This window comes from Deltaproteobacteria bacterium, assembly GCA_016210045.1.
Lineage (GTDB): Bacteria > UBA10199 > UBA10199.
In genome coordinates this window covers 57,672-115,342 of sequence record JACQUX010000029.1, presented here as the reverse complement: position 1 = coordinate 115,342, position 57,671 = coordinate 57,672, and the positions used below count along the sequence as shown (strand labels likewise).

General features: G+C 58.8%; 42 protein-coding genes (2 of these 42 cut by a window edge). 32 read left to right on the top strand and 10 right to left on the bottom strand.

The genetic code is table 11. The annotated features are described in order from the left end of the window. The 31 genes from HY696_09675 to HY696_09525 all read left to right on the top strand — a co-directional run. A protein-coding gene (locus HY696_09675; protein ID MBI4238667.1) for a Coenzyme F420 hydrogenase/dehydrogenase, beta subunit C-terminal domain crosses the window boundary here: on the top strand, positions 1-1,275 show its 3' portion. Its footprint begins 96 nt before the window's first position; only the last 1,275 of its 1,371 coding nucleotides appear in the window; the start codon falls outside the window, past its left edge; the stop codon is at positions 1,273-1,275. A 524-nt stretch (positions 1,276-1,799) separates the two neighbouring features. Next, a complete protein-coding gene (locus tag HY696_09670) occupies positions 1,800-3,167 on the top strand; it encodes a heparinase II/III family protein (GenBank protein MBI4238666.1) in 1,368 nt (455 codons plus the stop codon). A gap of 25 nt (positions 3,168-3,192) precedes the next feature. Beyond that, positions 3,193-4,707: a Gfo/Idh/MocA family oxidoreductase gene (locus HY696_09665; protein MBI4238665.1), complete on the top strand. Its 1,515-nt coding sequence runs from the start codon at positions 3,193-3,195 to the stop codon at positions 4,705-4,707. 15 nt (positions 4,708-4,722) lie between these two features. Beyond that, entirely contained in the window at positions 4,723-5,922 is a 1,200-nt protein-coding gene (locus HY696_09660; protein MBI4238664.1) for a Gfo/Idh/MocA family oxidoreductase, read from the top strand. Next, positions 5,919-6,647: a glycosyltransferase family 2 protein gene (locus HY696_09655; protein ID MBI4238663.1), complete on the top strand. Its 729-nt coding sequence runs from the start codon at positions 5,919-5,921 to the stop codon at positions 6,645-6,647. The genes HY696_09660 and HY696_09655 overlap by 4 nt, the downstream gene beginning before the upstream one ends. Next, a complete protein-coding gene (locus HY696_09650) occupies positions 6,644-7,030 on the top strand; it encodes a DUF2304 domain-containing protein (GenBank protein MBI4238662.1) in 387 nt (128 codons plus the stop codon). Before HY696_09655 ends, HY696_09650 begins: the two co-directional genes overlap by 4 nt. Continuing rightward, complete coding sequence (locus HY696_09645) at positions 7,027-8,685, top strand: glycosyltransferase family 39 protein (protein ID MBI4238661.1); 1,659 nt, start codon at positions 7,027-7,029, stop codon at positions 8,683-8,685. The genes HY696_09650 and HY696_09645 overlap by 4 nt, the downstream gene beginning before the upstream one ends. A gap of 9 nt (positions 8,686-8,694) precedes the next feature. Further along, positions 8,695-10,203, top strand: coding sequence for a hypothetical protein (locus HY696_09640; protein MBI4238660.1), 1,509 nt, complete (start codon positions 8,695-8,697; stop codon positions 10,201-10,203). A gap of 77 nt (positions 10,204-10,280) precedes the next feature. Continuing rightward, positions 10,281-11,345, top strand: a complete 1,065-nt coding sequence (locus tag HY696_09635) for a Gfo/Idh/MocA family oxidoreductase (protein MBI4238659.1) — start codon at positions 10,281-10,283, stop codon at positions 11,343-11,345. Further along, positions 11,345-11,953, top strand: a complete 609-nt coding sequence (locus tag HY696_09630) for an N-acetyltransferase (protein ID MBI4238658.1) — start codon at positions 11,345-11,347, stop codon at positions 11,951-11,953. Before HY696_09635 ends, HY696_09630 begins: the two co-directional genes overlap by 1 nt. Further along, positions 11,950-12,975: a glycosyltransferase gene (locus HY696_09625; GenBank protein ID MBI4238657.1), complete on the top strand. Its 1,026-nt coding sequence runs from the start codon at positions 11,950-11,952 to the stop codon at positions 12,973-12,975. Before HY696_09630 ends, HY696_09625 begins: the two co-directional genes overlap by 4 nt. Continuing rightward, on the top strand, positions 12,972-14,381 hold the full coding sequence (locus HY696_09620; protein MBI4238656.1) for a hypothetical protein: 1,410 nt from the start codon (positions 12,972-12,974) through the stop codon (positions 14,379-14,381). Before HY696_09625 ends, HY696_09620 begins: the two co-directional genes overlap by 4 nt. Position 14,382: 1 nt before the next feature. Next, positions 14,383-15,501: a DegT/DnrJ/EryC1/StrS family aminotransferase gene (locus tag HY696_09615; protein MBI4238655.1), complete on the top strand. Its 1,119-nt coding sequence runs from the start codon at positions 14,383-14,385 to the stop codon at positions 15,499-15,501. Continuing rightward, on the top strand, positions 15,491-16,540 hold the full coding sequence (locus HY696_09610; GenBank protein MBI4238654.1) for a hypothetical protein: 1,050 nt from the start codon (positions 15,491-15,493) through the stop codon (positions 16,538-16,540). The genes HY696_09615 and HY696_09610 overlap by 11 nt, the downstream gene beginning before the upstream one ends. After that, positions 16,541-17,662 (top strand): glycosyltransferase, encoded by a 1,122-nt coding sequence (locus tag HY696_09605; GenBank protein ID MBI4238653.1) that lies wholly within the window; start codon positions 16,541-16,543, stop codon positions 17,660-17,662. Between the two features lie 14 nt (positions 17,663-17,676). Then, positions 17,677-18,672, top strand: a complete 996-nt coding sequence (locus HY696_09600) for a GDP-mannose 4,6-dehydratase (GenBank protein MBI4238652.1) — start codon at positions 17,677-17,679, stop codon at positions 18,670-18,672. A 45-nt stretch (positions 18,673-18,717) separates the two neighbouring features. Next, entirely contained in the window at positions 18,718-19,407 is a 690-nt protein-coding gene (locus HY696_09595; protein ID MBI4238651.1) for an NTP transferase domain-containing protein, read from the top strand. 10 nt (positions 19,408-19,417) lie between these two features. Continuing rightward, entirely contained in the window at positions 19,418-20,350 is a 933-nt protein-coding gene (locus HY696_09590) for an NAD(P)-dependent oxidoreductase (GenBank protein ID MBI4238650.1), read from the top strand. Next, positions 20,320-21,192, top strand: a complete 873-nt coding sequence (locus tag HY696_09585; protein MBI4238649.1) for a hypothetical protein — start codon at positions 20,320-20,322, stop codon at positions 21,190-21,192. The genes HY696_09590 and HY696_09585 overlap by 31 nt, the downstream gene beginning before the upstream one ends. A 14-nt stretch (positions 21,193-21,206) precedes the next feature. Further along, positions 21,207-22,166 (top strand): flippase-like domain-containing protein, encoded by a 960-nt coding sequence (locus HY696_09580; protein MBI4238648.1) that lies wholly within the window; start codon positions 21,207-21,209, stop codon positions 22,164-22,166. Then, positions 22,163-22,915, top strand: coding sequence for a class I SAM-dependent methyltransferase (locus HY696_09575; GenBank protein ID MBI4238647.1), 753 nt, complete (start codon positions 22,163-22,165; stop codon positions 22,913-22,915). The genes HY696_09580 and HY696_09575 overlap by 4 nt, the downstream gene beginning before the upstream one ends. Before the next feature lie 3 nt (positions 22,916-22,918). Then, positions 22,919-24,787: an asparagine synthase (glutamine-hydrolyzing) gene (asnB, locus tag HY696_09570; protein ID MBI4238646.1), complete on the top strand. Its 1,869-nt coding sequence runs from the start codon at positions 22,919-22,921 to the stop codon at positions 24,785-24,787. 438 nt (positions 24,788-25,225) lie between these two features. Beyond that, a complete protein-coding gene (locus tag HY696_09565) occupies positions 25,226-25,972 on the top strand; it encodes a glycosyltransferase (protein ID MBI4238645.1) in 747 nt (248 codons plus the stop codon). Further along, positions 25,918-26,919: a class I SAM-dependent methyltransferase gene (locus HY696_09560; GenBank protein MBI4238644.1), complete on the top strand. Its 1,002-nt coding sequence runs from the start codon at positions 25,918-25,920 to the stop codon at positions 26,917-26,919. Before HY696_09565 ends, HY696_09560 begins: the two co-directional genes overlap by 55 nt. Next, positions 26,906-28,096, top strand: coding sequence for a glycosyltransferase (locus tag HY696_09555; protein ID MBI4238643.1), 1,191 nt, complete (start codon positions 26,906-26,908; stop codon positions 28,094-28,096). Before HY696_09560 ends, HY696_09555 begins: the two co-directional genes overlap by 14 nt. A 9-nt stretch (positions 28,097-28,105) precedes the next feature. After that, positions 28,106-30,103: an asparagine synthase (glutamine-hydrolyzing) gene (asnB, locus tag HY696_09550; GenBank protein ID MBI4238642.1), complete on the top strand. Its 1,998-nt coding sequence runs from the start codon at positions 28,106-28,108 to the stop codon at positions 30,101-30,103. Next, positions 30,103-31,278 carry a glycosyltransferase family 4 protein gene (locus tag HY696_09545; protein ID MBI4238641.1) on the top strand — a complete coding sequence of 392 codons (1,176 nt, stop codon included), beginning with the start codon at positions 30,103-30,105 and terminating at the stop codon, positions 31,276-31,278. Before asnB (HY696_09550) ends, HY696_09545 begins: the two co-directional genes overlap by 1 nt. After that, complete coding sequence (locus HY696_09540; protein ID MBI4238640.1) at positions 31,275-32,273, top strand: sugar transferase; 999 nt, start codon at positions 31,275-31,277, stop codon at positions 32,271-32,273. The genes HY696_09545 and HY696_09540 overlap by 4 nt, the downstream gene beginning before the upstream one ends. 107 nt (positions 32,274-32,380) lie before the next feature. After that, a complete protein-coding gene (locus HY696_09535) occupies positions 32,381-33,526 on the top strand; it encodes an SLBB domain-containing protein (protein ID MBI4238639.1) in 1,146 nt (381 codons plus the stop codon). 77 nt (positions 33,527-33,603) lie between these two features. After that, entirely contained in the window at positions 33,604-34,653 is a 1,050-nt protein-coding gene (locus HY696_09530; protein ID MBI4238638.1) for a hypothetical protein, read from the top strand. A 315-nt stretch (positions 34,654-34,968) separates the two neighbouring features. Next, a complete protein-coding gene (locus HY696_09525) occupies positions 34,969-35,367 on the top strand; it encodes a hypothetical protein (GenBank protein MBI4238637.1) in 399 nt (132 codons plus the stop codon). Positions 35,368-35,414: 47 nt separating this feature from the next. On the opposite strand, the gene HY696_09520 is transcribed toward HY696_09525, so the two are convergent. The 4 genes from HY696_09520 to HY696_09505 all read right to left on the bottom strand — a co-directional run bounded on the left by HY696_09520 (position 35,415) and on the right by HY696_09505 (position 39,848). Then, positions 35,415-36,554, bottom strand: a complete 1,140-nt coding sequence (locus tag HY696_09520) for a PLP-dependent transferase (GenBank protein ID MBI4238636.1) — start codon at positions 36,552-36,554, stop codon at positions 35,415-35,417. Between the two features lie 140 nt (positions 36,555-36,694). Beyond that, positions 36,695-38,056, bottom strand: coding sequence for a pyridoxal-phosphate dependent enzyme (locus HY696_09515; GenBank protein ID MBI4238635.1), 1,362 nt, complete (start codon positions 38,054-38,056; stop codon positions 36,695-36,697). Between the two features lie 67 nt (positions 38,057-38,123). Further along, entirely contained in the window at positions 38,124-39,092 is a 969-nt protein-coding gene (locus tag HY696_09510; GenBank protein ID MBI4238634.1) for a hypothetical protein, read from the bottom strand. Between the two features lie 207 nt (positions 39,093-39,299). Beyond that, positions 39,300-39,848 (bottom strand): hypothetical protein, encoded by a 549-nt coding sequence (locus HY696_09505; GenBank protein ID MBI4238633.1) that lies wholly within the window; start codon positions 39,846-39,848, stop codon positions 39,300-39,302. Between the two features lie 118 nt (positions 39,849-39,966). Between HY696_09505 and HY696_09500 the strand changes: the two genes are divergently transcribed. Further along, complete coding sequence (locus HY696_09500) at positions 39,967-43,677, top strand: hypothetical protein (GenBank protein ID MBI4238632.1); 3,711 nt, start codon at positions 39,967-39,969, stop codon at positions 43,675-43,677. Between the two features lie 23 nt (positions 43,678-43,700). On the opposite strand, the gene HY696_09495 is transcribed toward HY696_09500, so the two are convergent. From HY696_09495 to HY696_09470, 6 genes are all read right to left on the bottom strand, one after another. Continuing rightward, on the bottom strand, positions 43,701-44,909 hold the full coding sequence (locus HY696_09495; GenBank protein ID MBI4238631.1) for a hypothetical protein: 1,209 nt from the start codon (positions 44,907-44,909) through the stop codon (positions 43,701-43,703). A gap of 14 nt (positions 44,910-44,923) precedes the next feature. After that, positions 44,924-46,087: an ATP-binding protein gene (locus HY696_09490; GenBank protein ID MBI4238630.1), complete on the bottom strand. Its 1,164-nt coding sequence runs from the start codon at positions 46,085-46,087 to the stop codon at positions 44,924-44,926. 60 nt (positions 46,088-46,147) lie between these two features. Further along, complete coding sequence (locus tag HY696_09485; GenBank protein ID MBI4238629.1) at positions 46,148-50,332, bottom strand: hypothetical protein; 4,185 nt, start codon at positions 50,330-50,332, stop codon at positions 46,148-46,150. 167 nt (positions 50,333-50,499) lie between these two features. Continuing rightward, on the bottom strand, positions 50,500-54,171 hold the full coding sequence (locus HY696_09480; protein ID MBI4238628.1) for a hypothetical protein: 3,672 nt from the start codon (positions 54,169-54,171) through the stop codon (positions 50,500-50,502). Positions 54,172-54,545: 374 nt separating this feature from the next. Next, positions 54,546-56,786, bottom strand: a complete 2,241-nt coding sequence (locus tag HY696_09475) for a hypothetical protein (protein MBI4238627.1) — start codon at positions 56,784-56,786, stop codon at positions 54,546-54,548. A 212-nt stretch (positions 56,787-56,998) separates the two neighbouring features. Then, a protein-coding gene (locus HY696_09470; GenBank protein ID MBI4238626.1) for a hypothetical protein crosses the window boundary here: on the bottom strand, positions 56,999-57,671 show its end. The gene runs 1,700 nt beyond the window's last position; only the last 673 of its 2,373 coding nucleotides appear in the window; its start codon lies off the right edge, out of view; the stop codon is at positions 56,999-57,001.

Genomic DNA, 57,671 nt, shown 5'->3' with positions numbered 1-57,671 from the left:
AAGAATTTACAGATTCAATCATTTACACTTGATGGGTGGAAGCTTCGTGTTCTCGATGAGAAGCGGTGTGAAAAATGCACGTTGTGCCGAGATACCTGTGTCATGGATGCGGTTGATTATCGAGTGTTGGAGCAACAAGTGTTTGAGCGGGAATCGGCACGCGAACACCCATTGTTGGGTCGGTATCGAGAATGTTTCGTAGGCTATTCAAGTAATGCTGAACGTCGTCTTTCCGGCGCAAGCGGAGGGGTCATTACGGAAATTCTGACTTGGATGTTTGATCAGGGCCGTATTGATGGTGCATTGATTGTCGTGCCGGGCTTTCGTGGGCCGATGGATTATCAGGGGATCATAGTAACGTCTCCGCAGGATCTGGCCTCCGGTGCGGGATCTCATTATGTGCCGATTCCTGCGATGGCGGCGGTTGACCAAATTATTTATGGTAATTTTCGGAAGGTTGCGGTTGTCGGGATCCCGTGCCAGCAGGATAGTTTGCGTAAAGCTGGTTTGCGGATTAAAAAATTGAATGAGCGCATCGTGCTCAGGCTCGGCATTTTTTGTGGCTACGCAAGCCATTTTCGAGTGACGGAATATCTGCGGTCTCGGATTCCGTCCGAGCGGCGACCGCAGGTCACACAACTGCTCTCTCGGAAAGGGCACTGGCCTGGTCATACGCAAGTGACCTTTTCCGATGGAGAGGTGGACGAGATCGAGGGAGAGGTGCGCGATCACGTCGCATTTGCGGGAATCTTGCCGGCCTGTCTCTATTGTGCCGATCATTTCAATGAATTGGCCGACATTTCACTGGGCGATGCCTGGCTGCAGGAATACTTGGATCGCAAAGATGGTGGCTATTCAGTGTTGGTGGCTCGGACCGCCGCTGGGGAAGAAGTTCTTCGGACGATGCTGGGACAGCAGCGGCTCATCGTCGAAGCATTATCGGCGGATCGTGTGGTGAGAAGTCAATACGGTCCGCTACAATACAAAAAACAAGGTTTGGGAGCGCGTTGGTTTCTCCGCCGCCTATTTACGGCGCGCGTTCCACGCATTGCCAATGCGCGGTTGATGCCATGGGGACCTATGGATCTCGTGGCGGCTTTATTGTTACTCGTGCAGATCCGCGTTGCCAAATACAATTGGTTTTGGAAATTTCTTTACCGCTCACCAACGGGCCGTATCCGCCGTTTGTTTAAACTGATGAATATTTTACAAAAGCGGTATTTTATTCGACGGCGCATATGGAAAAAATTGTTAACAGTCTTTCAGCGTGTCTAAGGAAAATCCGGTATTATGGAGTGCGAGCCTCTGTTCGGCGAATTTCTCGTCGCGCGACGTATGCGCTTTGTGGGTGGTCGGGGATTGATAGTCTACTGATCTCGCAACAGGCGCAACGGCGTCTTCGAGGTCAGTCGTTGTATCCGCAGATGTACTTGCCGCGTGTCTCAATCGATATCGTCGCGTGGAACCATATCATCGCGACCCAGCCGTCGATCGCCAGCGCGTTGCAGCAGTATTGCGATACATGCCCTCACTGGTCATTGGATGCGCAGTCTGGACGTGTGTTCCCTTGCCGTCACCAGCAGCGGCTCGATTATTCGCAGTATGGTGACAGTGGAGCACGATACGGCGATTACATGTTCCCGATCGAGTGGAGCAAGCATGGCTTTGTTCCCCTCTTTGCATTGGCCTATCGGTGCACGCGCAATCCCGATTATCTGAGCCGTCTCGAAACAGTATTGCGGCACTGGCGGGCGACTTTTCGAGTCGGTTATGGGGTCGCGTATGTGATTACACTCAATGTGGCGCAGCGGTTGATTCATTGGATGCTGGCGTTGCAATTATTTGCAGACATACCGGAGGCGGCGGACCTTGTGCGTTGGATCACGCGAGAGGCCTTTCGTGAGTATGCCTATTTGCAAATGTACAACACGATGCACTACGATCGGAGAAACAATTTTGCTTTTTGCGAATGTGTGGCGTGTATCGTTTTCCTGAAAACGTTTATCCGGACGACACTCGCGCGTGAACAACTCTCGTTGTGGGAACGGCGTTTATTGCAAGAATGCGAGCAGCAAATTGATGCCGACGGTTTTACGCGCGAGGGGTCTTTTGCGTACAGCCGATTCATTGGGGAGTTATTACTCCTGGCGGCCAACTATGGTGTCCGTGATGTGCTGCCGTATTTACAGCGGATGGCAGCCTTCCTGCGGGCCATGGTAACTGCGCAAGGGATGTTGCCGGCATTTGGTGATGCAAGCACGGAACGTGGTTTTACCCTCGGGGTTGTCGACGATATCAATGATGCGCGGACATTTTTCGCCCTTGTGGAAGCGCTCAGTCCGGATGGGCTGCTGGTTGGCTCGGGCGGTGTCGATGTCGAATATCTGATGTTTACCGGCGCCTGCCACCGACCGAATGGAGTTTCCGATTCTCCCGGTCGGCGAATATTTCGCGTTGCTGGGTATGGAGCCGCCAGATATTCATGGGGAAAAATGGTGATCGATTTTGCTGATATTGGGATGAGCGGACGTGGTGGGCATGGCCATTGTGATGTCGGCAGTTATACCGTAGAGACGTCTGTGGGGGCACTGGTTGTGGACCCGGGCACGAATATCTATTTTCAAGACCGGGCGCTTCGCAATTTGTACCGCTCTGCAGCGATGCATAACATCACGCGGATCGATGGAGCGGAGATGTGTGTGTTGGGGCCCGGGTTATTCGAAGTTTCCCACGCGCCCCGCGTGTTTTGGTCGCATGATCTCCAAGCGGATGGTGAGCGTTATTCCGTCGAGCATGAGGGGTTTATTGTCGCAGCGCATCGCGTGCCTGTGATGCGCGAGGTGAGAGTCCATAGCCGCGGTATTGATGTGAGCGATCGGTGCCGAGTTGATCTGTTGGAAGCCCGTTCGGTTGTCAGCGCGATCCATTTCGCGCCATGCTGGCGCGTTGTGCAAGATGGGGATCGGTATCAATTGATTGGCATGTCGGATGTGAGATGGGAACTTTCTATTCGAGAGGCGCTTCAACATGAGCGGGTGCAATATGACTATAGTGATGGATATGGTCGCGTAACGCCGGCGGCAAAAATTATTATGCAGGGTCGTAGCGAGATCCATTATTCTCTTACTTGCTGCGACTTGGAGCCGTGCCGTCAGGTAGACCGTTGAATTGAGAAAGCCATGTGGGGGGCGCGTGGAGTCGCAAGCACAGGTTGATCTTTTTTTGCGTTGGAAGGGCAAGCTTTTTCGAACCGAGATCGATCCACTGGTCTGGGGTACGGGGCTGCCCGCATTCAAACTGATTGCCGGCTACACTCTCAGGAAAGCTGTGCCGCCCACCGAAGCGCCCCGAGGACGGGCGATTCGGTGTTTGCGATCTTTGGTCGCTTTGGGGACTGAGTTTCTCGCGTTGTACCGCCAAATCGGTCTGACGCAGTTGCTCAGATATGTGTATTATCGCCGGCTGCCCCGTCCACTCTCGGTCGATGCCGTTCGTGTGATGTCGATCGAGAGCTCACGAGAAAGTGTGTTTGTGTGCTCGTCCGGGATTGTCCTCAAGTCACATTATACGAGTGCAGAAATCCACAATGGGCTATTCGATGAACAGCTGCTCAGCGCCGCAGATGTTTTGAACGAGTGGGCTGGCCATGATCTCCACATGCAGGCCGCTGTATTGCCGGTTGGTGCCATTCGTCGACAAAGGGGAGCCGTGAAGTGCCGGCAACCGCAATGGATGGTCGCGGGTGCCGGAACATATACGGCATCGGTGCTGATCCCCGCGATCCGTAAGACCGGAGGCGGCGTCGTCGCGATTTGTTCCAACACCGTTGTGACGTGTAATAATTTGGCCAAGGCATTTGATATCCCCAACACCTATGGTGACTATCAGGCTATGTTGGACGCTCACGGCGCGGACAATATTCTAATCGCGACACCGAACTACTTGCATCCGCTGCATATTCGAGCAGCGCTTGAAAAGAATCTCCGTGTGTATTGCGAAAAGCCCGTCGCGATTGATCAGGCGGGTGTTGCAGTACTGGAGCCGGTCGCACACAGTGCGCGCTGTATGGTGGGATTCAATAGGCGCTTTGCACCCGCTATACAGGCATTGCGACGGCATCCGGCCTATCAGCGATGTGGGAGCGCGTTGCTGCTCCATTATCTGGTGAATTTTGGTTCTGCGATCCCGCCAGGCACAGCGGATCGCCGCTCAGGGGGCGGCGTGCTGCACATGGCGTGTTGTCATTATCTGGACCTGATCGAGTACCTCGGCGGTGCCAAGGTCGTGGCGGTACAAGTTATGTCGGCGGTGTGCGAGTCACGGATGCAGAATTCAACGGCTCTTTCTTTTGTTGTCAATCTGCAATTGGAAAATCGCGCGGTCGGGACGTTGTCATTTTCCACGAGAGGGGATCGGGCCTGGGACGTTAAAGAGCGCCTTATTGTTGTGGGAGATCATTTGAATGCCGTCATTCACGACTTTTCGACGCTCAATATAAATGGTCAGACGCAACGGTTCTTTCACGACCATTATGGAGTCTGTGAGGCATTTCGGCATCTTCGCGAAGGCGCGGCGAGTCGGCGCGGAGAAACGCCGTTGCTGCGAGATGCGGTGCGCAATGTAAACGTCTTGCTTCAAATTGAACGCATGCTTGCCGAACCCTCTGGCGGTTCGGCGCGGTCGACGTGTTTCGGACGGACATCATAGAAGCTGGGGGAATTCATGCGCGTCGCGATTCTGGGCTGTGGATATGTGGCCGATTTCTATATGGCGACATGCTCTTGTCATCCTGAGTTAGAATTGTGCGGCGTTTTCGATCGCGATCCGGAACGATTGGGCGCATTCCGCGCGTACTATGGTGTCAACGCGTTTGAGAGCCTGGATGCCTTGCTGCATGATGCCTCCATCGAGATGGTGATCAACCTGACTAATCCGCGGAGTCATTACGAGACGAATCGTGCCTGTTTGTTGGCCGGTAAACATGTCTATTCGGAAAAGCCGGTTGCCATGGATCCGGCGGGCGCGGCCGAGCTGATGGCATTGGCGCAGACCAAAGGCGTGGCCTTAGGATCCGCTCCCTGCAGTGTGTTGGGGGAAACGGCGCAAACGATTTGGCACGCGCTCAGTGCCGGAGCGATCGGCACGGTTCGTCTCGTGTATGTCAATTTCGATGCGGGTATGACGTCGCGTCAACAACCATGGAATTGGCGAAGCTGCTCGGGAGCGCAATGGCCTGCAAAAGACGAATTTGAAGTGGGCTGTACATATGAACATGCGGCCTATTTTCTGACGTGGCTCGTTGCGTTCTTTGGCCCCGTCCGGCGCGTGACGGCCTTTGCCTCGTGTCAAATACCGGATAAGGGGATCGCCGTTGATTCCCGCACGCCGGATTTTACTTTGGGCTGTCTCGAATTTGATGAGCGCATTGTTGCACGCGCAACGACCAGTATTGTCGCCCCACTGGATAAATCGTTGATGATTGTCGGGGATGAGGGAGTGTTGTACACGAAAGATATTCGTGACGATGCTGCACCGGTATACATTCGGCACCATGTACAGCGGCGGCTTTGTGGAGCATTCGAGTATCGTTTTGAGCACTGGCGCACGCGGTGGGAGCGTTGGTTGAATTGGATCCCATGGAATTGGGGGCATCACTGGCAGTTGAATTGGAAGGTGCCCTTTGCCCGGAAGCCGACATTGCGCAGTTCCGGGCGTTATAAACCGATTGATTTTTGTCGCGGTCCTGTAGAGATGGTCAGTGCGCTGCAAGCGCGGCGCCCCCATCGCCTTTCCGCGTCGCTTGCGATCCATGTCACGGAGGTCATTCAAGTGTTGCAATATCCGGAGCGATTCGGATTTCGATACGATATCCGGACTACCTGCGACCGCATGGAGCCGCTCTTGAGGGAGTGTCTGTCATGAGGAAAGGTCTTATTATCATTCCCGCCTATAATGAAGGAACCAATCTGGAAGCTGTGTTGCGTGCGTTGCTGATGCCAGGTCGGCGGGAAACGTGTGATGTGGATGTCTTGGTCGTCGATGATGCCAGCGATGATCAAACGAGGGGTATTGCGATCTCCCAAGGAGTGCTGTGCGTGACACATCCGTGCAATTTGGGATATGCCACAGCCTTACAAACGGGGATGCGGTACGCATTGCAGCGCGATTATGCATTTTGCATTTTTTTTGATGCAGACGGGCAGCATGATCCGGAAGCACTTGTTCGCCTGATCCATGAACGAGGCACAACCGGGGCGGATATGGTGATCGGCTCGCGGTATCTGCAGAGGGGCATGGCATTGCCGGCCAGTCGGTTGCGTCATTGGGGGAGCGTGCTCTTTGCGTGCTTTGTTTCGTTGCTAACCGGACATCGTTTCACCGATACGACAAGCGGTTTGCGGCTGCTCACACGGAGAGGGATGCACTGGCTCGTCCAAGAGACGTTAGGCGATTTTAACGCGGAAACTATCGTGTATCTGATCTGGCGCGGCGCTCGTGTCGTGGAAATTCCGATCCAAGCACGTCCACGACTTGCCGGAGTTTCGATGCATTCGCTGACGCACGCTTCTTTTTACCCGTTCAAAACCGTCTTGCTCACGGTTGTCTTGCTGATCAAAGCCATTAGTGTTAGGCGGGCGCTGCGATGAATTTTACGGGGCGGTTTATTATCATTTGTTTGGCTTTACTGCTCATGGCCATCGTGCTGTTGCTCATGCGTCGCCGTGCTATGGAGGTCGAATATGGTGTTGCGTGGTTGGGTGGAGCCGCTGTCACCATTTTCTTCATGGCCGCCGAACGGGTATTGTTGAAAGTGACGCATTTGTTGGGCGCGATCTATCCGGTTTCGGCGTTGTCGTTGATGACGTTTGTCGTGATCATCGCTTTTCTCGTTTTTCTGACTGCCCGCATTTCTATCCTCTCAGTTCGCTTGCGCACCATGGCTCAGTATATGGCGCTCAAAGATGAGTCTGCGTCAGGGACTCAGGCCGGTTGTGCCCCACCATCAGAGCACCAGGAGTGCCGTTCGTGATCAACAAAGATCGTCTCATGGAACCCGCGCCGGTCGCTCGCCCCGACCAGAATCAACATATCCGTTCGATGTCGCGGTCTTTGTTTTGGGGCATGGTCGTGTTCACGAGCGCACAGTTTTTTTGGCTGTGGTGGAAGTCGTCGCTCGGCTTTGATGAATCACTGTATCTCATTGCGGCGCGCAATCTCTATGAGCGCGGAACATTCAGCTTTCAAAACGATTTTACGCCGCTGACGTTGCTGCCGCTTTACTCGTTCGTTAGCGCGCCGTTCTTTGCGTTGCTTCATGATCCCGAGTGGATCGATTGCGTCGTCCACTTGTGTTCCGCGATGTGGCTTGGTTTCGCCACGGGTCAACTCACGAAAACCCTGTTTGGTAATCGTGCGGCGTGCTTGCTCCTTTACCTCTTAGCCGTGTTGCCGGCCACAAATGTGACGATCCTCTATTCCGGCACGCAAGTGCTCTATTTAGCCTTTTTTACAACGGCGGCCTGGTGTCTGTGGAGCGCTGTTCAAAGCCAACGTGTAGGGATGATGCTTGCAGCGGGGGCGTCTGTCGGCGCTGCGCTTTGGGCCCGCGCCGAGGGGCTGCTCTTGGCTGTGGGTCTCTGCGGAACGTTGCTTGGTTTGCTGCGGTGGCGTCGCATTCGTTGGTCCACCGGTTGGTTATTGATTCTTTGCTATGCCGCTCCCATTACGCTGGCACAGGTGGGGAAGCAGTGGTGGTTTGACGCTCTGGATCCCGGCAATGTAGTGGGGGGGAAGCTCGTTCGGATGCTGGAAGTCGGGGGCGATCTCTTCCAATTTGAAGGGATGGGGAAGAGTGGAGACTTTCAAGCCGTGCTGCGCGATGCGGAGCTGTCCTTTCAAAGCGAATTTTCAGGTGCAGAAGTTCCTGCAGGATTGTCGGATCTGCAAATTCTTTGGCACTTAGCAACCGTCAAGCCGACGTTTTTTCTGAAACGCATCGTCAAGAATGTGCGGTTTTTTTGTTATAGTTTGCCGTCGTTGCAGGTGTTTCCTTTTTTCCTCTTCCCGTTGCTCGGTGTGTGTATGTGTTTCGTTGCAAGAGCGCGGGAATCCGCTGTTGGATTATTTTGGTTGTCGAGCGGCCTTGCACTTCCCTCCCTTGGCTATCTGGTGTTCGGAGTCAGTAATCGGTATCTCGTGCCGCTGACGATCCCGCTCGCCGTCATGGTTGGGGCAAGCTTTGATTGCATGTTGAATCGGTGCTCGGTCTGGGGGAGGCCGATTGTTGCCGCAGTGCTGTTATTGCTGGGGTGCGCATCGCTTGTCTATGTCGGTTACCAGCGAACGGCGACCTACTTGCGGCCGACAGTGCAACAAAGTATTATGGCCTGCTATCAGCGTGTGACTCGGCATTTGGAACTACAGCATCTGGAAAATCCTGCCGTCATCACAACGAATCCGAAGCCGATTCTGTATGGGGGGCTCAATGTGCGGTGGCGGAATTTAAATGACGTCGTGCGCGCATTGCCGGCGGTGGGCCACGAGTATGTGGAGGCCATTGTTTACACGTTTGGGCCTGCCGAGCAGGAACACTTGGAAGCGTTTCAGCGCGTCGGGTATCGGAGCGAGTTGTTGTGTGAAGGGGATGGATTTCAGGTGGTTCAATTACACGCTCAGCGTCGATAGGACGCAATAGTGACTGATACAGTACACGAAAGCACAGCCCTCGCGGTACGCCGGCAATGGTGGCTGGTCGCTGTAGTCGTCGTGGCCGCGTGGTGTGGGACGGCCATTGAGTTGCCGCAGGCTTGTCTGCTCCCCATCGCTCTTGGTCTATGTCTCGTCTGCGCACTGAACGATTACCATGGCTTGCTCTTGCTCGCGATCTGTCTTCCCGTGTCGCCGGAAATCAATCTCGGAGCCATCATTACGCCAGGCGTGCGGACCGGCATCTTTGGCCATGAGTCGGGGCAGCCGGTGTCAATTAGTTTGTACGACCTACTCATTCTTTCGCTCTGGTGCGGCTTGTTATTCCGCCAATGTTTACAGGGGAGACTCGCATTGCGGATCGATCCGAGCGTGCGTGCTCTGATGGGATTTGTCCTCTGGGGCGGCGCCTCCATTCTCGTGAACTTGAGTACGTTGCGTGGGGGGCAAGCCACCGTGTGTCTGCTCTATCTGTTCAAGTTTTTTGAAGTGAGTAGTTTGTACGTACTTGTTCTGAATATTCTCAAAGATAAGACCCAAATTGTGACGATCTTGCGAGCTCTGCTGGTCGGAGGTGGGGTCCAATTGTGCATTGGGCTGCTGTTCCTGTTATGTATTGATCCCCACGAGCCGGGTGCCAATCCGCTCACGCCGTTTTTTTCCACGTTCGTGCAGGATCGGATCAACTATTTTGGCTTCTCCCTGCTCACCGTGGCGCTGTTAAGCTGTTTTCTCGTCTTTCGCAATCCCTGGGTGCATGCTCCGTGGTTGCGAATGGGATGCGCAGTCGCCATATTGCTCCATTTACTGATGGTGGCGTTGACGTTTAAGCGGACGCTGTTAGTGGGGTTGTTCTGCGTCGGCTGGTACGTATTCTGGGTGCGGCGCATGCTTTGGGTGCCGATCCTGTTGGGAGCCGTTGTGCTCTTGACTTTATATGGTGGAAGCGCCGATTTTCGTGGAAAAATGGCCATTACTCTGGGGCAGCGTTCCGACATCGCCTTCGGGACCTGGAGCGATCCGAAGCTCGTCGAGCAGGCCACGCCGTTACGTGAATGGATTGGGGGCGAGGTGCAAATGGATCCATCGTTAGCAGAGCGCCTGATGAAGTGGTATGTGACGTGGAGTCATATGGATATGAAAACGTTTGTATTCGGACGCGGTTTTTTCGCGTCCCAGTTCTACCTTGGATATCATCCGCACAATATGTATCTGCAGCTCTTGTTTGAAGTCGGTCTTGTGGGTGCACTGTTGCTGTTGCGTGTGCTGTATATTGTGGCTCGCCAATGTCGCGCGTTGGCCCGATGGCCGCATGTCCCGTGGTACGCGCAATTCCTCGGCATCTCGACGAGTGCCGTGTTACTGGCGTTTGCCTTTATCGGTACAACTGACGAGATTTTTTACTTTTTTCAGTTGATGACCTCCTTTTGGCTGTTGGTTGCGTTGGTGCGCTCTAGTTATGCGCATTTTTCTGTCATGCCACGCGGTTTTCGTTGATTCGTGTGTGGAGATCGACTATCCGGGCTCCGCAGAGGGCGTGCGTCGGGTGGTGATAGCGGAAAGGTGCGGGTCTTATGGAAACGGTTCGATTTGCGCTGTTTGGGTGCGGGAAAATTGCCGTCAAGCATGCTGCAGCGTTGCGCCAAATTACGCATGCCCGCTTAGTAGCCGTTTGTGATGTCGACGCGGTCATGGCCCGTACCGTAGCGACACGTTTTGAAGTGCCGAGTTATAGCGATCTCGATGGGCTGTTAGCCCAGCATGAAGTGGATGTGGTCTGCGTCTTGACGCCGAGCGGGTTGCATGCTGCCCATGCTATCCAGGTGGCCCAGACGAAAAAACACGTGGTCGTTGAAAAGCCGATGGCCCTGACGTTAGACGATGCAGATGCGATGATTCGTGCCTGTGACGAACACGGTGTAAAACTGTTTGTCGTCAAACAGAACCGGTATAACGAGGCCGTCGTGGGGTTGAAGCGGGCGCTTGTGGATGAGCGGTTTGGAAAGTTGGTGCTGGGGGCAGTGCGACTCCGATGGTGCCGCAAACAAGAATATTACGATCAGGCCGGTTGGCGGGGGACGTGGGCCATGGATGGCGGCGTGTTGGCGAATCAGGCGAGCCATCACATCGATCTCTTAGAGTGGATGATGGGCCCGGTCGATAGTGTGATGGCGAAGATCTCGACCCGCTTGTCCAATATTGAAGTTGAAGATACCGGGTTGGCGATGTTCCAATTCCGCAACGGTGCGTTGGGTGTCGTGGAGGCAACGACGGCCACTCGTCCCCGGGATCTCGAAGGCTCGATTAGTGTGTTAGGGGAGCGCGGCTCTGTTGAACTGGGTGGGTTTGCGGCGGATCGGGTGAAGCACTGGGAATTTAGTATCCCGACCCCGGAAGATGACGCCATGCGGCAGGGGGGTGGCCCCCAGCGATCGGCGGAACAGCAATTTGCGCACGGGCATGCGATGTATTTGCAGGGGGTCGTCGAAAGTATTCGTAATCACACGAAAGCCCTCGTGGATGGGATTGAAGGGCGGAAATCGCTCGAATTGATCAACGCGATTTATGAATCGGCGGAAACGGGTCGGGAAGTGCATTTGCGTTTTAAGCCGCGCCTGTGTCGATTGGGTCAAAAATAATGTCGTCTCGTTGTAACCATCACGAATGCCAAATCGACCCCTCTGCCCGCGTGGCGGGGGCGCAGATCGGGCGTGGGACGCGCATTTGGAGCGACGTCCATATCTTGCCGGGCGCGCGAATCGGTGAGCGGTGCAACATCGGAGAGGGCTGTTTTATTGAATCGGATGTTTCTCTGGGGAATGGGGTGGTGTTGAAGACGGGCATTTCGGTATGGGAGCGAGTGACTTTAGAAGATTATGTCTTTGTGGGGCCGGAAGTGGCCTTTACGAATGACCGCTACCCACGCGCCAATCCCGATTTTCGTACCGGTGCGAAAGGTTGGGAACGAACCGTCGTTCGGCAAAATGCCACGATCTGCGCAAATGCCACGTTGGTTTGCGGGATAGAGATTGGTGAATGGACCGTAGTGGCCGCAGGGGCGGTCGTGACCAAATCGATCCCGGCGTACCAATTGTGGCTCGGTAATCCAGCGCGGTTTTATCGACATGTCTGCATGTGCGGGCGCCCACTTTCCGAGACCCTAACATGCCTGTGCGGGCGCCGCTATATGATGGATGCGCAGCACGTTGTGCCGTGCAAGGCATCACACAGAATGGTTGCTCCATGACGCTTCCCCTTTCAGAGCCGTTACACGCGCCTTCCGCAGCGATCGATTACAGCGTCGTCGGGCCCGCCTTCAATGAAGCAGGTAATCTGGAGGAGTTCGTTTCGCGCTGTCTCCAAGCGTTCGAAGCTGAGCACGTACGAGGCGAAGTGGTGTTGGTCGACGACGGGAGCACGGACGCATCGGCCGACGTGTTCGCCGACCTTGTGAATGCGTATCCGCATACCGTCCGAGTGATTCGCCATCGTTGTAATCGGGGACTGACGCAGGCGCTGCAGACCGGATTTGTGAATGCGCGGGGCGAACACATCATTTGGATTTCACCTGATTTGGAATCATATCCGGACACAGATATTCCCCGGATGATCGCCAGCTTTCGGGAAGGGGCGGATGTCGTTGTCGGGTGCCGGCGGCATCGGGGTGACGGCAAGCGGTTTTCTTCGAAAATATATAATGTGGTCAGCAATTACCTTTTTGGGACGGCGTTGCGCGATATGAACTGGATCAAAGGGTTCCGCCGGATTTGTTTGCCGGCCTTGGAACTGCGTGGAGATTGGCATCGGTTTATGGTCATAATGCTCTCGCAAGCAGGATATCGGATCGTGGAGACGGAGGTGGATTGGCACCCGCGTCGCTATGGGCGTTCGAAGTTTGGTTTGCGACGGTTTCCGCTTGCCGTGGTCGATGTGCTCAGTCTGTGGTTTCTGTTAAAGTTTAGTCAGAAGCCGATGCGTTTATTTGGCACTGTGGGGACGGTGCTGGTGGGGGTGGGTCTGCTGTTGCATGGTGCGCTTACGATGATGTATCTGATATGGCATACGCAGATTCGCCCTTTTTTTTGGACCGCGCTTGTGTTTGAAATGATGGGCGTGTTTTTCCTGCTGTTCGGTTTCCTTGCGGAATTAGTCGAACGGCTGCGTCACGAATTTCATACGTTGTTCAATACCACAGTGGCGGCTTTGCCCGATCCCGACTGGGTGGAAATTCAGCCCACATTACGGCGAGTCCAACCCCCATCCGCATGAAAGCCGTCGGCATTGCAACTAATGCTGGAAAATGGTCCTTCAGCGAAACAATCTCGCGGACTTTAGTGTGTGCTATTGTCTGTTCGCTTCCGATCATGCTTTTCAACCCGATGGTGTATCGCCTGCAGGTGACGGAAGCGCTCGTTGCGCTGCTCTTGCTCGTCATGATGTGGCGGATGGGCCACGGCTCCGAACGTCTGGTGCGGCCGCCTATCGCACTATGCGCGGTGGCCGTGTGGATCGGTTGCGCTTGTGTTTCCGTCCGCAATGCGCCGGTGCCGCGTGAAGCCTGGATTGAGACCGGTAAACTTGTTTATCTCTGGGGCCTTGCCTATCTCCTGTATCATCATGGAGTACGGTATCGCATGGGGGAGCAGCTCTGGAATTGGATGGCAATTGCGTTTGGGATTGTGCTGGGCGGTGTGGTGCTGGGACTGGGATTGTTGCTGTGTGGAGTGGAAAATGCACTAGTGCATCCGTATCGCATTATTGCGATTGCGCTCAATATCGATAGCTGGGTGGATTATGTTCCCCGTGCCCACTCGTTTCTGCAGCCGACGGCAAATATGCTCGGGGCCTATTTGGCAGGGATGACGCTTCCGGTGATGCTGTATATGGAAGCGCGTGGTTGGTGGCCCTCGCGATGGCGTCTTATCGCTGGGACGGTAGGGGTATTGGGAGCGGGCGCCTTGACGATGTCACGGACAGTCGTGGGCATCCTGGTTGCCACGGGCATTGGGTGGTATTGGATAGGGCGCACGCGAAAGTGGCGCTGGGGAGGCATAGGATTCTGTGTGGTGGGACTCCTGACGTGGTTCGCACTGATCCCATTTACCGTGTTCTATCCGCTTCATGTTGGTGCATCGTACAGCACCCATCCCGATTTCAAGAAGGAGATGATCGTTGACGATCGGGGCCGCGTTCGGCCGAATCCGGTCTATTTCTTGCGTCCTGGATACGGCATGGAACAGTGGACATTCCAATTCGGGTATGGCTTTAACCATTATGCGTGGTTGAAGTACGGGGCATGGACATTATTCCGGCGGCACCCGGTCATTGGTCTGGGTCTTGGTCAGTACGGGCGCGGGAGGCAAGCGTTGCAAGCGGAAGGTGTGTTGCCTCCGGATTTGCACGAGTATGCCTCGGCGCAGAGCCAATATGCCACGTCGCTGGCGGAGATGGGCCTGGTCGGATTCCTGGTTGGCGGTGGGGCATGTGTCGTGCTCGGTTGGGGGTTGCTGCATCGGGGGCGGCGCGCGCAAGCCGTTGCCATTGCGCTGGGGATTGTTGCAATAATTGCGCTTGATATTGATGTGATTGCTTTTCGCTGGGTGTGGGGTCTGGTGGGGATTGGGTTAGTTCCACTGGGTCTCGGTGTGCAACACGATGGGTTGAGAGGAGTATAGTATGACGAAATGGCGTATCCCGTTGGTTGATTTGGAGCAACAGTATCAGCGTATTCGAGAAGAGATGGAGCCGGCTCTCCAAGCCGTGCTGACGCAAGCACAATTCATCGGCGGTCCCGCCGTGGCTGCATTTGAGCGGCAATTTGCCGAATTTTGTGGTGTGCGATACGTCGTTGGAGTCGGGAATGGGACGGATGCCCTGTATGTGACGTTACGGGCGTTGGGAATAGGGCCGGATGATGAAGTCATTCTTCCATCTCATACCTTTATTGCGACCAGCGAGGCCGTCCGGTTGGTAGGAGCGCGGCCGGTGTTTGCGGACATTTCTGCCGAAACGTTCAATCTTGATCCTGCCGAAGTGGAACGGAAAATCACGGCTTGCACGAAGGCCATTTTGCCGGTTCACCTCTATGGACAGCCCGCCGCTTTGGAGGCTCTCACGACATTGGCGAAGCGGCATCAGCTGCTCCTGGTGGGCGATGCGGCGCAGGCGCATGGCGCCTCCTACTGTGGTACACCGATCGCGCGTTTCGGTAATGCCACGACGTTCAGTTTCTACCCGGGCAAAAACCTAGGGGCGTATGGCGACGGCGGTGCGGTGGCGACCGACGATGAAGCACTGGCGAAGCGTATTCGCATGATCGCCAACCACGGCCGCACGCAAAAATATGTCCACGATCTCGAAGGCGTGAATAGTCGGCTCGACGGATTACAGGCGGCCGTGCTTGCGGTCAAACTGCGCCACTTGGCCGACTGGAACGAATGCCGCCGTCGTTGTGCAGTGCAGTATACGGATCTGTTGCGGCATGTGGCGGGTGTCCAGACGCCCAATATTCCGGAAGAGGCAACCCATGTGATGCATTTGTATGTGATTCGAGTGCCGGCAGAACGTCGGGAGTCTTTGCTGGCGTCCTTGCGCAACGACGGCATCGACGCCGGGATTCACTACCCGGTTCCATTGCACTTACAGCCGTGTTATCGCAGTCTTGGCTATGCAGAAGGTTCGCTGCCAGTGACGGAAACAGTCGCCCGGGAAATTGTCAGTTTGCCGATGTTTCCCGAACTGACGGCTGATCAAGTGACAGTGGTTGCCGATGCCGTGAAGCGCTATGTCTGCTAATCATGAGGAGACAGGTCCAGTGGCCGTTGCCATCGGATGCGATTGTGATCCGGATCGTCCGAATTTCGGTGGGCCGACGTATCAGGCGGAGCGATTGCGTTGGGATGGCATTGCGCTCGGCATCGAGGCGTTTCGTCGCGAGCGGAAGGCCTTTGCGGATGCTACCGGCTGGTGGCCCAAGGTGACGTGGAATGTGCGTGCTGATGAGCAGGTGGCGCGAGCCCATGGCGACGCGAGATATTGCGTCCGGACTTTTCGGGCGTTGTGGGAAGCGTTGCGCCTGGAGGGTGATGAAATTGCGTGGCATCAGCATTTGTGGGCATGGGATTCATCCCGTGGAGAATGGTTTCAAAAAATCGGTGACCGATCGTTTATTGAAGGTTGTTTTGAGAATGGATTTCGCCAATTTTCAGCGGAATGGGGGAGTCCACCACGCACCGTACATGCGGGCTGGTGCTATCAAGATAATGATACACTCGCCGCGCTTGCAGCGCTCGGTATCACGATCGATTACTCTGCGGTCCCTGGTCATAATACCCTTGGACGTGGAACGATGGATCAGGCCGACTGGTCGCGCGCGCCGACGATCCCGTATTATCCCTCTCGAGTGGACTACCAAATGGCGGGCGCGCACTCGGCGAAACAATTATCCCTGTTGGAGATCCCTGCGAGTGTTGGTCGCGACTGCGTATTAAGCATCGGGAAGCAATTGCGCGAGCAGATCAAGCGGCGAGAATTTTGTTGGTCAGGAGGTCTGGCATATTTTGTGCCTTTAGTGACGCTGCATTCTCGAGTGTGCCGGCCCTTGTTCGCGAGCGCCTTGAAACGCATGTCGAAGCCCCACCGGTACATTCTGAGTTATTTTCATTGCGATGAACTGTTAGGCGATCATGCCAAGTCCGGCCTCGTCAATTATTTGTATGGGCAACGGTACCTGTTTCAAAATGTGCGTTGGTTAGCGGAACATGTCGGCGCGCGTCCTCTCACATTTGTGACGGTTGCGGAGCTTGCGCAACACATGGGGTATTCGGGGTGTTGATTGCCACGTCTACTGTTGCTGACTCACTGTTACCCGTGCAACGTCCATGACGTCAGCGGACGTTTCTTGTTGCCGTTAGTGCGCCGGCTTGTGCAAAGTGGCGTGGATGTAGTCGTGTGTACGCCGCAATGGCAAGCGGCGGCACTGCCGCAAGGATTTGTTGGAGAGCGCGTGATCAGTTTCCCGTGGTCGGGTGAGCGCCTGGGACGATTATCACCCTGGCGGCCGGACCACTGGTGGCGATTAATTTGCTTGATTCACCGATGGCGGCGAGTGGTCCGTTGGCAGCTGCAGCAGGGCTTGCAAATTGATGCCGCCATCGCCGCGTGGGGCATTCCGGCCGGATGCGTACTGCGAACGTTGGGATTGGCGGAAATCCCGAGGGCTGTTTGGTGGCTCGGCACCGATATACGGCAAGTGAACCGGCGGCTGGCTTGGCCTTTTTTGTATTGGCTCGGACGTGGGGGGATGCAACATTGGGCCAATAGCCAGCGGAACGGGTCCTTATTGACGCAGCAAACAGGTTGGAACGTACGATTCGTTGCACTTGGCGCGGAGGGGGAGACAACGTCCGCGTGTCTTCCCAATACGACGTCGCGGCGTCGAACTATCGTGAGTATTGGCCGCTTGGAGCGTGTTAAAGGGTTTGATGTCGCTATTCAAGCGGTGCAAAAGCTGCTTGATAATGGCGTGAGCATTGATTACGTCATCATCGGCGATGGGGCGGAGCGGAGTGCGCTTGAAGCGTTGAGCCGGAGGAGCTTCCCGTGCATTCGGTTGTTGGGGCAGCTGGACCAGACGGCTTGTATGGCCGAATTGTCCAAAGCTGCCGCCGTGATGATCTCCTCACGATCGGAAGGAATGCCGCTGGTGTTTTTTGAGGCACTCCAGGCAGGCAAACCGGTGATTGCGACCGATGTCGGTGATATTCGCGAATGTATCGGGAATTCGCACTTGGGAGCCGTGAGTCCATCGGAAGATATAGAATCCTTGGCGGAAAACCTCGCGAAAGTGCTCGATGGGCGCGTGAGATTTGACGCGGAACGGGCCGCAACCATTACGGCGATGTATGCGTTGGACCGTACCATGGAGCAAGTGCTGCGGCTGTTGTGTTCTTCATGAGGAGTTGATTGGCTATGAGCTATCGACAACAGCGTGTCTTGGTAACCGGAGCGAGCGGTTTCATCGGCAGTCATTTGGTCGAGACCTTAGTGGCGGCGGGGGCTCGAGTGACTGCGTGGGTCCACTATAATGGGCGCAACGATTGGGGCAATTTGGAAGGGTTGAGTCGCGATGTACTGCAGTCGTGTCAGATCATCGAAGGGGATGTCACCGACTCCGCCTTTGCCCGCAAGGCCGCTGAGGGGCAGGACGTTATCTTCCACTTGGCAGCCCTAATTGGGATTCCGTATTCCTATTTGGCTCCGTTGAGTTATGTGCGAACCAATGTCGAGGGGACCGTGAATTTACTGGAAGCAGCGCGCTATACGGGCGTGCGACGCTTTGTCCATACGTCCACAAGTGAGGCCTACGGGACGGCACAATTTGTGCCCATCACGGAAGTGCACCCGTTGCAGGGGCAGTCGCCATATTCGGCCTCAAAAATTGCCGCCGATAAGATGGCCGAGAGTTATTACTGTGCGTTTTCGTTGCCGGTCATCGTGGTGCGCCCTTTTAATACATACGGCCCACGCCAATCGGCCCGTGCCGTGATTCCGACGATTGCTTCCCAACTGTTGGCTGGCCAGCACACCATCCGGCTCGGTTCGTTGACGCCGGTACGCGACATGAATTATGTGACGGACATTGTCGCCGGATTTTTGGCGGCCGGGCAGTGCGATGTACAGTGCCTGGGTGAGACGATCAATCTCGGGTCTGGTGTCGGGGTCACTATTGCGCACATCGCGGAAGCCTTGATGCGCATCACCGGTCAACGTGCAGCTATTGTGGAAGATGCGCAGCGCGTCCGGCCGGCACAGAGCGAAGTGTTCCAGTTGATTGCCTCGAATGAAAAAGCCGCGCGGTTGTTGCATTGGCAATCGAAAGTGGCATTAGAAACCGGATTGCGCCACGTCGCCGAATATGTTGCGGCCTCATCCGGGCGCTATAAGCCGAACCGATATAATGTATAAAGGGGTGTGGTATTCGCAGGCCAATGATAGAGGCGGAGAGCGATGATGAAGGCTGTGATATTAGCCGGTGGAGAAGGGCGGCGTCTGCGCCCGTATACGACAATCTTGCCAAAACCGCTGATGCCGTTGGGCCAGAAGCCGATATTGGAATATGTCATTGAACGACTCGTTCGTGCCGGCATTCGGGATATTGCGGTTTCCGTCGGATATTTGTCGGGATTGATCGAGGCGTATTTTGGTTCGGGGGAAAAATGGAATGCGCAGCTTGAATACTTACAAGAAGCGACGCCGTTGGGGACCGTGGGACCGCTGCACTTGGTGCGCGGAGTCGAAGACGCGTTCCTCGTGATCAACGGCGATATCCTGACGAATGTCGATTTCCAGGCCTTTGCATCGTTTCACCAACGAGAGCAGCATGCGTTGTCGATCGCGACGGTTCGGAAGGAAGTGAAAATTGACCTCGGAGTGCTTGAACTGAATTCCCGAGGCATCGTGACCGACTATCGTGAGAAGCCCGTCTTGCATCATGATGTGAGTATGGGGGTCTATTGTTGTTCTCCTCGTGTGTTGTCTTATATTCCACAGGGTCAACGTTGTGACCTGCCGGATTTAGTCAAAACGATACTGCGTGCCGGCGAGCCGGTCGGCGCATACCGCCATGAGGGGTATTGGCTCGATATCGGTCGTCCCGAGGATTACGAGCGAGCGCTCGACGAGCTCGAACGGTATGCGTGAGGAGTGGTTGATGGCAGCGACACCGTCGGTGGGGCGCATCATCATTACCGGTGCAACGGGTTTTCTCGGTCGCGCATTTATGGAACAACGGTCGCCGGATATACCGTATTCGATAGTGGTTCGTCGTGGCAGTGCCGTCGAGGGAGCGGATGCCATTATCGGGGATGTGCGGGAACCCGGCGTTTGGCAAGACGCGGTGGCGCAGAGTGGCGCCACGCATGTCGTTTATTTGGCCGGGGTGCGAACTGGTTCGCTAACCGAATTGGATGCTGTTCATTGCGCCGGTTTGCGCAATGTCTTGCAGCCGCTACGGACTCGGCCGCCGTGGGTGCTTTTTGTGAGCAGTGGTGCCGTGTATGGCGAACAGTCCGCGGACCAGTTCCCGCTCGTCGAACACACGCTGCCGCGGCCGATCAGCGAATATGCCGCCTCTAAATGGCGGGCCGAACAATGGTTACAGGGGGAAGTCGCTGCCGGTCGGGTTGCCGGGGCCTGTGTCGTGCGGCCAGCTAATCTGATCGGACCGGGGATGTCTCGGGATTTCTTTTTGGGGAAATTGCTGGATGCAATGTGCGCCCGTGTTCATCGCCCGGAATTGCTAGACATTCCGATCGACGTCGGTTCTCTGGCGGTGTCACGTGATTTTGTCGATGTGCGGGATGTTGTGGTCGGTCTGCATTGTCTGGTGCGCGCGTCGGTGCGGGGCGTGTTCAATATGGGGTCCGGGCGCGAAACATGGTTACAAGCCCTCGTGCAGTTGGTTCAAGATGCCGTCCATCTGCCGGTCCAGCTGGTTGAAGACGTTGAGCAGCGGATGGTCGTCATTCGGCGTCAAGCGCTTTCAGTGGAGGCGATTCGCGCAGTAGTCGGATGGTGTCCACAACTGACGTTGCAGCAGAGTGTGACCGATATATGGCATGCTATGCCGAATGGTGCGCGATGACCGGTGTTACGGAAGAACAAGCGGATGGTACGTGTCCAACGGTTGTATTGCTGACTCGCACGGATCCGGCGAATTGTTATATTGCGTGCCAGTTAGCGGCCAGTCGGCGGTTATGTTTGGTGGCAATCGTTACGGAAGACCGTCGGCGTGGCCAATGGCAACTCTTGAAGAAGAAAATCCGTAGGGCGTGGCGACAACAACGGTGGCGCGGTGTATTCACTTTGGGATTCGCCGTCCCATGGTTGTATTGGTACGATCGCCGGACGGTGCACTTGCAGCAGCGGACATTGTGGGGACACGCACGCCCTCAATTTCCCGCCGGCGTGCGTCACGAGGCGTTCCCATCGTTGAATACAGATGCGGTTGAACGATTACTACACGGACTATGTCCTGATTTTCTCCTCGTGTCCGGTACCTGTCTCCTGGAGCCGCGTATCTTTGGCCGGGCGAAGGAGGGTGCGTTGAATCTCCATATGGGGATCACGCCGGAATATCGGGGGAGTCGTGGGGAATTTTGGGCGTTATCTCGGGGTGATTTTCAAAATGTGGGGTTGACCGTGCATCGCATCGATACAGGCATCGATACAGGAGTTATTCTGTTGCAACGGCGACTCTCAGTAGCTCCGGAAGATAATGAACGGACACTGCGCATAAAAAATATTCAGGTGGCCGCTTCGCTGTTCGAGGAAGCGGTCGTGGCATGCACTACTGGTTCATTGTCCGCTGTGGAATCCCATGGGCGGGTCAGTCGTTTTTTTTCCACGCCGATGCCGTGGCAGGTGTGGAAAATGCGGTGTCGACGAAGTTGGGCGCGCTGCCGCGGCAAGCAAGGCACTTCATGAACTTGAGAAGACGCATGTTTCAAGTGGCCACGGGATTGCTGATAGCGGCTGCCGTTGCCAGTATCGGTTACCAGGTGGCTGCGCAATGGGATGTGCTGCGGCATGGGCCGGCCACATGGTATTGGCCCTTGTGGATTGCGGCCGGATTGCTGTTGGATCTCTATTGGTTCTACCAAATTCTTTTGTGGCGCAGGATTATGTCGATGTTAGGAAGCCGGGTTGACTGGTCTGTAGCCGTCCGATTGTTCTTTATTAGTAATCTTCTCGCCTATATTCCTGGTAAGGTTGCGAATGTCTTGGGGGTGGCGGCATTTGCGCATCGGTATCGAATCTCTGCCGTGCATGCAGGGGCGACCGTTGTCCTGCTCCAGATTTATTCCTTGCTCAGTGGAGTACTTCTGATAGCGGTGGCGTGGGCGCTTTGGCCTGAGGCGCTACAGCGAGTTTTCCCGTCTGGAACGATGCCGGCGTTGCTTGTGATTGCCGGTATCGGATTGCTCGTGGTCTGTTCTCCGCTGCTCGACGTGTGCGTGCGATGGCTGCTGCGCTGCATGGGGAGACCCGTGGTGGCGATCGGGCTTTCCCCGAGTCGACATCTTTGCAATGTCGGGCAGTATTTGGGCGGATGGGTGCTCCCCGGCGCGAGTTTGTGGTGCGTCGTGGTGAGTTTTCTTCCCCAGGACGTCGTATGGCCACCGGTGCTAGGTGTAACGGCAATTTTTATTGGGAGTTATTTGCTGGGGCTGATTGCCGTGCTGATGCCTGCCGGTTTGGGTGTGACCGAGGCGGGGTTGATTTTTGGTTTGACGCGGTATTGTGGCACAGCCCACGCAGTATGGGGGGCGGTCGTATTGCGAGGGCTCATTTTGCTCACCACGATCCTGCCGTTGTGCATTTTATTGCTCAGGGCACGTGTTGGAAAGACGCGCAGCTCACCGGAGCAGGCGATGCTTTCAAAAGAGGAGGCCATATGACGAAGGGAGCAATTTCTCTGCAGCAGCAGAGTGAATTTTATGATGTGTTTTGGCGGAAGCAGAGGCGACTAATGGATCGTGTGCAATGTTTCTACTACTCGGATGAAAAGAGTCGGGAACGGTTGCTGCAGCATTTGCTGCGCATCCACGGTCAACGGTTCCCATGCGGCGGTCGGGGTTTTGATTTGGGGTGTGGACGAGGGCGCGTCGCCAGTTGGTTGGCTACGCGTGGATGGCGCATGAGCGGATTGGATTTGTCGCCTGCTACTATTGCCACCAATACGCAACGATATCCGGACATTGAATTCGTGAGCGGTGATCTTTTAGCCTATCCCCATTACCAATTTGGTATCTATGATTTGGTGGTGAGCTTAGAGGTCATGGAGCATCTGGTCCCCGAGCAACGGTCCAACTATGCACAAGTCATCAGTCGGTTGCTCAAGACGGATGGTGTGGCCATTATTTCGACACCTAATGCTTTTACTGTGCGGCGCTTGGGGCTGCCGTCGGATCAACCGCTGGATTTCTGGATGGAACCCGATGAATTTCGGTCCTATTTCGAGGAAGAATTTGTCGTGCTCGATTATTGTACGGCGGCACTTTGTTGGCGAAACCGCGCGGCGAATTTTTTGTGGAAATTGACTCCGTTGGTCAACGCGTGGGCCGATAAATATATCCGCCATACCGGTAAAGGAAAATATCAGATGTTGATGTTGCAAAAGCGTCGTTCGTCTGCGGGGGAACGGTAGATCATGTGCGGCATCGGGGTTGTCATCGGTGCGGAAGGAGAGCGGGTTGAGCCGCTCTTGGAGCGGTTAACCGTTCTTCTGTCGCATCGCGGCCCCGATGACGTCGGTGTTCGGACACTGGCTGCTCCTGGGGGGCGGCAAATCGGGCTGTGTCACCGACGGCTTTCGATTATCGACCTCAGTAGCGCGGGGCATCAGCCAATGGCGGATGAGTACGGCAATGTCCTCGTGTTCAACGGAGAGATCTATAATTTTCAAGAATTGCGGGCATCGTTACAGCAGCGAGGTGAGGTGTTCCATTCTGCGAGTGATAGCGAAGTCCTGCTCCGCGCGTATCGCCATTTCCCGGTGGACGTGCTGCTGAATCAATTGCGCGGCATGTTCGCATTCGCGTTGTGGGATGCATGCCGAAAGCAGCTCTTGCTGGCTCGCGACCCGATGGGGATCAAGCCGCTCTACTTTTCAACGCACCCCGGTCGCTTTGCTTGTGCCTCTGAGGCCAAGGCCTTGGTCGGCGCCGGATTGGCGGATGCGTCGCTCGATCCGGCCGGGCTGGATACTTTTTTGTCCTATGGATCGGTGGTTGCGCCGCTCAGCATCTATCGGGAGGTTCGCAGCCTGATGCCCGGCTCGTATCTCTGGGTGGAGGCCGATGGTACGGTGACGGCTCCGCATCGGTACTGGCATTGGGATGCCATCCCTCAGGATGTTGATCCGGAAGAGCGTACGCATGTACTCCAGCGGGCTGTTGAACGACACTTAGTCGCCGATGTGCCTGTGGCGATTTTTCTTTCCGGTGGCTTCGATTCGACGGCCATGTTGGCGACTGCGGCAACTGTACAGGCGGATCCGATTGAGACATTTACGGTATCGTTCCCGGACGCGGCGATGTGGTCGGAAGGGCGACAGGCAATGCAGATTGCCGAACACTTTCATGCGCGTCATCACGACATCCCCATCACGCTGGAAGAGGCGATGGAGCAGTTGCCCCCGTACTTTACGGCCATGGATCAACCGAGCGTGGATGGATTGAATATTTTTCTGATCAGCCGTGCGGTGCGGGCCTCTGGTATCAAGGCGTGCTTTCATGGGGTCGGTGGGGATGAACTGTTTGGTGGTTATGCGGCGTTTTGCGATGTTCCACGGGCGCTCTGTTTTAGGAGATGCCCGGCTTGGGTGCGTAGGATTGGTGCCCGCTTCTTTCGTGGAGATATTCCGAGCCAATGGAAACGGGCCGAGGCGTTGCGTCATCCGCATTCCCTGTTGGATCTCTACCTCCTCCGCCGCCGTCTCTTTCGCTATGAAGAGCGCGCCGCATTACTCGCACAGCCACCCCCGTTGGGACCATCGGGGCTCCCCGCCGAATGGCTGACGTACGCCCATTCGTTGGTCGATAGTAGCCGCAATACATTCGATGCGCTGAGCCGTCTCGAGTTGGCATTGTATGCGGGCAATACCCTGTTGCCGGATGGCGATGTGATGAGTATGGTCCATGGATTGGAAGTGCGCTTACCGTTGCTGGATCTTGATTTAATACGGACCATGCTTGGTACATCGCCGGAAGCAAAGCGGCGGCGCTGCGGGGGATGGCCGAAGCCGGCGCTCGTGGCGGCCGTTCCGGATTTCCCAGTGCAATTCATGTCGAAGCAAAAGCGAGGCTTCGCATTGCCGTTTGATCAATGGTTACGTCGTGACCTCAAGCCGCGGGCGGAATCCCTACTGTTTGGCGCTGAGGCGGATAGGATTTTTTCTTCCGAGGCGGCGCAGCGCATATGGAATCGTTTTGCTCGGACGCAGGGAACCGCGGATTGGTTGCGTACTTGGGCCCTGTACGCCGCCACTTCCTGGTATGGACAGCGCGCCATACATTAAGGAACGGTCGTGGATATCATCGCCGCCTACGCGGAACGGTGGGATACCCCGCTGCGGACATCGAAGCATCATTTCCTAGAACGCTTTGCCAGGCGTGGTGATCGCGTATTGTATGTGGAGATCCCGCCGACACCACTAACGGTGCTGCGGCGCCCCCGTGAATTTTTGGCGGAGACGTGGCCGCGTATTCGCCAAGGAGTCATATCCGTTGCCCCAAACATCTGGGCCGTCACCGGTTTTTTTCCATTTCCGTATCATCGTCAACTCGGATGTTGTGGCGACCATTTAGTTTTGAATACTTGGAATCAGCGTTCGTTTTTACCACGCCTCCGTTGGGCTGCAGACACACTCGGTTTTCGTGCCCCGCTGTGTCTCATGTACATTCCCTACCTACTGCCGATTTTGCCACAACTCGCGCCACAAAAAGTCATTTTCCATATGGTCGATGAATGGTTAGGATTCGAAGGCATCCCCCGATCGGCCGAGCATCTGATCCGCGGCATGGTCGAACGTGCCGACCTGACCATTGTAACATCCGAGCGATTGCGTCGGCGGTACATGCCGATGGGTGGTAATGTCCAATTGTTGCGTCATGGAACCGACATTGCGCTTTTTGAACCGGTGAGTCGTGGTCAAGTCGTGCCCGACGAAAGGCTGCAAAGGCTCATTGGGGCAAAAATTGGTTATTATGGAGCGATCCACAAACTGGACTTGCATTTGATTCGCACATTGGCTATTTCGCGTCCCGAGTGGCATTTCGTTTTCCTCGGACCTACAGGGGGCGGAAGCCAGGGAGTGCCGCGGCTCGGTAATATGCCGTCGAATGTTTATTTCTTACCGCCGTGTCCGCGGTCAGATCTACCGGCGTTCCTCAGTGGACTCGATGCTTTCTGGATGCCGTTTCGCATTGATGAGCTGACGCGCTCTATGTCCCCCATTAAAATTTTTGAGGTGCTTGGTGCGGGGGTGCCGATCGTGATGTCTGATTTGGAGGAATGCCGCGCCGTGGCAGGTCCGTGGGGGCGATTTGCGGTGACGGCCGATGAACATGGCCAGATGTTGACCGCGGAGATGCGAGGCGATTCACCGGCGCGCCGTTTGCGACGAGCTGCAGCCGTGCGTAACTGTGATTGGGAGCAGCGCTTTGCGACATTGTGTCATTTGATTGGGATGGAAGAGATATGAAGATCGAGTCTGTAACGGAGATGGATCGTACCGACGAACGACTCAAAGCGGCGTCCCGCGAGTGGTGGTCCCAGCATTCGCAAGATTATCTGGATGGCCAGGGGACCCCGCATTTGGGTGTTCCGCGGCAATTTACCGATGATGGGATGTTTCGACGGTACCTTGATGACAATGATCGCAATTTTCGCCGTCAGGCCTTTTATGCACAACGGAGCGATACCCTTTTGTTTTCCGAGCTGATGCCGGCTGATTTTTTCCGTGGGAAACGCGTTTTAGAAGTCGGGTGTGGTTTGGGTGCCCATGCCGAATCTCTCGTGCGCTTGGGGGGGGACGTGACGTGCGTGGATCTCTCTCCGACATCTGTTGAAGTCACGCGGAAACGATTGGTGCTCAGAGGGTTGTCAGCGGACGTGCGTCTTGCCGATGCGGAGCGACTGCCGTTTTCCGATCATTCGTTTGATTATGTCTGGAGCTGGGGCGTGATTCACCACAGTCCTGATACGCGACAATGCGCGCGTGAAATTGTGCGAGTATTGAAACCGGGAGGACGCATTGGGATCATGCTGTATAATCGGCATTCCTTTTATAATTGGGTGAACGTCGTGCTGCGCTACGGAATTATGCAGGGAAAGTTGTTGCGGATGTCGATGCAGGAACTACACAATCGGTATACGGATGGGAAAGAGATCGGTGGGTGCCCGCTCGCAAAATATTATACCCCACGGCAAATTCGGGAGGTGCTCTTCCCCAATTTTACGATGCTGCGCCAAGTGGCTTTTGAACCCAAGTCGTCTGTTTCATTTATGATCCCTCGCCGTTGGCGCGCGCAGTTTGAGGACCGTCTGCCTAATGCATGGATCAACTGGGCATTTCGTCGGTATGGCTTCCTCTTACTGACCGAGGCGATCAAGCCTCTGACTCTTGGTGGGAGCGATGCTCAAGGGTAAGGATATCCTCTTTTTGACGGCCAGTGAGTGGCAAGATAATGCCGTATCGACGATGCAGATTGCGGCGTTGTTGAGTCTCCAGAATAACGTCGTTTTTGTCGAGACGATCGGTCGTCGGCTCCCGCGATGGTCCGAATGGCGGCGGGTGTTGGCCAGACTGCAGCGGATGCTGTTTGGTGTGCGCCGAGAGCAGGGGGCGGGATTAGATGCCCAACGAGTGAAGATCTACAGCCCATTTGCCATTCCGTTGCATCACATCCCGTGGGTCGCTTGGGTGAATCGTTGGTTATTAGTGCGGCAGTTGCGACGGTTATGTCGTCGGACGGAAATGCCATCTCCACTGGTGTGGTGTTTTTCGCCGACCTGGGAGTCGGTGATGCGTCGATTGCCGCACCAGTGTTGGATCTTCCATTGTGTCGACGGCCTCCATACGTACAATGCATCCCCCGCCTTCTTGGCCGCGTACCAACGCATGGCGCGGCTGGCGGATCTGATCTTTACGCCAGGTTCGTTGCTTTATCGTGAGCTGTCGGCACTGAATCGACGCACGCACCAAATCGGTCACGGATGCGGCGCAGTGCATCTGCGTCAGTATGATGCGCAGGCGCCACTGCCGGAACCCGTGGATGTCGCTCATCTCCCGCGACCGCGCGTGATCTTTGCGGGCGCACTGACACAATGGGTCGATTACCAGCTCTTTCTTGCCGTCGCGCAGCGGTTGCCACACATGTCGTTTCTGTTGTTGAGTTATGTGCATGGACTGGCGCCGAGTGAAGCGGTGCGCGATTTGCTTTCACTGCCGAACATCCATCTGCTCGGTTACAAAAATTATGCCGATTTGCCACGCTATTACGCCGCTGCTGATGCCGGTATTATTATGTACCGAGCGGCCGATGAGCATACCCGATATTGTACGCCGACGAAAATCTATGACTATTGCGGCGCCGGTCTCCCGTGTGTCAGTACACGTTTCCCGGCGACTGAAGATGCGCAAGCCGTCGTGCGTGTGGCGGATTCGATCGACGATTTTGTGGCGGGACTATTGGACGTCATTGCGACAAATACTGGAACGCAACAAACGGCTCGTCGGGCATATGCCTTGAGTAATACGTGGGAGCGTCAAGTGGATCGTATGTCGGTAGTGATTATGCAGCAACTACGCGACGCAGCGGCCTAGTGAGAGAGTATGTGTGGAATTGTTGCAGTATGGGATCCTCGTTTAACTGAGACCATGGTTGAAGCCGTCGTGCGTCCGATGACTGAGGCCTTGCGGCATCGAGGGCCCGATGCCGGTGACGTGTGGTGGGATGCGGCCGCGGGCATCGCACTGGGGCATCGCCGTTTGTCAATTATCGATTTAAGCGCTGAAGGGCGGCAGCCGATGTGGTCGAGCACCCACCGTTTTTGCATCGCCTACAATGGAGAAATTTTCAATTTTCAGGATTTGCGTTGTACGCTGGAGCAGGCGGGACATCTTTTTCGCGGACATTCGGATACGGAAGTCCTGCTGGCCGCCTTTGAGCATTGGGGGGTGCCGGCTGCGGTGGATAAATGCGTCGGGATGTTTGCGTGTGTCGTGTGGGATGCGGTCGAACGCCGACTCGTGCTCGTGCGAGATCGTCTCGGTATTAAGCCGCTGTACTACGGTTGGTGTGGGCGCTCGTTTGTGGTCAGTTCCGAATTGGGCGTATTGCGGTATCACCCCGAATTTTCCGGGACGTTAGAGCCGCAGGCCCTTGCCCAATATTTTCGCTACAATTACGTGCCCGCTCCTGCATCTATTTACGCGGGGATCACAAAGTTGGCACCTGGCTCGATCTTTACCGTGAGTGCTCAGCAGTTGCGCGATCGTGTACCCTGGTCTGCGGATCCGGATGACGCAACTGCGGCACTGCGGCCTCAGCGGTATTGGTCGGCGATTGATGTCGCGTGTCGGGGGGTTGCATCTCCCTGGTGCGGAACAACTGACGATCTCTTGGAGCAGCTCGACACCATGTTGTCGGAGGCCGTGCGATTACGTCTCCGATCAGATGTGCCATTAGGGGCCTTTCTCTCAGGAGGGATCGACTCCTCACTCGTCGTGGCCTTGATGCAGCGGCAGAGTGCGAGGCCAGTAAAAACGTTTACCATCGGATTTCTTGAGAGTGATTATGATGAAGCCCCGCAGGCACGGGCCGTGAGTCACTATTTGGGTACGGAGCATACGGAACTCTATGTGACGCAGGCGCATGCGATGGATGCCATTACCCGATTGCCGGGACTTTATGACGAGCCATTTTCAGATGCGTCACAGATCCCAACATTTCTCATTGCCCAGTTGGCACGGCAATATGTGACCGTGAGTCTCTCCGGTGATGGGGGGGATGAGTTATTTGGCGGATATCACCGTCATATTCAAGGAGGGAAAAGCTGGCGGTGGTTGAGTCACACGCCAGCCCTTGTCCGTCGCTGGTTTGCTGAAGGTGCTCGTCGGATTTCGCCGGCGCAGTGGCAAACCATTTTTCATTGCCTCCAATCCGTTGTGCCGATGCGGTGGCGTCTGTCCCAGCCGAGCGAGAAAATTTATAAGTTTGCAGCGGCCTGTACGGCGGCGACGCATTATCAGTATTATGAGCGGTTGGTCGCACGATGGCATGATGGGGCGCCGATGCGAAGCAAGGACGCCGTGGTCTTCAGCCCGGTTGCGGGGAACGCTGCGCAAGCGCTTGGAGAGGCTGCGTTGGCGGAACGTATGATGTTGTGGGATTTAATCACCTATTTGCCGGACGATGTCCTCACGAAACTTGATCGTGCGACGATGGCAGTGGGACTGGAAGGGCGAGTCCCGCTTCTGGATCACCGAATTGTCGAATTCGCTTGGCGAATTCCAATCGACATGAAAGTGCGTGGGGGACGCGGCAAGTGGATATTGCGCCAGCTCTTAGCACGATATATTCCTCCTCACGTGACCGAGCGTCCGAAGATGGGATTTTCGGTGCCCATCGCTACGTGGGTCCGAGGTCCGCTTCGAGACTGGGTGGAGCACCTCTTGGAACGGAAGCAGTTAGAAGCCAGTGGCTTGCTTGATGCGACGCTGATCTGTCAACGGTGGAATGAGCATGTGACGAGACGGCGGGACTGGCAACAAGACCTCTGGCCAGTGCTAATGTTTCAGGGCTGGCGTGCATATCAAGCGAGTGCATAATGCGGCAGCGACTCTTATATGTTGTGAATGATGTCGGATTTTTCTTGTCACATCGTCGTGCTTTGGCCCGGGCGACCAGTGCGCGAGGCTATGAGATCCACGTCGCAGCGCCGACCCATCCGCGTGTGGAAGAATTAACAGCGGATGGTTTCGTATTCCATCAGGTCCCCTTGCACCGTCGCCGGGTGCGCGTGTGGGAGGAGGGCTTAGCCCTTTTTCGCTTGTATCGCCTATATGGCCGTGTGCGGCCAGATTTGGTGCACCATCTCACGTTAAAACCGATTCTGTATGGATCGATTGCTGCGCGTCTTAGCGGGGTCCCCGCTGTGGTGAATGCGGTTACGGGACTCGGTTATCTCTTTGTGGACACTGCAGCGAGTTGGCCGCGGACAGCGCTTCGTCATATAGTCGTGCGGTTGTTGCGTCAGGCATTGCGTCTTCCTAACCAAAGGGTCATCTTGCAGAATCCCGATGATCAGGCTTTGTTATTGCAATATGGGGTAATGTCATCGGCGGAGGCCGTTGTTATTAAGGGTTCGGGCGTTGACCCAGAGGCGTTCCAGCCTTGTGCGGAGCCATCCGGTGTACCGGTCGTTGTGTTCGCAAGTCGCATGTTACGGGATAAAGGAGTAACGGAATTTGTCGAAGCGGCGCGTCAGCTCAAGGCACAAGGGGTTTCGTGTCGATGTGTACTAGTGGGGCGACCTGATGAAGGAAACCCGACTTCAATTTCAGAGGCTCAACTGCGTCAATGGGTCGCGCAGCGGAGTGTGGAATGGTGGGGGCATCGTGTCGATATGCCGCGGGTGTTGGCCGATGCGACGATCGTGTGTCTTCCCTCGTATTATCGGGAGGGCATCCCACGCGTCTTAATCGAGGCGGCTGCCGCGGGGCGACCGATCGTTACGACCGATATGCCGGGGTGTCGAGAGATTGTCCACGACGGCCAGAATGGTGTGCTCGTTCCTCCTCGTGATGCGGCGGCGGTGGCGTGTGCCTTAGCGGGGCTCTTAGCCGATGCGTCCAGACGCGCGGCGATGGGGAGCTATGGGCGTGCACTGGTGATGCGAGATTTTTCCGAGACCCAGGTTATTACCCGCACGTTAACACTTTATGAACAATTGCTTGATGGTCGAGCATCGGAGCGATTTCTGACGCGGCGGGTTGTCGGATGAATAAACAGCATGGCAAATTTGTGATTGTTGGGGCTGGCTGGGCAGGACGGACGATTGCCGGCGTGATGGTCGATCACAATCCACGTATGATTGCTGGATTTATCGAGGACCATCCACAGGGTGAGCGTGTCGTTGTGGAATTGGGCAACAGTCACCACTTCATCCCCTACTTAGGGACTAGCCAGGAACTACTGAAGATCGTGAGAGAACAGCGAGCTGCTGGGGTTGTCATCGCCGTGACGCGCGATCGAGGAGATCATCTCCTTCATCAGATTGTGCAATGTTTCGATGCCGGCGTGCCCGTTATTGAGATGCCGGAAATGTATGCTGCCCTGGCGAAGAGAATTCCAGTGCGTCATCTCAACAGTCACTGGATCATGCCCCATCTGCGGGCGCCACAAAGCACGCTGCATACGTTCCTGTATAACGTGATGAACTACTGTGTTAGTTGTGTCATTTTTTTGGGGCTGTTTATCCCCCTGTTGCCGCTACTGGCGGCCGCGATCAAACTGGATTCTCCGGGTCCGGTCTTTTATCGACAACGTCGGGTTGGCAAGCGGGGGGTCCATTTTACGTTGTTAAAGTTTCGTACGATGCACAAGAATGCGGATAAGAATGGCGCGGCCTGGACGACAAAGGATGATGTACGAATTACACGGGTGGGGCGCTGGATACGGAGATATCGCCTCGATGAGCTCCCGCAGCTCATTAATATTTTTAAGGGTGAATTAGCGCTCATTGGACCACGCCCGGAAGCAGTGGAGCTGGTGGAATGGTTTCGGAAGGAAATTCCATTTTACGAATATCGGTACTTGGTCCTTCCCGGGATTACCGGGTGGGCGCAAGTCAATTATGAAAACACCTGTTCCGTCGAGGGGGCCTTGGAGAAATTACAGTACGACCTCTACTGGATCATGAATCGTTCGCTGGCGCTCGATTTGAAGATCATTGCGAAGAGTATCGTTGTAATGATAACCGGTTACGGAGCTCATTGAACAGTGCTGCAGTAAGCGCTGTTCCGCATCGTTCATGGGGAAGCCGTCAGGAAATCATCGGAGAATTCAGTTGCATCGGCGACGGTGGATCCAGTATGAGCGGCTCCATGTCTAATTTTCTCCGACGAGGCACACGGTTTTTTTTAGTGTGTTTCGTATTGCAAATTGCGGGTGCACCGGTCGCGGCGCAGGTTGTTCGGGACCCTCGCATTTTGGATGGGCGAGGTGTTTTTTTTGGATCGAGTGGAAGAAGTTTCCGTGGTCAGGAAGGGGGAGGTTTTGATCGACCGAGCCAACGTCTGGGGAATGGCACAGACGAAGAAGTTTTCAAGAAAGGCATGGCATTAAGCGAGGGGACATTGGTCGGCGTGACTTACCAAGTGCATATCGTTGGTGAAGTGAAGAACCCAGGGACGTATCGCGTGGCGGCCTCTGATCGACTCCAAGAAGTGTTGCAGCGGGCCGGAGATGTATTGGATCAAGGCTCAGCGCGGCACATCCAAATCCGGCGTCGCGGGAGCAGTTCCCGAACTTATGATTTAGTGCGGTTTCGTTTGTTTGGAGAATTACAGCATAATCCCTATTTGCTCGATAACGACGTCATTTATGTGCCGCTGCGCAAGCGATCGATCCAGGTAGTAGGGTCGGTGAGGCGTCCCGGTATTTACGAGATGCGTGGAGAGCGCAGCCTGGCCGATGCACTGAGCCTCGCTGGGGGGATGACGATCGGTGCTGAACTGAGCGCGCCGATACGACTGGTCCGTTTTGTGGATGGAACGAAACAGATGTTGGATATTGAGAATGTGCCTCTTGCGGTGCGGCGGACAACGATTTCTAATGGGGATGTCATTTTTGTGCCCAATGTGCTGACGGCCAAAAACACGTTTGATTTCAACGTCAGTGAATTGCCGGGTGATCAGGTTTTTTTCCCCTCCTATGAGGACCGTGTCTTTGTGTTGGGCGGTGTTTACGCACCGGGCCCGTACCCCTTCAGTCCGTATCATTCGATCAACCATTATTTGACACTTGCGGGCGGCACGACAAAATTGGCGCGGCTGCGCCGAGTGAAACTCATCGAGATGAATGGAAAGACAAGGCCGATGGGCGTTCAAGAACAAACGACAATCAATCCGGGCGACACTATTTATGTGCCGGAGAGTCGACTGCCACCGGAAAGTTGGGTAAATTTTGTCTTGGGTATTGCGGGATTCGGTCTTTCGGCGACCACCGCAATCGTGACACTGAGTAGATAATCCGCATGCGCGAAGACTCCCCATTGTCAGTCATCGACGTGCTCGACTATGTGCGAGTGCTCCGCTGTCGTTGGCGGATGTGCGCGTGGCTCGTTGGCCTTTCCACCATCGGTTCAATCGTGATTAGTTTCCTGTTGCCGAAGGTTTATCAGTCAGAAGTTGTCTTGCTACCCCTTGGCGGTTCACGAGGGAACTATAGCTCCTCAATTTTGAGTGCGGTAAGTGATCTCCCATTCGTGGGAGGATTGACGCAAAACCTTGGCGGAGGAGGTCAGTTGCCGGTCTTGTTGCGGAGCTGGAGCATGGCGGAGCGAGTCATACAACGACTCGATTTGATACCGCTACTCTACGGCAAGCAGTGGCGGGCAGTGCAAGGGACCGTGGGTGAAGTGGGCGTACGCGATCAGGTCATTGAGCAGGTTCGGAGTATGATCCATGTCAGTGAAGATGTGAAGTCCGGTAAACTTGTGCTCACGTGCGAATATGAAAACCCTCAATTGGCGGCGAAAATTGCGGAAACATTTGTGGAATTGCTTCAGGATTTTATTAATGAAAACACGTTTTCTTTAGCGAAGCGCAATCGGCGGTTTATCGAGAAACAATTGGCTATGAATCGGAAGGAATTCTTGGAATCGGGAAAGGCTTTGAATACATTTTATAAAGACCGTCGCATCTCAAGCGTTGAATCAACCGTTGATGTCACGATTGAGCGCGCTGACGAATCGGAAGCCGTGGAGCGAAATTTTGATCCGATTAAACTGGGCACACAGTTAGCGACTATAGAGCAAAAAAAAAATGCGGTCCAACAATTCCTTTCGGATGCAGAAGTTGTGCGCGGCATTCCGCAGCAAGTCTACCTCCAATATTTGACGATCCAGCGGGAGTTGTTGGGGAAGATGACGGCGCTGTTAACACAGCAATATGAGCTTGCCAGAATTGACGAGGCCAAAGATGAATTGTCGTTCCAGGTCGTCGATCCGGCGCGTGTTCCTGTTAGAGCTATTCGGCCCAAGCGGCGCGTGATTGTTCTGTCTGCATTCGTATCGGCCTTCGTGGCCTCTATCGGTCTTGCATTCATTGTGGAGTATTTTTCCCGCCACCGCAGCCGGTCTGGATCCGCAGTGTAATTGAGAAAAAATTATTGCTTGCACTGCTTCGGGGGGTGTGACAAACGCGCCGTTCGGTTTTTTGTGCGTTATGGGACCAAAGGGGCGGATATGGGAATCGGGGCGGCAGTGAAAAACATAGTGCATCGTGGCAGAGGGCAGCCGGCTAGGCAGGGGCCTCGCCAAGTGCATGGTGGGGATCGGAGTGTGGGGTTGGCAACATTGGCGCAGACGCCGCAGCCGTCGGTTGCCACAGCGGCAGTTGCTAGTACTAGCGCCTCCTTAGAGCGCAGACAATTCGCGGCGGGAGACTTTGCGGGGTTTCCGGACCCCGTTATGGATGCCTTCAGGGCGTGTGTAGGCGGTTTCCAGTCCTCGGAAGGGCCGCGTAAGGTATTGCTCGCTGAAGCTGGCCGTCTACAACGCGCATTGCGTGTCCGGGATACAAAGACGGCCGGAGCGGCGTTATTGCAGGCTCGAGAGGCGCTCCTGGCAGTCGTCGATCCGAAGTTGCTCGGTGCCTATGAGGTCCTGATCGGCGTGGCGACGGACAACGCTGTTGAGGAACCCGTGGTCTTCGCGCTGCTCGAATCGGCCTCGCTGGCTCGCTTTGTCGTTCCGAATGAGGAGTCGCATCCAGCCTGGTGGGCTCATTACGAACAGCGGTTGGCGGATGCTCGGCAGGCTCGTTTGGATGCCCGCGCGGAACGCGAGAAATTGCTGCGTAGGCGGTAGTGCGTCGGGGCCAGCCAGGTCTATTGGAATAAGTCCGCAGTGGTCCGTTAGCCCAGCGCCTGTTCCAAGTCCGCGAGCAAATCATCCACGTCTTCAATACCAACTGAAAGCCGCAGCAACCCATCCGTGATCCCGATCGCCTCGCGGTCTTTGGCTGGGATTGCGGCGTGGGTCATGGTGGCGGGATAGCAGCAGAGCGATTCGACGCCGCCGAGGCTCTCGGCCAGCGCGAAGGTGTGGAGCCGAGTCACCATGCGCTCGACGGTCGAGCGACCGCCTGCAAGTTCGAACGAGACCATGCCGGCGAAGCCACGCATTTGGCGGGTGGCGACTGCATGCCCCGGATGTGTGGGCAGTCCTGGGAAGTAGACGGTCCGCACGCCGGACTGCGCGGTAAGCCAGGTCGCAATCTGTGAGGCATTGGTGTGATGGCGATCCATCCGCAGCGCCAGCGTCTTGATCCCGCGCAGTGTGAGCCAACAATCGAACGGGCTCGGAACGCCGCCGCTCGATTTTTGCACGAAGTGGAGACGGTCGCGCAGCGCTTGCTGATTGGTCATCAGGCAACCGCCAACGACGTCGCTGTGGCCGCCGAGGTATTTGGTCGAGCTATGGACGACGAGGTCGGCGCCGAGCGCGAGCGGGCTTTGGAAATACGGGGTCGCAAACGTGTTGTCGACTACCGTGAGGACGCCGGATTGGCCGTGCGCCACTTCAACGACTGCCTGAATATCAATCACTGAAAGTGTTGGATTGGTTGGCGTTTCAATCCATACCAGTCGCGTGTTGGGGCGCAGCGCAGCCGCGAAGGCCGTTGGGTCGGTGCCGCGGACCCACGTGAATGCGAGTCCGTGGTCTTTCATCAGGAGTTCAAAGAGGCGATAGGTCCCACCGTAGACTTCACTGCTGACGACGGCGTGTTCGCCGGCCTTCAATAAATGCGTGACGGCGGCCGTTGCGGCGCAGCCGGAGCCAAACGCGAGCGCGTGTTGTGCGCCTTCCAATGCGGCGAGGCAGGTTTCCAATGCGGCGCGCGTGGGGTTGCCGGCGCGGCTGTATTCGAAGCCTTTATGTTGTCCGATCCCGGCTTGGGTGTACGTGGTCGAGAGGTGAATCGGGATGATCGTGGAGCCGGTACTTGGGTCGGGCGCTTGGCCGACATGAATGGCTTTGGTTGCGAATTTCATCGGTGTCCTCCCCCTCACCCAACTGCTGTGGTTAGCAATGCTCCTCTTCGTCGCATTGCTGTTATTGCTGCCGCGGACTGTGCAACGGCCAAGGCCGTTGCGTCCTTACCCTCCCCAAAGGGAGAGGGGATGGTCATTCACTATTTCGCGCGTTCGGTTGCCCAGAAATTGATCAGGTCGATCCGAGTCAGGACTGAGACGGGCTGTTGTTGGTCGGTCACGAGGATCGCATTGGCCCCGGCCAACAGCAGGCGGTAGGTCTCGGTGACGTTGGTGTGCAGCGCGACGGTCGGCAACGGTGCGCCCATCAGGGAGCCGACGGTTTGGTGGCCGACGTCGATCCCTTCGTAGAGGAATTTCATTAACGTGTCTTCCTGCACACTCCCGACATTCTTAGTGCCGTCGAGCACGGGGAGTTGGGAGATTTGGTATTGGTGCATCAGCGCGATAGCTTCGGCGACTTGGTCGGTGGAGCGGACGGAGACGACTTGTGGGGCGTGGTCGCGCCGCTTCGCGACGACTTCCTGTACCGTGAAGGTGCGAGGCTGGAAGTCGAGCAGTCCCTTTTCTTGCATCCATTGATCGGAGAAGAACGTGGAGAGGTAGCCGCGTCCGCCGTCCGGGAGGATGACGACGATCGTCTTCGGTTCGGTGACGCGCATCGCGTAGCGCAACGCGCCGGCCAACGCCGAGCCGGACGATCCTCCCGCCATGATACCTTCCTCGCGCGCCAGTCGCCGGGCGATGTGAAATGCCTCTTTGTCCGAGACGCGGATGAATTCGTCGATCAGGCCGCGGTCGAGATTGCGGGGTAAAAAATCCTCACCGATCCCTTCCACGAGATACGGGTGCGGCATGTCGCCGGAGAAGATCGATCCCTCCGGATCGGTGACGACGACGGTCAGGTCGGGCTTCTGCTGCTTCAAGAACGTCGCGGTCCCGGCCATTGTCCCACAAGTTCCCATGCCGCCGACCAACACGTCGAGCTGACCTTCGGTGTCGCGCCAAATTTCTGGGCCGGTGGTGTCGATATGGGCTTGTTTGTTCGCGGGGTGGTTGTACTGATTTGGCCAATAGGCGTTCGGGATCTCTTGGGACAACCGTTTGGCGACATTCACATAATGTTGCGGGGAATCGGGCATGACATTCGTTGGCGTGATCACGATTTCGGCGCCGAACGCCCGCAGCAATGCCCGTTTGTCTTCGTTGATCTTGTCGGGGAGGACGAAGATACAGCGGTAGCCTTTCAGCGCCGCGGCCATCGCGAGGGCCACGCCGGTGTTTCCGGAGGTCGGTTCGACGATCACTCCACCGGGTTTGAGCAGCCCGCGCGATTCCGCCCACTCGATCATCTGCAGCCCGATGCGGTCTTTGATCGAGCCGCCGGGATTGACCGCCTCGAACTTCACTAAGATCGTGGCTTGGAGTCCTTTAGTAATATTATTGAGCCGAATCAGTGGGGTGTGACCAACGGCTTCAAGGACATTCGATAAAATCGGCATGGAATACCTCCGCAGTGTGTCTGCGATTTAACAGAACACACTGCAGAGGGCAAAAGCATTTCGTAATTTACTTGCAGCTGACGTCGGCGGCGCTGAAGTCGGCCAGCGCGTTTTCGAAGTCGATCGGGAATTCCGTGCCGGCGACGCAGGCGTTGCCGGAAAAGTTCGAGGCCTCGTTTTGTTGATTGAGGTCGGTCGCGAGATTAATGCCGATGTTTTGGCTGATCGTCTCGCCGATGCCGGCGACGATCTTGGCCCCGCAGAGCGCGCCGTCGGTCTGACAAGTGACCTTCATGTTGCCGTCTGATTGGAAGCTCATCGCGCAACTGAAGTTGCCGTTCACGAGTGTGGTGAAACTGCAATTGGTGCCGTCGCTCAATGGGTAGGCCTTCGAGTCTTCGCGGCAGTTGGAGAACGCGAAGCTGGTGGTGCCGCCGGATTGATCGCCGCCGGTAGTAATGGTGACGGATCCGCCTTGGCCGCACGGTTCGGTTGTGGTTCCGCCGCTTTGGTCCCCTTCCGGAAAGTGGGGTTCCATCGCGTCCATCACGCCGACTACGAGTTGCGTATTGAGGCCCTTCAGGTCCGGGTTGGCGGTGCCGCCGCTCTCGTTGCTGTCGGCGACGCCGTCGTTGTCGTCGTCCGGGTCGATTCCGTCGTTGGCTCCATCGCCGTCGTCATCGGTGTCGGTGGCATTCGCGGTGCCGTCACCGTCGGCATCCGCGTCCGGCGCGGCGGCCGTGCTGGTGCTGGCGCTGTCCGGATCGTCGGTGTCCGGGATGTTGTCGCCGTCGTCATCCGTGTCTGTGGCGTCTACGGTGCCGTCGCCGTCGGTGTCGCTGTTCGTGCTCGCGGTCCCACTCCCTCCGGAACTGCTACTGGAGCTGCTCCCGGTCCCTCCGGAGGCCTCGTTGCCCGATGCGCCGCCGGTGGTTTCATTCTCGGTCGAGCCTCCGCAGCCGAGTGTGGTGTTGTAGATTCCTAACAGGCCGAGTGCTCCGACCAAACAGGCGAATCGTAGGATGTAGAGACGCATAGTGTTCCCTCCTTATATAAATGTGGCGCTGTCCTTCTGCTACGGTGTGGAACGCTCCCTCCTCGGTCGCGTTCCAGTTATCACTACCGCTCCGCCGCCCTTACTCCACCCGAAATTGGACGGGGGGCAAGTCGAACCGTACAGTAAGGATCGGCTGCGTGCAGGTGATAGTTGCGTGGTGATTTGTATCAGGCTGATGTTAAAGCGTTATTTTGTCAGCGTTCGCAGCTGTTGCTGTACGATGGTGCGGAGCGTTTCCGGCTCCGGGAGGCGTCCTTCGCCACATGTGCCGCAGGCTAGATCGCCGTGTTCCGGGGGGATGATCGTGTAGCCATGCGTGCGTAACCGTTCCACATTGGCCTGCGTGATTGGATTTTCCCACATTTGCGTGTTCATTGCCGGAGCGAACAGGACCGGTGCGCGGGTGGCGCAGATGACCGTGGTCAGTAGATCATCGCATAAGCCGTGGGCGACCTTGGCCAACAAGTTGGCGGTCGCGGGGGCGACCAGCACGAGCGCGGCGCGGGCGGCCAATGCGATGTGACTGATCTTTTGTTCGTCGGTGAGGTTGAAAAGGGCGCGATGGACGGGATTCCCCGACAGCGTTTGTAACGTGAGTGGGGTGACGAACTGCTCTGCAGCCTGGGTGAGGAGTACATGGACGTCGAGGCCATCGGCGACGAGCATGCGCGTCAGTTCGCAACATTTGTAGGCGGCGATCCCGCCGCTGATCCCGAGGAGGATGGTTTTCGGCATGGGCGCAACCGTAGGCGGCGCGTGCGGAAATGTCCATCGTAGAAATGGCTGATATGGGTCAATGGGCGGTGGTTTGCCGGTCATGGGCGCATAGCGAGTGATTGGCTAGCGTGCTGACATGGATCGTGCGGCGCCGCGACTGGGAATCCGGTCGTTCATTGTTATGGGGATCGTGCTGCTGGCGGCACTGTGGTGGGCGGGCGGCTGTGCTTCGGTGAACGAGACGGAGAAGACGGCGCCGCTTCCGCTGGCCGGCGAGAGTATTTTTCCACACAAGGCGAATTGGGGAGAGCCGGAGCAACATGGACTGTTCGTCAAACGTGCGCTGTTCAGTACCGCGGCGTGCGTGGCGTGTCACGGGGCGAATCTGGAAGGCGGGAGCGGGCCGGGTTGTCGCTCGTGCCACGATCGGTATCCGCACGACGAGGGATGGTTGGCGCCGGAGGTCCATGGTGCCGCAGTAACGGCTGATGGCACGGCGGCGTGTACGACGGCGTGTCATGGGGCGGATCTCAACGGCGGATTGTCCGGTGTCTCGTGTCAACAATGTCATGATCTGTGGCCGCATCCGGAACCGCGCGACCTGTGGTCACGCCGGGGGCATGGGGAGCGGGCGCGCATCGCGGGGACCGCGGCGTGTCTCGGGTGCCATAAGATCGACCCGCCGGGTGGGACGACAGGCGTGAGTTGCACGCAGTGTCATCCGAGTTGGTTGCCACATGCAGAAAACGATTGGAAAGCGGGTGGCCATGGGCGCGCGGCGCTGCAGGACGGTGCGCTGGATCTGGAACGCGGCTGCCCGTTGTGTCATGGCGCGACGCTGCAAGGCGGGGTCGTGCCGACGGCGGATGGATTGACTGCGGTGCTCGCGTGTCAGGGGTGCCACGCGAGTTATCCAGACGCGCATGGGCGCGTGGACTGGGCGACGGCGGGCGGACACGGTGTGGCAGTGCGGGACGCCGGCGGGACCGTGGCATGTGCGATCTGTCACGGCGCGGATCTGGCAGGCGGGAGTGGGCCGAGTTGTCGCTCGTGTCACCCCGATTATCCGCATGCGGCGGACTGGGCGACTGGGGAACAACACGGCGTGCAGGTGCTGCAACGTGATAAAGCGGTCTGCGCGACGACGTGTCATGGATCTGATTTGCAAGGCGGCGTGAGTGGTGTTGGGTGCACGCGCTGCCATGCGGCGTATCCGCACGCGGCCGGATGGGCGGAGCCCGCGGTGCACGGACCGTTCGGCGAGGCGGCGCAGCGCGCGGATTGTACCGGGTGTCATGGAACGGATTTCGCGGGCGGGATGAGTGGCGTGGCGTGTGGACCGTGTCATCAACAGCGCTATCCGCACGCGGCCACCTGGAGCGATCCGGCGGAACACGGCGCGGCGGCGTTGGCGAACGATGCGGCGGCCTGTCGGACCGCGTGTCATGGGGAGGCGTTGGAGGGCGGATTGGCGCGGGTGAGTTGCACCGCGTGTCATGCGCTGTGGCCGCATCCGACTGGGACGCTGTGGCAAACGGCACAGCATGGCGAGACGGCGCGGACGGTCGGTGCATCGGCGTGCCTGGGGTGCCACAAAGTGGACCCGCCGGGCGGAAATACCGGTGTGACTTGCACGCAGTGTCATGCGTCGTGGCCGGCGCATGCGCAAGACGATTGGGCGGGGCCGGGGCACGGGACGGCGGCGCAGGCGACCGGCGCGATGGATCCGACGTCGGGTTGTCCGCTCTGTCACGGCGCGGATTTGGCTGGGGGGCGGAGTTTTGCCAATGCCAACATTGTGCCGGCGCCCGGTTGTGGGAGTTGTCACGCCAGCTATCCGAATGCCCATGGAGCTGAGGCGTGGCCGACGTTTGCGGGGCACGGGCAATATGTGTTGGACGATGGCGTCGCGACGAATCCTGAGTTGGCGCGCGAACGCTGCGGGGTGTGTCACGGCGCGGACTTGACAGGTGGCAAGGTCGGCGTGTCGTGTTTCACCAGTCAATGTCACGCCGCGTATCCGCATCCGCCGCAAGTGGTGGGCAATGACTTTGCGCCCTGGTTAGCGCGGCACGGGAATTACGTGAGGGTGCAGGAGGTGGGCGCGGCGACGTTATCGTGCGCGACGGCGCGCTGCCATGGGACAGCGTTACAGGGCGATCCGGCGGAGGCGCCGGTCGCGGAGAAACGAGTGAAAGGGTGCAGCGATTGCCATCTGACGATGCCGCATCCGGCTGCGGGGGCGTGGGATCACGGCAAGCCGGTGGTCACGGCCGATGGGCGGTTGGAGGTCGATGCCTGTCGGCAGTGTCACGGGGCCGAGTTGCAAGGCCATGATACGGTCCCCTCATGTTACTCCTGTCACGACACGTATCCAAATCGGCATCAAGCAGCCGATTGGAAGACGCACGCGGGGCATGGCGCGGCAGTCGCGGCGGCGGCGGTTGCGGCCGGCGGCACGGCGAAGGCGAGCGCCGTTGCGGCGTGCGGGATCTGTCACGGAAGCGATTTGCAAGGGGGCGCGGCCGGTGTGGCGTGCGATGCGTGTCATCGCAGCGTGCCGCATGCGCCGGATGACGTCTTGCAAGTGGCCACGGCGGACGGCGTGGCAGCGCTCACGTTTACCGACGACGCGTGGGCGGCGTTTGCGCAAGGGCATGGAGCCTATGTCGCAGGCCGAGCGCAATTGGAAGGGCGGACGATTCATCAGCAAACGGCAGTGGAATGTGCGACCGCGTGTCATGGGACCGATTTGGCGACACCGCAGGGTGGAACGACGTGCAGCACATGCCACGGCGCGGCGCAGTTTCCGCATCGCTTTCCGGAGTGGATTGCTGTCGTAGAGGATGGCGGCACGAATCACGGCGAAGCGGTGATCGCGGGGGCCGCAGCGGTGTCGCAGGACGGTGCCAGCTTCGCGACGGCGACGTGTGCGTCGAGTCATTGCCACGGTTCGGAGTCGGGCGAGTTGGGCGGCGGGACATGTGCCGACTGTCACGCCAGCTATCCCGCTTTACACGCGGATCCGGCCTGGGGCGTGGGTGCGCACGCGTCGTTGGCGCAATCATCAATGGCGGAGTGTCAACTCTGTCATGGGATCAATACCGTGGGCGGCGCTGGCGTGCAGTGCACCGATTGTCACGATCCGCAAAATGTCTATCCGCACGCGGATGCGTGGGCGCAATCGGTGGCGCAAAGCGCGACCGGAGGGCTGCATGGCGAGGCGGCCGTGGCAGGCGGCGGTGCGCAGAGCGGCGGGTGCTTGACTGCGTGTCATGGGAAGCATGGGAATGACGGATTCTTGGGCGCGACGGTGTCGTGCACTGGATGTCATGCGCGCTATCCGCACTTCGAACCGTGGGAGTTGCCGGCGACGAGCGGCTATGCGGCCCATGCGAAGGCCGTGATCAATATCTATGATTCGCTCGATCGCTCCGACGACTCGTTCAATCCGACGAAATTCGCGGAGTGTTCCGGCTGTCACGGTGTGGCCGTGACGTATGCGGCGTCGCAACATCCGCTGAGTACCGAGCAACAATTTGCCACGCTGCCGAACGGCGCCCAATCGCCGCGCTGCACGGCGTGTCATCGTTATCCGCATCTCAAGAGTGCCGTGCCGGCGGGGACGATCGTCCCGTGGGGCGATGAATGGGGCCACGCGCTGACGCTGCAAAAGTGGCAGGAACAGCAGGGCGGAGCGATGGCGAACTTCGTCCAGCAGACCTGCGGCAGCGGTGGCAACGGCACGAACGGCTGCCACACCGGTTGGGTCAAGAAAAAAATCGGTCCCTGGCCCGCCGGCAAAGAGGCGCTGTGCGGGTGGTGCCACTTGAGTGTGGTGGAGTAGCTGTTTTGGTCGTGTTGACCACGTTACCGTTCAAACGTCACGGCGCCGCTGCCGAGTGTCCAACTGTTGGACCCGCACGTGGCGCCGCTTTGGGACTCGATCTGGAGGGTCGTAGTGGTGGTGAGGCGCAGCAGGATCACGAATTGGCTCGCGATCGATTCGCCGACGTAGTTCTGGAAACTGTCATAACAATACGTATTGCCGTCGTTCGTGACCTCGTCGAAGTCGCGATTCACGGTGCCGCTGTGGGTCGGGGTGAAGAAATAGGCCCCGCTGCTGAGGCTGGGGATCGACGCGCCGACCGAGAACGCGCCGAGGGTCGGATCGATGTTGTCATGCACGAGGGCCAAATGCGGATCTTCTTGTTGGAATGAGGTCGTGCCGTTCACGAACCAAATCCCTTGCGCCGTTCCCGGTTCGTCTTGCTCCACTTCGCCGCAGCGCGGTTCTACCGTGCGGAGCGTGGTGCCGTCGTAACGGCCGAGGCGGGATTGCAGCGTCGCTTGCAGCTCCGTGGTGAAGTAATCGAGCGGACAGATGACGTGATATTGATCGAGTCCGTCGCTGCTGCTTTGGTAGCGCGTGGCGGCGAACGGGAGCGCAGTGATCCGTGCGTCGGAGCCACCGAAATCGAGTGCGCGTTGTCCGGGGTTGCCACCCGCGGTGCCAAGTTGCGTGCCGGCGGCGATATCCAGCGCCAAGCGGTAACTGCAGAAATGCACGGAGGTCCCGCCGGTGGTGTAATCGGTGCAGTCGGAGGCATCGCCGAGTTGCGCATTGATCGTGTCGCTTAAGCCGCTGACGTGGAGGAAATACACCTGCAGGTCGCGGCACGGGGAAAAGTAGAGTTGGTAGTCGGTATAGGGCGGTGTCGCGGAGGTGTAGGTCGACGCGGAGATCGCGGTGATGCGGAGATCGCCGGGGGCGTAGAGCGGCGTGGTTTGGGAGACGCCGATGTCGTCGGTTTTGAGATAGAGGTACAGGTGATTGGTGGGGAAGGTATGGCCGGTTGGATTCAAATTGCCGAGCGGGACGATCGCCGTGTAGGCGTCGGCGGCCAGCGGCGCGACCGTGAACGGCGCCGTGTCGCTGCAGGCCGCTAAATCGCCGGCGGAGGTCGCATCGCCGCCACTCCCGCCGCTGCTGCTGGATGTTGATGCGGAACTCCCGGAGCCGCAGTGGCTCAGTACGGCACAGACGACGGCCAGCACTGTCGGTTGTAGGATGTTCATTGCCATCTCCCGGTTTACGCGTCGCTCACGATGCGCTCGATGGCGTCGTTCCATGGACACGCCAGCACATTGGAGAACTGCTTCTGGTCAGGGTCGTTGGAGATCAGATATTGGACTGGTGACTGAAAATCCGCTCCGAGGGTTAGCAGGCCCTTCGCATGGCGGGCGTCGACCTGGTCGGTCGATTTGATCTCGATCAATGTGGGAGGGCGGCGGCCGCGTTCGATGATCAGGTCGATTTCTACGTCTTCGTTGACCCGCAAGTAGGAAAGTTTGAACTGCTTCCCGTGGTAGGTCAAACGGCGATGCAGTTCATTGATGACAAACGCTTCAAACAATTGCCCGTATTCAAAGCTGCGTGGGGCTAAATCGTAATCGATCTGCCCGGCCAGTGTTCGGGCAATGCCGGTGTCGAAGAGATAAAACTTCGCCGCCTTTTTTTGCTGTTTGCGAATCGAAGTGTGATACGCCGGGAGCCGCAATCCGAGCAGCGTATCTTCCAAAATATCGTAATAGCCGCTCACGGTTTTTGGATCGGAATGAATGTCTTTGGCGATGTTGGAATAGTTGATTACGTTCGTATTCATCTGTGCCGCGACGTCTAAGAAACGCCGAAACGGCGGGAGATTGCGCACGATCTGTTCCGTGATGATCTCTTCTTTCAGATAGGTCTCGGCGTAGGCTTTCAGAAAGCGGATCTTGTCGGCAGTATCGGAAAAATGCAGCATCTCCGGCAGCGTGCCGAATTGCAATGCATCCCGCAGTACAAACCGCTCTTGCAGCTCCATGACCGTCAGCGGGAACAGATGATACACGAAGGCTCGTCCGGCTAAGAGGTTGGCGGCCCCGCGTTTCAGTTTTCTGGCGCTCGAGCCGGTGAGCGCGAATTTGAAACGCCGCTCCTTAATGAGTTTATGGACAAGGTCTAAGAGCTGCGGCGCCTTTTGCACTTCATCGATAATCACCCACGGTTTTTTCCCCGCATAAGGCGCCAGCCGATGCAGCAGATTATTGGGATGACTGATCAGTTCGTTGGCCAACTCGAAATCCAACAAATCGAGCACTATCCGCTCCTTGGGTGGAAATATCTGCTCCAAGAGCGTGGATTTTCCGGATCCCCGGGGTCCGAAGAGAAAAAATGAATGCGATTTCGATATGTTGATTAGCCTATGGATCACGACCCAAATATTACCTTCATATTTGGGTCGTGGTCAAGGTCCGATCTGTCGGCGCTGCACTTAGCCGGTGGTCTGCCTGGTCCGCGGAGTGCCGGTGTGCCAGGCGCCGCCGGCGGTGAAGCTGGTCCAGCCCCAGCGGAGCCATTTGATCAGGCTGGCGGCGAGCCACAGCGCCCAGGCCAACATCGCGAGGCTGTAGAAGATCCGCGGGATGGAAAGCACCCACGGGCGCGGCAGCAGGTGGCCGTCGGTCCGGTCTTGGAACCAATGCAGGAACGTATTCGACGATCCGTTCCCGGCGATCTGCATGTCGGGGGTGCCGAGCAGGCCTTGTTGGATGGTCATGAACAGCAGGCCGAGCGCAATCAGCGACCACCACCCGAGCAGGACTTGGCGGGTATTGAACCAGAGCGGCTGGTCGTTGTGCTGTCGTGCCCTATACCCAAGCGCGAGCAGCCAGCCGACCACGACGAACGAGGCCCAGATGGAGGCCTGTGAGAGGCCGATGCCGAGCAGGAACCATTGCAGCGTGCGCAGCGGCGTGAGGGTCACACGGCCGAGGCCGAACGCCACCAGCAACAACACGCCGAGGTAGCTCCAGAAGAGGATCGCGGGGCCGACGCGCGGACCGCAGAGTAACAGGACCCAACGGGTGCCGGGCATATGCACTTGCACGTCGGCATTCACGCCGACGGCGCCGAGGTCGATCGGCGGGACGTGATAGAACGTCGCGATCCCGTGGCTGTCACGCCACACCACTTGCGCGGTGTGCGGGCCTGGGGTGACTGGAATGGTGAGGCGGCGGTCGTCGAGCTGGATCGGTTGGCCGGCGCCGTCGATGGTGACGGTCTGGAGTTTCGCGGACGCCGGGAGCGTGAGATCGTGTTGGCCGCCGAGGCTGCTGCGCAAACTGAGTGTCAGCGTGTTTTCCGTGGAGCGGAGGTCGGGACGGAGCAGCAACGTGGCGCGATCGATGGTGAGCGTCTCGCCGCTGATCCCTTCCGGTCGCGAGATGGCGAGCGTGATCGATTCGCCCGGCCAGGGGCGGAAGGTCGGGATCGAGGCCTCGGACGGCTGTTGCGGGTAGAGCGCCGGGATGCCGTCGAACGCGACGTGCCACAACGGACTTGCCTCGATCCGCCATTGTTCCACCCACGTGGTCGTCTCCGGAGCCGTCAAGGTGAGTGCTTGCTGCGATTCCAGCACGGAACGCCAACTCAATTCATGCGCCGTCGCGCCGAGCGTGACCGCAGCCTTGCCGTCGCGCACGGTGATGTCGGCGGTCGTGATCGATTCGCCGGCGAGGAGCGGGACTTCGATCGTGACCGGCGTGCCGGCCGGGCTCAGACGGCGCACGCGGGTCTCGACTTCCCATTGTAGACCGAGCGTCAATTCCCGCTCCACGGCGAGGAACGGCGGGAGCTGCATCGTGGGCTGTGCGGTTGCGGCCTCGTGGCCGGCCAGCGGCTGTTGCCGCGTGAGTTGCAGGCTGTCTTCCACCGAACCGTCGTCGTGGATGCCGCTGACGGCCCAATTGCTTGCCGTGACGTCGATGCGGTACGGCCGGAGCGGGAGTGCCAGCGGGATGGTGTCGCGCGGCGGGAGCGGGCCTTCCAATAACACTTGATGCACGCCCGGTTCGAGCGCGAGCCACAAGACGCCGTTGTCGGCGCGTTGCAGCGGCGGTTCGGTGACGGTGTCGAGCGTGACGCGTTGCGGAGTCCAGGATTCGCGGCCTCCCGGGAGCGGAATCGCGACCGCGCTTTGCGCGTGGGCCTCCAAACGGACGCGCAAGGTGTCGCCGACGGCCTCGATCGCCAGCTTCGCGATGGCGGCACATTCGGGCGCGCAGTTGGGCGCGGCGAGCAGGCGCTGCTGCAAATCGTCCAATAAATCATCCGGCGGGAAGTCGGCGGCGTAAGCACTGTGATGCGCTAAAGCGCCGGCGCCGAGCGCGGCGAGCCACCACGCCGCGACGGCGGGGCGAGTGGTGACCCAGTGGGACAGCGCTGCCAACGTGATGTCGAGCGCGCGCAACAGTAGGAACGCCAGCAGCAGCACGCGCAGCACGGCGAAGATCAAGTTGCACGTCGGCGCGGTCAGCCACAGACCGATTTGTTGCGACGCCTCGACCGGACCGCTCCATTGCAGCTGTATTTGGTCCCAGCTCCAGCCGGGGAGTCCCGGGCCGGTCTGGATCTTGGTGCCGGCGCGGTAGGCATAGAGCGCCTGCTTCTTCTGTTGCAGATTGGAGTAATTGCCTTCTTTCGTGCCGAGTCCACGATATGCGCTGGAGCTGCGATCCGATGCGCCGCCGACGGCCTGTTGTTCGACCAATGGTGTCGGCTCCGGGGCGGCTTGGATTTCAGCCTTTGCATCATAGGTGTCACGCTCTTCGTCATCGGGTTTTGTCGCGCCGGTTGTAGCCGGTGGCGCGTTGACGTTGTCGTAGCGACCGGGTGCCATTGGTTGCGGCGCGGGCAGTGTGCCGTCGAGTGTGGTGTACGGCTGTTCCAGCGCCGGATAGATCCCGGTCCGCAAGTGCTGGACCATGAACGGGAGCGCGCAACCGAGCAGTGCGACGAAGACCACGCCGCGATAGACGCGCAACACGTCGCGGACCCAGCCGATCTGGAGGACGCGCAATAACGCGATTCCGGCGACGAGTGCGAGCCAAAGCCACTTCGGTGCGCCGCTCTCCGGGAAGGTCAACCCGAAGGTGACAAACGCAATCGCGCCCCAGCGCGGGGTCCACAACTTCGCGAGCGCGAGCGTGGTGATGAGCAGTAAAAAGAGGTCGAGCAAGTTCCAGCGATTCACCCAGGTCTGCGGGACGTGGTCGACGCCGGTGGTGGCCCAGAGGCGCCAGCCGGGCGGGAGATGGAGCACGGCGTGGACCGATTGAAAGTCGTGGTTCCAGCCGACGGCGGGGAGTTTGCGGATTTTCCCGGTTAGGCGGCTGTCGGCTTGGAGCGAGAGTTCGGCATCGCGGATTTCGACACCGTCGGGACCGTCGGCGGTCAGGCGGGTGATCAGTTGATCGGCGCCAGCGCTCGCGACGTGGCCGAGTTGCAACGGTCGATTCACTTCCAGTCGCCAGCCGCGGCGCATCGTCCCGGTCACGTGGTCGCGGACCGTGTAGCCGCCCCCGTTGAAGTCGAGCCAGAGTTGGCGGGCGAGATGCAGTTGATCCGCCGCCGGATCGCTGTTGCCGCGGCGGCGCTCGACCAGTTGCAACGCCGCGCCCGGCGTGACGCGATACGCGGGGAGTTGCTTCCAAAGGGTCGGGAGTTCGGTCTGTTGCGGATCGATCGATGTGACGCCTTCCAACGAGGCCAAGCGTAATTCCGGATGCGCGGCGAAGACCCAGACTTCCTCTGCGGCCCACAAGGCGTCACTTTGCTCTGCTACAGTGATCGCGGAGAGCGGTGCTGTGGAGCGGGCGGTCAGGCTGAGCGTCCATTCGCCACGGCGGAGTTGCACGCGCAGCCGTCCGTCGGGGTCGAGCCGCGCGGGCAGGGGGGATTGGAGGGCGAGCGGGAGGAAGCCGGTTGGGAGCGGGGCAGCGAAGACCACTTCGCGGTCTTTGCCGGCCACGTCCAGTACGAGTTGGGTCGTGAGTTGCAGCGGGATCTCGTCGGACAAATGACGAAAGACGCGGATTGTCAGCGCCTCTTCGGCCGTCGTGTCGCCGCCGCTCCCTTGTTGCAGCCAGAGACGGCCGGTGTCGTCGCGTTGCGGGAACGCGAGGTTGCGGCCTTCCAGCGTCAAGCCGACCATGCCGGTCGCGGTGGGGATCGGGAGGGAATCGGGGAGCGAGTCCCAGGTGAATTGGCCGGTGAGCGGATAGACGCCCGGTTCGAGTTGGAGGTGCGGCGTGCCGCCACGTGCGACGACGGCGTGGGCCTTCCCGCCGGCCTGCACGGCTTGCGGCCAATGTTTGTCGTCGCCCGGCAGCGGGGCGGCGCTGCGTTGGTAGACGGTCCAGGTTTGGCTGAAACTGCCGCCGTGCGCGGTGAGCGTGAGATGCAGCGGGCCGGCCCACGCACAGCGATGGGTGTCGCGGTCGCCATGCAAGAACGGGCAGTGCGGTTCGGTGCGTTCGTGCAGCACCCACGGGATCCAGGAGCGGAGTGCCTCCGGGATGGCTTGCGGATCGATCGGTGCGGCGGGAGCACTGCGCGCGCCAGCCAGTGCGGCGAGCACAACGAGCGCAACGATCCAACGACGTGTAGATGATTTCATGCGGAGTCCCCCAATCCCGGTTGATGGCTGCGGATGTACCGGGTCACACCGGCAGGGTCAAGCGCTCATCCGCTACTCGACCTCATAAGTTCATCGCAGCGGGGACAGGTACCTTGCGATGTGCGGAAACATTGAATCGCAAGGTACCTGTCCCCGCTGCGATGATTTCAGGGGAGGGGGGTGTCGTAGATCGCCATCACGGTCTGCCAGTGGGCGAGCGCGGTGTTGTAGTCGAACGGTGGGCGCTCGGTGCCGGCGCGGCCTTCCGCGTCGTGCCAGCGGTGCAGGAATTGGCTGCGTTTCCGCGCGGCCTCTTCACGCGTGTCGGTCGGGTGTGGGCGGTAGTCGCGTCCGACCTTGGCTTGATGGAGCGCGAACCAACGGAGTGCGGCTTGGTATGCGTCGCGTAGCGCGCGGTCGCGGCAGGCGCGGAAGTGCGGATTGGCGGTGGCTGTGAGCGCTGAGGGTGGCTGGGGGCTGGAGGCCGGGGGTTGGCTCGGACGCGTGCCATTGGCCGCGCGGGGGACGAACGCGGCCTCGAGGCCGAGGCGGGTGTATTGGTCGTGGACCTCCGTTGTGATGACGGCCCCATTCGCGTCTTTCACACTCATGTCGCCGCCGGTATCCCATTCCAGACGCGCAGCGGGTGTGCGGTGCACCGCAAGCAGCAGCCGCGCCCACTCCGCGGTCGTCACGTTCCGGCGCCCCTGTAACAGGATAAAGAGACCGCGCTCGGTGGCACAGGCGACAAGCCAATCATCTCCGCTGCGCCGCGTGCCGGCTCGTTCGATGTGGTACAGCCGTGGCGTGGCGATCCACGACATCATCGCGGGAGCTGCATCGTTCGTCGCGCCCTGCGCGATCGTGCGATGGCTGCCGAGCAATGCGGCGCGTAAGTTCGCGCCGTGCTCGGCCGCGGCGTTGCCGTCGATATGGGATTGTGGCCGCGTGGCTGGGGCGGCGCGGTACGCAGTTGCCAAATGGAAGAGGTCTTGGGCCAAGCGGTCCAGCAACGGGGCGGCCCGTTGCCGACCGCCGATCACGCGTTCCAGCAGGAGCTGCGGTAATTGCTGGGGTGTCAGTTGGAATGCGGTCGCCGTGAGCGCTGCGCTCGGGTCTGGGGGATACGCGTAGAGGTGATACGTCGGTGGACTGCTGCGGCGATCGCCGGCCGTCAGCGTCGTCAGTGCCTTGTCGGCGGTTGGGTGCATGCCGGACTGCGGGCGTTCTCCTGGGAGCCAATGGAGGATGAGTCGGCTCCCTGGAGGGAAGGCGCGTTGTCGGAAGCCGAGTAGCGATAACAATACCGGATGTTGAAACGGCCGTGGCAGTACGGCATCCGGGAGTGTGGCGCTGCCGAGCGCGGCGATCGCGGCCGCGAGTGCCGGGTTTTTTTGTGCGGCTTTCGTGACTTCCACGGTGCGGGACTCGGGAGAGAACTCTCCGAGTTTAAGATGGGCATCGAACAACGTCAGCCAGTTCACGAGGCGCGCCGCGTGTTCGAGCAAGTCGGATGTCCAGCCCGTTCCGATATGGCGCGGGCGTTCGCCCGGCGCGAAGCTTGCGACGCAAGGGGTGGCGTCCGCGCCGAGGGCGAGTTCGGGCCAATAGGGGAGTTGGGAGCGCTCGAATCCGACCGCTTCGAGCAGTCGGACGCGTTCCGGCGAGACGACCGTCGTGGTGGTTGCGGGCTCGGCTGTTGTCATCGCGGTGGGGTCCGTGTCTGGGATGGCGGCGTCGTCGTCGACGGCGGGCGTTGCTGTGACGCGGCTGAGTCGGACGAAGGCGACCTTGGCCGCATCGAAGCCCTCTTCGCGGGTGTTGGAACTGAGTGCCACGACGCCATGCCGGATTTCCATCCCACTCCACGCCCGCCGCCGGTGATACGTGGCCCAGAGCGAGAACAACAGGTGGGCCGGGGTAAAGCGCTTCCAGTCGTCGGCGGAGAGGTTCGGGTCGAGGAAGAACGTACACGTTATTCCCGGTGTTGTGCGATCGAAGTCGAGGCGATCGCATTTGCAGACGGTGCGGCGGTCAGTGGGGGTGTGGCCGCCGCGTTTGGTCTCGACGCTGAGCTGCACGACTCCGCTGCGGGCCACGGCGTCGCGCAGTTGGGCAAAGGAGGAGATCGCAAAGTTGCCACGGTGATAGTCGGGGAAAAAGTTGTCGAATCCGGGCGTCCGCATCAGCGCGATGGCGCGGTCGAGCAACGGGGCGAGGCGTTGATACGCACTCGCGTCGCCGCCGCCGTATTGGACATGCGCGTAGCGTGGTGTTGCAGGTGCGGCGCTCGACGCGGATGCCTGGCCGAGCAGCGCGCGCAACAGTGGGGAGTCCGCGAGGAAGATATGCCGTCGAGGATCGTATTCCCAATGCTGCGTCTGGCGTTTTGTCGCGATGGCCTCGGCGAGGAAGAACAGCAATGCGCGCCGTGAGGTGTGCTGCCAGAATCGCTCTCGTGATTGGTTGCTGCGCTGCGGGAGTTCCAGCGTCAGGCCGATCCGGCGGCGTGCCGGATTAATGACAGCCGGCTGGACGTGCAGCAATTCCCCGTCTTTTTCGGGGCGTGGGATCACCGTGATATCGAGTTGATACTGCTCGTAGCGAAGGAGTTGCTCCAGGCGGCCGTATGTCTTGCTCCGGCCGTGCGCGTTGAAATGGGCGGCGACGGCGTCGTCAAAGGCCCCAAGGCCGCGGATGATCCAAGGACGGAGCATCTGCACCAGTTGCGGTGGGCCTTGGATCGTGAACGGTTCCGCAGCCGTTTCGGTCGTGGGATTCGTCTCCTCCTCTCCCAACTCCCCCTCACCCAGCCCTCTCCCCAAAGGGAGAGGGGAGCGGATGCGGAGCGTTACAGCGCCGACGGCGGCGTGGCAATCGGGCGCGGTCAATGGGTGCAGCGCGCGGAACAGCGTGAGATTGCCTTGGTTCGTCGGCGTTGGCAGGAGGATCTGGTCGTCGCTGATCGTGAGTGCGGCCTCGATATGCCGGCCGCCGCTGCTGGCATAGGCCTCGCAGCTCCAGAGGAAATACAGCAGATCCCCGGCGCTGAGCCGATCCAGAAAACCCGCGGTGTCCAGATGACAGGTCGCGTGGAGATAGAGCGTCTGTGTGGCGCGGTCCAGCTGCCAGGTGCGACAGTGGATCAAGTCGTGTTGTTTCCGGGCGTGGAGTGTGAGCGCGAGGCGGAACTGCGGTGTGATGCAGTTGCGCATCAGCGCAGCGAGATGGCGGTGTTGGGATTCATTCGCGAAATGGACGCCGATCTCGTCGGTCAACAGCGTGAGCGCCGCGGCGAGCCGCGGGGCCAGCGCGGCGTACAGTGCCGGGTCGCCGCCCAACGGTTGGATCGTGTCGGGCGGCAACGAACGCGCGGATGCGGGCGTGTAGAGTGCCGAGACGGCGGCAAGCGTGGGCCCGAGTGTGGCACATGTGGCGAAGAGTGTGCAGTCGTAGTGTTGGAGGTCCAGCGGAGCAGTCGGGTCGAGCGGCAGCGTACAGCGTTCCGTGGCGCCGCAATGGAAATATGCCCACGCGATGGCGAACAGGAAGATCCCGACGCGGGTAGTGGCCGCGAGTTGCGGACGAATAGGGCGCGGGCACTCGAATGTGCAGACGAATTGGTCCCGCGAGAGTTGGCCGCGCGTATGATGCTGACGCAACGGTGCGACAATCAGCGACGGCGCCGCGAAGGCCGTCTGCTGCACGTCGAGCAGCAGTTGCGTGAATCTTCCCTCGCGCACCGCGCTGCGCAGCCGCGTCAGATACGGATGATCGCGGAACGCGGCCAGCTCCGGTGCGTCGAGCAGCGCGAATGCGGCGGATATCCAGGGCGCCACTTGGAGAAAGCGCGCCTGGTCTGCGTCGGTGACACCCGTGACGAGTAGTCGCCGCGGTGGTGGCGATGCGGCAGTCTCCAGCGCAGGCTCCGTCGCCGCTGGAGGCTGGAGCCCACTGGGAACTGTGCCGGAAATTGTACGCTCCCGGAAGACCCCTGTCGGAGGCCATTTGCGGTCCGTTCCGAAATAGGCAGTGAGCCGGTCGTGATGCAACGGCTGGGTCGATTCACCCCCTCTCCCCGTTGGGGAGAGGGGCGGGGTGAGGGGGAGACGTCCGGGGATGGCCCCATCCGGAATGGATTTTCTTCTCCCTTTCAACAAAGCAGGGTTGCTTGTAAGTCGCGCCCCCGAGGGAAATTTCGGCGGTCCGAATTTCATGCCACCGCCCCTTTCCGGTGGACCGCTCGGATCACTTTATAATGCGCCAGCGCCTCCGGATATGGAAACGGCGGGGCCGGGAGGCCGCGGCCGGCGTGGTCGTGAAACTGGCGCACGAACGTGTCAAATTTCTCATCTGTGAGTGCCGCCGTTTCGACCGGGTGCGGCCAGAGGCCGGTTGGGACTTGGCTACGGTGCGTGGCGAACCACTGCAGCGCCGCTTGGTAGGCCCGCCGTCCCTCCGCTGTGAGTCGGGACCACGCGGGGCAGAGTGTGGGATCGTTCATCGGGCCGCGCGACAGCCCACTCCGCCGCGTAGTGCCGTCGTCCGTCAGGCGCTGCCACCATGCGAGCAATTCCTCCATGATCAGTTCGGGGGGTGCTCCTTCGAGATGCGGCCAACTTTCATAACAGGCGACGCGGATCGCGGGTTGAGACGATAGCGCGTACGCCATCGCGGCGATCAACAGGGACCATGCCTGTACATTGGGGGGTCGGTCGTTCTCAACGAGGATGAGCACCCGGCCCTCCGCCGGGAAGGCGGTGATGATCGGGCCGCGCTGGCTGGTCGGCGCCGCCTCGATCCGAAATTGCGGATGCGTGGCGAGCCACTGGATGAAATGAGGCAGTTTTGCCGAATCGCGCGCGGCGAGTTGGGCCTGCAATGTGGCGAGTCCCTCCAGCAACCCGGGCCCCAACGTCCGCGCGGCGGTGCCGACCAAGTCGACGCGCAGTGGCTTGCCGGGCGGGGTGGATGGGAGGCGCGCGGCGTGGGCGTCGTCGTACAGCAGCCGGAGCAGCGCGAGCAGATTCGCGTCGAATGGGGCGTGTACGCCGGACATATGGAATCCTGGGCTCTGGGGACCTGGATAGAGGCCCAGCCATTCGAACGGCGTCCACGTAGTGACCTCTGTGTCTCGTGGGAGATAGACGTGCAGCTGCCCAGGCGTGCGCGCGATCCGGACGGCACGCGACCCGAAGACGCGATCTCCGCCCGGGACGCGGTCCGCGGCCGACGGCGCGACGCGATGGATCGTGATGCCGGTGGGGGCGGTGTCGAGCAGCGGGTGCCAAAAGCGTCGCACCATGTCCCCCTGGGTGACGGAGGCCGGTAGCGCCTGCAGGACCGGGCCGAAATGTGCACTGGACATGTCGGACCGCTGATTCTGAAGGATCGCCGGATGGCGCACTTCGGCCCAGAGTCGGGCGAACCAGCTGTATGCGTGCGCCAGTACTTGCTGCCACGTCCCCGGCCATTTACCGGTGGCGACCACGTGGCCGTCGGTGTCGATTCGGAGCATGTGGGGGGGGAGCAAATCGGTCGCCATGGCCAACTCGACGCGGTGTTCAATCCATCCGTCCGGCGCGCGCTGTGTGAGGCCGACGGTATGGAGTGGCAGCGCCTGTGCCACCAACAGTGCGAGCTCGGTGCGGGTCAGCGAGTCCCCGAGTGCGGGATGGAGCGCCCAGGTGACGACGTAATTTGGCCGCGAAGGCACCGGGCCCAACACCCTTACACAATCGACGGTGGTCGGCGGGAGTTCCGCGGCCAGCGCGGTGTCGAGCGGTTGAAAGCGGCAGCGGATCCCGTACTGCGTGATCGCTTGCGTGAGTGCGCGGCGCGCGCCGGCGTCGTAGCCGGCCCGTTCCCAAATCGCCGCAAAGCCCGAGGGGACGGATTGCGCCGCTAACTCGTTTACGGCCGCCGTCCGCTCCGCTGCGGTCTCGCCGGCGCCGAGCCGTGTGGGCGCGCCGAGGTCGTGGAGGCGACGGAAGACTTCCACAGTCGCTGCGTCGCATGACGGCGCGCTGAAGTCCGTGTCGCGCAGCACGGCCTCGTCGGTCGCGGCGCTGTGGGTGGCGAGCCACCAGAGGAACAGCAGATCCCCCGGCGTGAGCGGCGGGGCGGCGGTCTTCGCGGCGCGCGTGATCTGCAGTCGATATTGAATGTGCGTCGGCGTTGTCTCCTGCGTGACGCTGACGGTCGCGTGCCACCGCAGCCCGCGATCCGCGCTGTCGAGACCATGATCGTGGTAATCGAGGCGGAGCGGTGTGCCGGCCTTGCGCTGTGCGGTGAGAAGGCGCTGTAACTGAATAAAGTGTCTTGCCACGTCCGGTAGATCGACCAGCGCGGCAATCGCTGCGGGGAGCAGCGCGACGGCTTGGGCCAACCGCAGCCGATACAGCCATCCGGGGCTGGCCGCAGTGCAGGCGAAGGTGCCGGGACTGCTGGTCATGGGGAGTGGGGCAACATAGCCAGCGGGGTCCAATGCCGCCAGTCGCAACGGATCGACGGCGAGGGATGATTTTTTTGCGCGAGCCCGCGTGACGCCGGGCGCTGCTACGGAGATGGAAGCGGATGCTCCAACGGTCGCGCGCCCGATCCGCCCCCCTCTCCCTTTGGGGAGAGGGCGGGGTGAGGGGGAGGATTCCGATAGGGGCGGGAGCTTCATGTCGCCCCTTTCTCTTTGGGAGGATAGATCCTGAAGATCGCCTCCCAGTGCTCGATCGCCTCGCCGACAGAGAATGGCGGGGCGTCACCGCCCAGCTGATCCGGGTGGTATCGCAACAGGAACGCCGCGCGCTTGCTGCGAACCGTGGTCCGATCGTCGCAGGCGGCGGGCAGTAACGCCGCGTCGATCCCGTCGGCATGCGCGCGAAACCACTCCAGCGCCGCCGCGTATGCCGATTTCGTGTCGCGCTCCGCCGCGCGGTAATGCGGATTCGCGGTCGGCTGGAAGGTTGAGGTTGGGGAGCGCGCCGTCTTCCGCGACCCGCGCCACTGCGCCAAGATCGCGGCGATCCGCGCGGTCAGACCGGAGTCGCCGGCAGTGACACGCCATTCGCCCTGTGGCCGCGCGACGGTGATCGGTCCCGTGGCCAGCGAGGCGGCCAGCAGCAGCCAGATCCAATCGGGGTCGGTCAGCGGCGCAGCGTGGTTTAGCAACAAGTACGTGGCGCCCGGGGCGGGCAGGAGTGTCGTGTGGGTGCCGAGTGCGGACGGCTGCGCGAGTCGCGTGATCGCGAAACGCCGCGTGTTTCCGCACCACGCCAGGAATGCGGCGCCGGCCGGTGTGGCGGCGTTCCGCGCCGCCTCGGCATGCAGCAGTTGCAGCACGCGA

What these genes read in the sequence shown, in the direction of transcription:
- HY696_09660 (MBI4238664.1), top strand. Translation starts at nt 4,723, where the DNA reads ATGCGCGTCGCGATTCTGGGCTGTGGATATGTGGCCGATTTCTATATG.
- HY696_09655 (MBI4238663.1), top strand. Translation starts at nt 5,919, where the DNA reads ATGAGGAAAGGTCTTATTATCATTCCCGCCTATAATGAAGGAACCAAT.
- HY696_09650 (MBI4238662.1), top strand. Translation starts at nt 6,644, where the DNA reads ATGAATTTTACGGGGCGGTTTATTATCATTTGTTTGGCTTTACTGCTC.
- HY696_09635 (MBI4238659.1), top strand. Translation starts at nt 10,281, where the DNA reads ATGGAAACGGTTCGATTTGCGCTGTTTGGGTGCGGGAAAATTGCCGTC.
- HY696_09630 (MBI4238658.1), top strand. Translation starts at nt 11,345, where the DNA reads ATGTCGTCTCGTTGTAACCATCACGAATGCCAAATCGACCCCTCTGCC.
- HY696_09625 (MBI4238657.1), top strand. Translation starts at nt 11,950, where the DNA reads ATGACGCTTCCCCTTTCAGAGCCGTTACACGCGCCTTCCGCAGCGATC.
- HY696_09620 (MBI4238656.1), top strand. Translation starts at nt 12,972, where the DNA reads ATGAAAGCCGTCGGCATTGCAACTAATGCTGGAAAATGGTCCTTCAGC.
- HY696_09615 (MBI4238655.1), top strand. Translation starts at nt 14,383, where the DNA reads ATGACGAAATGGCGTATCCCGTTGGTTGATTTGGAGCAACAGTATCAG.
- HY696_09610 (MBI4238654.1), top strand. Translation starts at nt 15,491, where the DNA reads ATGTCTGCTAATCATGAGGAGACAGGTCCAGTGGCCGTTGCCATCGGA.
- HY696_09600 (MBI4238652.1), top strand. Translation starts at nt 17,677, where the DNA reads ATGAGCTATCGACAACAGCGTGTCTTGGTAACCGGAGCGAGCGGTTTC.
- HY696_09595 (MBI4238651.1), top strand. Translation starts at nt 18,718, where the DNA reads ATGAAGGCTGTGATATTAGCCGGTGGAGAAGGGCGGCGTCTGCGCCCG.
- HY696_09590 (MBI4238650.1), top strand. Translation starts at nt 19,418, where the DNA reads ATGGCAGCGACACCGTCGGTGGGGCGCATCATCATTACCGGTGCAACG.
- HY696_09585 (MBI4238649.1), top strand. Translation starts at nt 20,320, where the DNA reads ATGGCATGCTATGCCGAATGGTGCGCGATGACCGGTGTTACGGAAGAA.
- HY696_09580 (MBI4238648.1), top strand. Translation starts at nt 21,207, where the DNA reads ATGTTTCAAGTGGCCACGGGATTGCTGATAGCGGCTGCCGTTGCCAGT.
- HY696_09575 (MBI4238647.1), top strand. Translation starts at nt 22,163, where the DNA reads ATGACGAAGGGAGCAATTTCTCTGCAGCAGCAGAGTGAATTTTATGAT.
- asnB (MBI4238646.1), top strand. Translation starts at nt 22,919, where the DNA reads ATGTGCGGCATCGGGGTTGTCATCGGTGCGGAAGGAGAGCGGGTTGAG.
- HY696_09565 (MBI4238645.1), top strand. Translation starts at nt 25,226, where the DNA reads ATGGTCGATGAATGGTTAGGATTCGAAGGCATCCCCCGATCGGCCGAG.
- HY696_09555 (MBI4238643.1), top strand. Translation starts at nt 26,906, where the DNA reads ATGCTCAAGGGTAAGGATATCCTCTTTTTGACGGCCAGTGAGTGGCAA.
- asnB (MBI4238642.1), top strand. Translation starts at nt 28,106, where the DNA reads ATGTGTGGAATTGTTGCAGTATGGGATCCTCGTTTAACTGAGACCATG.
- HY696_09545 (MBI4238641.1), top strand. Translation starts at nt 30,103, where the DNA reads ATGCGGCAGCGACTCTTATATGTTGTGAATGATGTCGGATTTTTCTTG.
- HY696_09540 (MBI4238640.1), top strand. Translation starts at nt 31,275, where the DNA reads ATGAATAAACAGCATGGCAAATTTGTGATTGTTGGGGCTGGCTGGGCA.
- HY696_09535 (MBI4238639.1), top strand. Translation starts at nt 32,381, where the DNA reads ATGTCTAATTTTCTCCGACGAGGCACACGGTTTTTTTTAGTGTGTTTC.
- HY696_09530 (MBI4238638.1), top strand. Translation starts at nt 33,604, where the DNA reads ATGTGCGCGTGGCTCGTTGGCCTTTCCACCATCGGTTCAATCGTGATT.
- HY696_09525 (MBI4238637.1), top strand. Translation starts at nt 34,969, where the DNA reads ATGGATGCCTTCAGGGCGTGTGTAGGCGGTTTCCAGTCCTCGGAAGGG.
- HY696_09520 (MBI4238636.1), bottom strand. Translation starts at nt 36,554, where the DNA reads ATGAAATTCGCAACCAAAGCCATTCATGTCGGCCAAGCGCCCGACCCA.
- HY696_09515 (MBI4238635.1), bottom strand. Translation starts at nt 38,056, where the DNA reads ATGCCGATTTTATCGAATGTCCTTGAAGCCGTTGGTCACACCCCACTG.
- HY696_09510 (MBI4238634.1), bottom strand. Translation starts at nt 39,092, where the DNA reads ATGCGTCTCTACATCCTACGATTCGCCTGTTTGGTCGGAGCACTCGGC.
- HY696_09505 (MBI4238633.1), bottom strand. Translation starts at nt 39,848, where the DNA reads ATGCCGAAAACCATCCTCCTCGGGATCAGCGGCGGGATCGCCGCCTAC.
- HY696_09500 (MBI4238632.1), top strand. Translation starts at nt 39,967, where the DNA reads ATGGATCGTGCGGCGCCGCGACTGGGAATCCGGTCGTTCATTGTTATG.
- HY696_09495 (MBI4238631.1), bottom strand. Translation starts at nt 44,909, where the DNA reads ATGAACATCCTACAACCGACAGTGCTGGCCGTCGTCTGTGCCGTACTG.
- HY696_09485 (MBI4238629.1), bottom strand. Translation starts at nt 50,332, where the DNA reads ATGAAATCATCTACACGTCGTTGGATCGTTGCGCTCGTTGTGCTCGCC.
- HY696_09475 (MBI4238627.1), bottom strand. Translation starts at nt 56,786, where the DNA reads ATGACCAGCAGTCCCGGCACCTTCGCCTGCACTGCGGCCAGCCCCGGA.